The sequence below is a fragment of the Mesorhizobium sp. M0664 genome, from assembly GCF_040320565.1.
GTDB lineage: Bacteria > Pseudomonadota > Alphaproteobacteria > Rhizobiales > Rhizobiaceae > Mesorhizobium.
This window is the reverse complement of the sequence record NZ_JAMYPW010000008.1, coordinates 56,451-112,862: the sequence shown is the minus strand read 5'-3', so window position 1 is coordinate 112,862 and position 56,412 is coordinate 56,451. Positions and strand designations below refer to the sequence as shown.

The following is a 56,412-nucleotide window of genomic DNA, read 5'->3' as shown; positions in this document are numbered from 1 at the left end:
CAAATGAGGTGCGGGTATAGGCGGGCTCCACCAACACGACGCGAATTCCGAAAGGACGCAGTTCGTGGTCGAGCGATTCGGAGTAGCCCTCAACGGCATGCTTGGTCGACGAATAAAGCGCGAAATAGGGAGCTGGAATGAACCCCTGCACCGAGCTCAAATTGACGATTCTGCCCTTGCCTTGGCGGCGCATTGTCGGCAACACCGCTTTGGTTACTCGCATAACGCCAAAGACGTTCACGTCAAACAACGACTTGGCCTGGGCCATCGAGGACTCCTCCGCGCCACCAAGCAGGCCAACGCCGGCATTGTTGACAAGCAGGTCGATGCGCCCGGTCTCGGCCAGCACGTCCTGGACAAGTTTCGCCACGGACGCCTCATCGGTCACGTCACAGGCCAGCATGGTAACGCCATCGGATCGGTCGACGACCGCGCGACGGCTGGTTCCGAACACGCGAAAGCCCGCGTTCTGCAGGGCTTTGGCCGTTGTGTGCCCGATACCGCTGGATGCCCCCGTCACCAGGGCGACGCCTAGATTGGTCTTGTTCATGGAGGTCACTTCTTTCTTCGTTTTGGATTGGCGTGGGAGAAGCACGACAGGTCGGAGCGAAAGGCGTCAATCATGAGCGCCTCCGGTACTCGCGCCGGCCAGATCATCCGTCCAGCGCCGGAACAGCGCGCTGGCATTAACGCCTCCGAAGCCGAAGCCATTGGCGATTGCGTAGCCCGTCGCCATCGGCCGGGCCCGGTTTGCGACGAAGTCGATCCCGTCGCCGGCCGGATCGGGAGCGCTCAGATTGAGGGTCGGCGGTGCCATCTGATCCCTGAGCGCCAGGATTGCGAAGATTGCTCCGAGCCCGCCGGCGGCTCCGAGCAGGTGTCCGGTCGCCGATTTCGTTGCACTGACAGCTATCGCGAAATCGCGCCCGAACACGCTCTTGATCGCTTCGATCTCACCCAGGTCGCCCACCGGCGTGGAGGTCGCATGGGCATTGAGATGACGAACCTCGCGGGGCGAAATCCCTGCTTGGGCGATTGCGATCTCCATGGCCCGGCGCGCACCGTCGCCGTCCTCTGGACCGGAGGTGACGTGATGAGCATCCGCCGTCGTGCCGTAGCCGACAAGCTCGGCCAGCGGCCTTGCGCCGCGCGCCAGCGCGTGGCTCAATTCCTCGATGACCAGCATGCCGGCTCCTTCGCCCATGACGAAGCCGTCTCGCGACTTGTCGAACGGTCGGGAGGCCTCATCAGGACGGTGATTAAAGGACGTCGAAAGAGAGCGTGCCGCGGCAAACCCACCGAGGCTGACAAGATTCATGCATGCTTCCGTCCCGCCGCACACGGCAATATCGGCCTCGTTGGCGCGGATCAGGCGAGCCGCATCGCCGATCGCCTGAATGCCTGCCGCGCACGCCGTCACGGGTGCACCGAGCGGACCTTTGAAGCCATAGCGGATCGAGACGTGGCCTGCCGCGAGGTTCACCAGGAAGGACGGCACCGTAAAAGGTGATAGACGGCGGACGCCGCGGCGGTCGACCGTGCGCACCGCCTCGGTTATGGCCGGGAACCCGCCGACGCCCGAGGCGATGATCGTGGCCGTGCGCAAGCGATCCGCTTCCGAGACGGGGACCCATCTTGCTTGGGCGAGCGCCTCTTGTGCCGCGGCCAGCGCAAAGAGAATGAACCGGTCTACCTTGCGCTGGTCCTTCGGCGGAAGGATGGCTTCCGGATCGAAACCAGCGTCCGGATCTTCTTCTGTGGAGGGCACCACCCCGCCGACCTTCGCCGGCAGGTCGCACACCACATCATCCGCAAGCCTCCGGATGCCCGAGCGGCCGGCCAGGAGACGCGACCAGGACGCTTCGACATCGGCAGCAAGGGGCGTGACCGCTCCCATGCCTGTGACAACAATCCGTCGCATCTATTTTCCTATCAATTTGGGTGCGCCGCCAGCGCTGCGCACGCCGTTCAAGCGCCGGCTGCTTCGCGAACCTGTTCTGTCGCCGCATCCAGAAATGCCTGCGCGAGGTCGGGGTCGTTGACGACGCGCGAAAGGAGCACCGCACCGACCATTGTCGAGAGAATGGCCATGGCCTTGTCGCCGGGCCGCTCGCCGTCGGCCTCGCCAACCCAACTACCAAACATCTCAAGATATGCCCTGATCCCGGCTTCGAACGACGCTCTCACGTCCACGCCCTGTCTGGCGGCATCCGAACCGAGCGCCACGATCGGGCAGCCGTCCATCCTTTCTCCGCGATGGTCCATGCTGAGGTAGAACGCGATCACCGCGCCAAGCGGATCCTCAGGTTTTGCCGTAGTCGCGGCCGACCATCGTTGGGTGGCGCTCTCCATCGCCCGCCTGGACGCCTGCGCCGCCAGGTCCTCCTTTGACGCGAACTGCTTGTAAAAAGCGCCTTGGGTCAGCCCGGCACCCTTCATCAGATCCTTAAGGCCGATGCCGTCAAAACCGCGCTCCCGAAAAAGGCGGCTTGCCACATTGATAACGGTTTCACGGTTTTCCGCAGCCTGAATGCGACTTACGCGCATCGGTAATCTCCCTTTTAGCGTGTGTTCGTAATCTATATCTTATATAGAGGGCGAACGCAATCTATCAAGAGAAGATGAGAGATGATCCGCAGAAACCCGACCGCTCCGCTCTTGGCCGCACTGAGATGGGCATGAAAACGAGACCCGCGTTGTGCTGGCGGGCGTCCTGCTCGGTGGTCTTCCCGACAGCGCCACGGATCCGACCAGCGGACAGAAAACCACTAAGGTTTCACCGGATCAAGATGTCAGAATCTACTCGGTAGAACGCGATCACCGCGCCAAGCGGATCCTCGGATTTTGCCGCGGTCGCGGCCGACCATCGGTGGTTGGCACTCTCCATCGCCCGCTTGGACGCCTGTGCCACCAAGTCCTCCTTTGATGCGATGCTTGTAAAAGGCGCCTTGGGTCAGCCCGGCACCCTTCATCAGATCCTTGAGGCCGATGCCGTCAAAGCCACGCTCCCGCGGCGGCTTGCCACGTTGATTGCGGTTTCGCGGTTTTCCGCGCCCTGTATGCGACTCACACGCATCGTCGATCTCTTTTTTTAGATTGCATTCGTAATCTATCTGCTATATAGATGGCGAATGCAATCTAAAAAAGGAGACACGAAATGATCCGCAAGATCCTGAGCGCTTCGCTCCTGACCGCGCTGTTTCTGGCGACCCCAGCGTTTGCCGAGGAAGCTACCGTCGGACGCCCAATCGAAGCCGGCAGCCTGCACAACGGACGCCTCGACATGGTGGTCTATTACGTCCCAATCGACGGCGACCTCCTGGAGGTCACCGCCACCTTCGCGCCCAAGGGCGGAGGCGATCCGCTGCGCGTCGTCATGGGCCTCGCCGACCGCGACTCCGTTGCCTTCTCCATGCCGGGCTACCGGGGCTCTCTCTACGCGTTCTCGAGGTCCGGCGAGGAGGTGACAGTCGCGACTGGGACCGACAAGCATCCGCGCGCCGACGCGCTACCGGACTGACTCGCCGCGCAGGTCGCAGCCGGCCGCTGCCGGTCGACGCAGGACACAGCATAGAGAATGAACGCATTCTATTTCGGCATGAGGCGATGGGCATGAAAAAACGACTTGTCATTGGGCTGGGCAGCGTCCTGGCCGCGGGGTTAGGGGTGGCCGCATTCGTCACGCTGCCCATTCGCACGCAGGCAACCGCAGTGGCGGATCCGAGGCAGGAAGCGCCGATCGTCAGATTGGTGACGGCGGCGCCAGTGGCTGGATCCGAACGCGGTTTCACGGGCACGATTGCCGCGCGGGTGCAGAGCAATCTTGGTTTTCGCGTACCCGGCAAGATCATCGAGCGCCTGGTGAATGTCGGTGAACGGGTCAAGGCGGGCCAACCGCTTCTGCGGATCGACGACACCGATCTGGCTCTCGCGCTCACCGCCAAGCGCAATGCGGTCGCCGCGGCACGCGCTGTGCTGGTTCAGGCGAGCGCGGACGAAAAGCGCTATGCCGTCCTGGTCAAGAAGGAATTGGCAGCAACTCCGCAGCGCTACGAGCAGGCGAAGGCCGCGTTGGACACCGCGACCGCACAACTCGCCGCCGCCGAAGCGGAAGCAAAAGTCGCGGAAAACGAAGCGGCCTATTCCGTCCTGGTGGCGGACGCGGATGGAACTGTGGTCGAAACCATCGGCGAGCCGGGACAGGTCGTCTCCGCCGGTCAGACAGTGGTTCGGATCGCCCAGGCCGGCCCTCGTGAAGCGGTGGTCGCGCTTCCCGAAACGATCCGGCCGGCGATCGGCTCTGTGGCCGAGGCCGCCGTTTATGCAGCCGATGGGCGCCATACGGCGCATCTGCGGCAGTTGTCGGATGCCGCCGATCCCCAGACCCGTACCTATGAGGCCCGCTATGTGCTCGACGGGGAGGCCGCGGCAGCACCGCTTGGCGCGACCGTGACTATCCGGATCACAAGCCAGGCGAGCCAGCCGGAAGTCCAGGTGCCGCTCGGAGCCGTGCTCGATGATGGCGGCAAGACAGGCGTTTGGGCCCTGGATCGCGCCACCTCGACCGTACACTTCCAACCTGTCGGCCTTGTTCGTGTGACAAGCGAAAGCGCCGTGGTCTCCGGGCTGAACATGGGAGATCCGGTCGTTTCGCTCGGCGCTCATCTTCTGCAGGAGGGCGCTCGCGTCAGGTCTGCTTCCGACAGCGGGAGCAACTGACGATGAACCTCAATTTTTCAGCGATCGCCGTTCGCGAACGGGCCGTCACCCTGTTCTTCATCCTCCTGCTCGTGGCGGCTGGCGCCTACGCGTTCCTTATGCTCGGGCGGGCGGAGGATCCCAACTTCACCATTAAGACCCTGACGGTCACGACGGCATGGCCGGGCGCGACGGCCCGCGAGATGCAGGACCTTGTCGCCGAGCCGTTGGAGAAGCGGCTTCAGGAGCTCACCTGGTACGATCGGGTCGAGACCACCACGCGGCCGGGCTACGCCTATATGACGGTCACGCTGAAGGACAGCACGCCGCCATCCGTCGTGCAGGAAGAGTTTTACCAAGCCCGCAAGAAGCTGGGGGATGAAGCCCGCAACCTGCCGCCCGGCGTCTACGGCCCCTTCGTCAACGACGAATATTCGGATGTGAGCTTCGCCCTTTATGCGCTGAAGGCCAGAGGCATGCCGATGCGTGAGCTGGCCAGGCAGGCCGAGGCAATTCGACAGGACCTCCTGCACGTGCCCGGCGTCAAGAAGATCAACATCCTCGGTGAGCGCCCCGAACAGATATTCGTCGAGTTCTCCTATGCCAAGCTGGCAACGCTGGGCGTGTCCGCACAGGATATCATCGTCGCATTGCAGCGGCAGAACACCGTCACACCGGCGGGCTCGATCGATACTCAGGGGCCGCAGGTCTTCATCAGGCTCAACGGCGCTTATGACAGTGTCCAGGCTATCGCCGACACGCCGATCGTTGCCGGGGGGCGGACGCTGAAGCTTTCCGACGTTGCCGAGGTCCGCCGCGGCTACGAGGACCCTCCCACCTATCTCATCCGACGCCAGGGCGAGCCCACCATCATGCTCGCGGCCGTTATGCACGAGGGTTGGGACGGTCGCGCGCTCGGCAAGGCGCTGGAGGACCGGACGGCGGCCATCGCACGAACATTGCCGCTTGGGATAACGCTCGACAAGGTGTCCGACCAGGCCGTCAACATCACCTCGGCGGTCGACGAGTTCATGTTGAAGTTCGCGATGGCGCTCGGTGTCGTGCTGCTGATCAGCCTGCTCAGCATGGGCTGGCGCGTCGGCATCGTCGTGGCGGCCGCCGTCCCGCTGACGCTTGCCGCCGTGTTCCTCATCATGCTGGAGACCGGCCGGTTCTTCGATCGCATCACGCTCGGCGCCCTCATCCTGGCGCTCGGTCTTCTCGTGGACGACGCCATCATCGCCATCGAGGTGATGGTGGTGAAGATGGAAGAGGGCATGGATCGCATCAAGGCGGCGGCCTATGCCTGGAGCCATACCGCGGCGCCGATGCTGTCGGGAACGCTCGTGACGATAGCTGGGTTCCTGCCCGTGGGGTTCGCACGCTCGACGGCCGGCGAGTACGCCGGCAATATCTTCTGGGTCGTAGGGTTCGCTCTCATCGTCTCCTGGATCGTCGCCGTGGTTTTCACGCCCTACCTTGGCGTCAAGATGCTGCCCGCGATCAAACCGGTCGAAGGCGGCGTTCACGCCATATACGACACACCGAACTATCGGCGCCTTCGCCGGCTCATCATCTTTGCCGTGCGCCACAAGTTCGTAACCTGCGGTGTCGTCGGCATCTTTTTCGCACTTTCGGTTGTCGGCATGGGCAGCCTGAAACAGCAGTTCTTCCCGACATCCGATCGCCCCGAAGTGCTGGTCGAGGTTCGTCTGCCGGAAGGCACCAGCATCGAGACGACGACCGCCACAGTGGAGAAGCTGGAGCACTGGCTGGACGGCCAGCCCGAAGCCAAGATCGTGACGAGCTACGTCGGTCAGGGCGCTCCGCGCTTCTTCTTCGCGATGGCACCGGAACTGCCTGATCCTGCCTTTGCCAAGATCGTCGTGCTGACACCGGACGCGGAGGCGCGCGAGGCGCTGAAGCACCGGCTCCGGGAGGCGGTATCGCAGGGGCTCGCGCCGGAAGCCGATGTCCGCGTCACGCAGCTTGTGTTCGGACCCTATACGCCGTTCCCTGTCGAGTTCCGGGTCACGGGGCCTGATCCCGCGCAACTCTATAGCATTTCCGAGAAGGCCCTCGATATCATGCGGGGCGTCCCGGACGTGCGGCAGGCCAACCGCGACTGGGGCAACCGCACGCCCGTACTGCGCTTCATCCCTGACCAGGATCGACTGAACCTCATCGGCCTCTCGCCGGCGGAAGTAGGCCAGCAGCTCCAGTTCCTCCTCACCGGCATCCCTGTCACGCAGGTCCGCGAGGACATTCGCAATGTCCCCATCGTGGCGCGCAGCGCTGGGGCTGAGCGGCTGGATCCGGCGCGTCTGGCGGATTTCTCGCTGATGAGCCGGGACGGCCGCCAGATTCCGCTCGACCAGATCGGTCATTCGGAGATCCGTCTTGAAGAGCCGATCCTGAAGCGCCGCGACCGGACGCCCGTCGTCACGATCCGGTCGGATATCAACGAAGCGACTCAGCCTCCGGAGGTCTCAAAGCAGATCATGAAAGCCCTTCAGCCGCTGATCGCGTCCCTTCCGGCCGGCTATAACATTGAAATGGGGGGATCGATCGAGGAGGCTGAGAAGGCCAACACTGCTTTGGGCAAGATCTTCCCGGCCATGATCGCCGCCATGCTGATCGTCATCATGCTGCAGGTACGATCCTTCTCGACGATGGCCATGGTCGTGCTGACCGCACCGCTTGGGCTCGTCGGCGTCGTGCCGATGTTGCTCACCTTCAACCAGCCCTTCGGGTTCAACGCCATTCTGGGCCTGATAGGGCTGGCCGGCATCCTGATGCGCAACACCCTGATCCTGACCGAACAAATCAAGGAGAACCGTGCTGCCGGCCTTGACGACTATCACGCCGTCATTGAGGCCACCGTGCAACGCACGAGGCCGGTGATCCTGACGGCGCTTGCCGCCGTGCTGGCTTTCATCCCCCTTACGCACTCCGTGTTCTGGGGATCGATGGCCTATACGCTGATCGGCGGCACGGCGGCCGGCACGGTGCTGATCCTGCTCTTCCTTCCCGCTCTCTATGCCGCGTGGTTCCGGATCAAGCCGACCGCAGATGTGGCCCATGAGGTTTCGACCGAGGAACCGGAATTGCAAACAGCGATGGCTGCCGAATAGGGCACTGTTGTCGGAAAAGACGGTTCAAGTTCTCGCCCGCCGGTTTTGCCTGAACATATGCAGGGCCAGCCGGACGATCTTGCCGCTTACGAATGATCGCCCAGGGCGAGCCCGGCAGATCCGTTTCATCAGTCCTGGAGACATCCATGAATCGTCCGCTCCGAATGCGAACTGATCCCGACGAGGTGCGCGCGCGCATCCTGGAGGTGGCGGAGGGGCAATTTCGCCGCATCGGCTACAACAAAACGTCGGTGGCCGACATCGCCTCCGAACTCAGCATGAGCACGGCAAACATCTACCGCTTCTTCCCCTCAAGGGACGCAATCAAAGAATCCATCTGCGGGAAAGCTTTGAACGAGGTGGCTGACATCGCCCTCGCAATCGCGCGCACGAACGCGTCGGCCGGGGAGAAATTGGGTCGGCTACTGACCGCCGTTCACCATCACAAGAAGATGACGCTGGTCAAGGAAAGGCGCATGCACGACCTGATTGTCGCCGCCATGCAGGAGAACTGGGCGACCATCAAGGCGCATATCGAGCACGTGGTAACTACCTTAGGGGTCATTATCCGCGAGGGCATCGAATCGGGCGAATTCAATGTCGACGATTCCGCTACGGCGGCGCGTGCCGTCCACACCGCGTTCACGCCGTTCCTCCATCCGATCCTGATCGAGCACTGCGTCCAATACGGCGAAGACACCGAAGCGGGCCTGCGCGAGCAGATCCGATTCATCCTGAAAGCTCTCGGCAAGTCGGATTGACCAGCCTGCCGTATGCAGGATCAAGCCGCCGCTGATGACATCCACGAGGACTCGACGGAGGAACTTGACACACGAACAGCAACAGTTGCCGAACCATGTGCCGGAAGAGGTGCAAAGCCGTCCCTTGTCCGAGATAGCTCTCCAAAGGCAGCCATTTCGGGCGATGCCCGCTGACCAGCCGGATGCGGACCTTGCAGCCCGCCTTCCGACGGTCGGCTTAGGGGTCGACTCCGGCCGCTCGGCCTTGATCGCTTTAGCGACCGCTCATGGCGCAGCTAAGCCATACGGACAAGCGGTTGCGTCGCTCCATTCGGACTTCCATCCTAAATGATTCGAGCCTTAGGGGTTAGTCGAGTCGAAGCTGCCGCTCAGCGCCACCGCTGTTCTCCTGTATTTGCAAGCCACGTCCCTACTACGACCGAAACTTGTTGAACTAGGCTAACTCGCGCGACCTCTACTGTTCGGTTCCTCGTGCGGATAGAGCTTGCCGAACAGGGGCAGGTACATCGCGCCCTTGCGCATCAGAAAATCGTGGAAGGTCGCCATCGCCGGCGAGATCGCGTGATCGCTGCGCATCACCGAAAACCATTGCCGGCGGATCGGCATGCCGACGACGTCGAGGATGACCAGCCGGCCGGCTTCGGTTTCGGCAGCGATGGTGTGGGCAGAGATGAACGCGATGCCGAGCCCGGCCATCACCGCCTGCTTGATGGTCTCGTTCGAGTCCATCTCGACGCCGAGATCGTCGATGCGGCCGGGCACGTCGCTCAGGAATATTTCCAGTGAGATGCGCGTGCCGGAGCCGGGCTCGCGAATGAGGAAATGCTCCTCGGCGATCCGCTCCTTGGAAATGTCGCGTGCCGACGCCAGCGGGTGGTCGGGCGGTGCGATGATGACCAGCGGGTGATCGCCGAAGACCGAAGCACGCACCGGGACTTCCTTGGCCGGGCGTCCCATCAGCGCGATATCGATGTCGTGGTTCTTCAGATTGTCGATCGTCTCGGCGCGGTTGCCGATGGCAAGGCGCATGTCGATATCGGGATGTTCCTTCATGAAGGCGGCCATCAGCCGCGGCGCGAAATATTTGGCCGTGGAAACGACGCCGAGCCGCAAGCTGCCGGCGCGCACGCCCTTGATCGCATCCATCTTGTCTTCGAGCAGACGAAGCCGCTCCTCGATGGCCTGTGCCGTCTCGACGAAGGCCAGACCTGCGGCAGTGGGACGCATGCCGTCCGACGTCCGGTCGAACAGGGCCAGCTGGAACTCTTCCTCAACTTGCCGCAACTGAATCGTCACCGCTGGAGGAGACAGGCCTAACACTTTGGCCGCGCTGACGATTTTTCCGTGGCTGATGATTGCCTGAACGGTCTTGAACTGCTTGAGCGTGAGGTTTCTCATAGGGCATACTAAAATTTTTTTATTACCTGAGTAAAGTTATTGAATTTTACTTATCCAGCGTCGTTTGTTCTCCTTTCCCAATCCGGCCGACCCGAGGAGAGGCGGCTGGATCGGGAGGTTACGATGCCAGCGGCAACGCTCGACGCTTTTCTGAACTCCTATCTTGGCGAGCCGGACGAACTGCGCTCCGCCGTCGTAGCGACCATCCGTCAGCTGACGCAGGCGGCCACCACAATCCGCAACACCATCAATCAAGGGGTGCTCGGCACGGCCTTTGCGGGAACCCGCAGCGCCAATGCTGACGGCGACATCCAGAAGGATCTCGATGTCTTCGCCGATGATATCTTCCTCGACGCCATGCGCCACGCTCCGGTCGCGCTCTACGCTTCCGAGGAACTGGAGCAGCCGGTGCTGCTCGACAGGCAAGCGCCTCTTGCCATCGCCATCGACCCGCTCGATGGTTCTTCCAACATCGACACCAACGTGTCGATCGGAACGGTCTTCTCGCTTCTCCCTGCAACTGGCGCGCCGGATGGGAATCCGGCCGCCTCGTTTTTGCAGGCAGGGGTGAACCAGCTGGGCGCCGGTTTCTTCATCTACGGCCCGCAGCTGGCGCTGGTTCTGTCGCTCGGCAGCGGCACCCATGTCTTCGTTCACTCGACCAGGCTCGGCACCTTCGTCCAGGCCTACGAGAGCCGGATCATCCCGCAGCGAACCCAGGAGTTCGCCATCAACGCCGCCAACTACCGGCATTGGGACGAGGCGGTGCGGCTCTACATCGATGACTGCCTTGAAGGCACCGAAGGCCCACGTGAGAAGGACTTCAACATGCGCTGGATCGCCTCCCTGGTTGCGGACTGCTACCGCATATTGATGCGCGGCGGCGTATTCCTGTATCCAGGCGACAAGCGCAAGGGCTACAGGCAGGGGCGACTTCGCCTCGTCTATGAGGCAAACCCGATCGCCTATCTCGTCGAACAGGCGGGCGGTGCGGCCACCGACACGATGACCCGCATCCTCGAAATCGAACCCGAGAGCCTGCACCAGCGCGTGCCCATGGTTTTCGGATCGGCGCGGGAAGTCGCGCGCATCACCCGCTACCACACCGAGCCGAGTGCCATCGGCGAGCGCGCGCCGCTGTTCAGCCGCCGCGGCCTTTTCAGGGCCTGAAGACCATGTCGGCAAAGCACCCCATCATTACCATCACCGGGTCGTCGGGCGCAGGCACCACCTCTGTCAAGCGCATCTTCGAACTGATCTTCCGGCGCGAGAACATCGGGGCCGCCTTCATCGAAGGCGATGCTTTCCATCGCTACGACCGCGCCACGATGAAGGCGAAGGTGGCCGAGGAGGAAAAGGCGGGCAATCCGAACTTCACCCACTTCCATGCCGAGGCCAATGAACTGGCAATCCTCGAAGAGGTATTCGAGCAATATGGCCGCCGGGGAACCGGAAAGACCCGCACCTACATCCATGATGAGGATGAGGAGAAGCAGTACGGCACGCCGCCGGGACATTTCACCGAATGGCGCGAATTTCCGCCGAGCGACCTGCTCTTCTATGAGGGCCTGCATGGCTGCGTCGTCACCGACAAGATCAACCTGGCCAGGCACGCGGATCTCAAGATCGGCGTGGTGCCGGTCATAAATCTCGAATGGATCCAGAAGATCCATCGCGACCGCGCAACGCGCGGCTATTCCACCGAGGCGGTGATGGACGTCATCCTGCGCCGTATGCCTGACTATGTCCGCTACATCGTCCCGCAGTTTTCGCAGACCGCCATCAACTTCCAGCGCGTGCCGATCGTCGACACGTCCAATCCATTCATCGCGCGCTGGATTCCGACGCCTGACGAATCGATGCTGGTTATCCGCTTCGCCAATCCCCGCGGCATCGATTTCCCCTACCTGCTTTCGATGATCCACGACTCGTTCATGTCGCGGCCGAATTCCATAGTGGTGCCCGGCAACAAGCTCGACCTTGCCATGCAGCTGATCCTGACGCCGCTCATCCTGCAATTGATCGAACGCAAGAACCGTGTGTCGTGAGGAGGACGCCATGAACAGCCAGGCAGCAGCACTGAAGCCCGTCGCCGCCGTCTCGGAGCGCGACATGGCCAACGCCATTCGCGCACTGGCGATGGACAGCGTCCAAAAGGCCAATTCCGGTCATCCGGGCATGCCGATGGGCATGGCCGATGTCGCGACGGTGCTGTTCAGCCGCTTCATCAACATCGATCCGTCGGCGCCCAACTGGCCCGATCGTGACCGCTTCGTGCTCTCAGCCGGGCACGGCTCCATGCTGCAGTATGCGCTGCATTACCTGCTAGGCTTTGAAGACATGCCTATCGAAGAATTGCAGCGGTTTCGCCAGCTGGGCAGCCGCACCGCCGGACATCCGGAATATGGCCATGCGCTTGGCATCGAGACGACGACCGGCCCGCTTGGACAAGGCATTTCGACCGCTGTCGGCATGGCGCTGGCGGAGCGCATGCTGGCGGCCCGCCACGGCGCCGATCTCGTCGACCATTTCACCTACGCAATCGCCGGCGACGGCTGCCTGCAGGAAGGCATCAGCCACGAGGCGATCGATCTTGCCGGTCACCTGAAGCTCTCCCGGCTGATCGTCTTTTGGGACGACAATGCGATCTCGATCGACGGGCCCACTTCCCTGTCGACATCGATGGACCAGCCGGCGCGGTTCAAAGCCGCTGGATGGCATGTCCAGTCGGTGAACGGCCACGACACGGAAGCCGTTGCGGCGGCAATCGAAGCGGCGCAGCAATCGGACCAGCCGTCTCTGATCGCCTGCCGCACGGTGATCGGCAAGGGCGCCCCAAATTTGGGTGGTTCGGAAAAGACGCATGGCGCGCCGCTGGGCGATGCGGAGATCGCCGCGACGCGCGAAAACATCGGCTGGGCCTTCGCGCCGTTCGAGGTGCCGGACGATATCCTTTTCGCCTGGCGCGAGGTTGCCGCCCGCGGTCAAGCGGCACGCCGCGCCTGGGAGCAGCGGCTTGCCGCCTCACCACGGCGGCAGGCCTTCGAGAGCGCGGTCGCCGGCGTCCTGCCCGACGCGGTCTTCGAAGCACTCGACGCTTTCCGCAAGGAGCATGTCGGGAAGGCGACCAAGGTTGCAACGCGAAAAGCCTCGGAAATGGCACTCGCTGCGATCAATGGCGCAACCGAACTGACCGTCGGCGGCTCCGCCGATCTGACGCATTCGAACCTGACGATCACCAAGGGTATGAGCCGCATCGCGCCGGGCGACTACGCAGGCCGCTACATCCACTATGGAATCCGCGAGCACGGCATGGCCGCAGCCATGAACGGCATCGCACTGCATGGCGGCTTCGTGCCTTATGGCGGCACGTTCCTGTGCTTCGCCGACTATGCGCGTGGCGCGATGCGGCTCTCGGCGCTCATGGGCCAGCGTGTCATCTATGTGATGACGCATGATTCCATCGGTCTCGGCGAGGACGGCCCGACCCACCAGCCGGTCGAGCACCTGGCGATGCTGCGGGCGACGCCAAACCTCAACGTCTTCCGCCCGGCCGACATCATCGAAACGGCGGAGTGCTGGGAACTGGCGCTGAGAAGCGAGAAGCGGCCGACCGTTCTGGTGCTCTCGCGCCAGAACCTGCCGATGCTGCGCCAAGCACCTAGCGACGAGCCACACAGCGACGAGAACCGGTCGAGCCGGGGCGCCTACATCCTGCGCGAGCCAGTCGGGCAACGCGCGGTGACGCTGATCGCCACCGGCTCGGAGGTCGAGATCGCGGTTGCCGCCGCCGAACGGCTGGAGACCGGGCACGGCGTCGCCGCCGCGGTTGTCTCGATGCCGTGCTGGGAGCTTTTCGAGCAGCAGGACGCCGGCACCCGCAAGGCCGTCCTCGGCTCGGCGCCCCGCATTGCCATCGAAGCCGCAGCACGGCTCGGCTGGGACCGCTGGATCGGCGACACCGGCACTTTCGTCGGCATGGCCGGTTTCGGCGCCAGCGCCCCTGCCCCGGATCTCTACCGGCATTTCGACATCACGCCCGAAGCCGTCGCGGCAGCGGCGCTGAAGCTCATCATCTAGGAGAAACCGACAATGGCCCGCATCACCCTTCGCCAGCTTCTCGACCATGCCGCCGAGCACGGCTACGGGGTGCCGGCATTCAACATCAACAACATGGAACAGGGCCTCGCTATCATGGAGGCCGCCAGGGCCTGCGATGCGCCGGTTATCATCCAGGCCTCACGCGGCGCCCGTTCCTATGCCAATGACATCATGCTGGCCAAAATGATGGAGGCGTTGACCGAAATCCATCCGGCCATTCCGCTCTGCATCCATCAGGATCACGGCAACAACGAAGCCACCTGCCTGTCGGCGATCCGCCACGGCTTCACCTCGGTGATGATGGACGGATCGCTGATGGCGGATGCCAAGACACCGGCGAGCTACGATTACAACGTCGCCATCACCGAACGTGTCGCACGCATGGCGCATTGGGTCGGCGCTTCGGTCGAAGGCGAGCTCGGCGTGCTCGGCTCGCTGGAGACCGGCCAGGGCGAGGCCGAGGACGGGCACGGCGCCGAAGGTGCGCTTTCCCATGACCAGCTTTTGACCGATCCCGATCAGGCGGTCGACTTCGTCACCGCCACCCGGGTCGACGCGCTGGCGATCGCCTGCGGTACCTCGCACGGCGCCTATAAATTCAGCCGCAAGCCTGACGGCGGCATCCTGGCCATGCAGGTGATCGAGGCGATTCACGAAAAGCTGCCCAACACGCATCTGGTCATGCACGGGTCTTCCTCCGTGCCGCAGGAACTGCAGGACATCATCAACAACTATGGCGGCGAGATGCCGCAGACCTTTGGCGTCCCGGTCGAGGAAATCGAGCGCGGCATCCGCTACGGCGTGCGCAAGGTCAACATCGACACCGATTGCCGAATGGCCATGGCCGGGCAGTTCCGCCGCGTTGCGACGGAGGACCCGCGCGAATTCGATCCGCGTAAATTCCTGAAACCCGCCATGGACGCGCTGCGCGACCTTTGCCGCGATCGCTTCGAACGCTTCGGCACCGCAGGCCACGCGTCGAAGATCAGGGTGATCGCCATGGATGAGATGGCGAAACGTTACGCCGCAGGAAAGCTCGACCCCCAAATCGCAACCGCGAAAGCCGCCTGAGCGGCAAACAGGAGACCTGCCATGAACAAGATCGACATGCCCTCAGCAGGCACGCTCAAGGAAGGCAAGGAACGCTACAGGTCGGGCGTCATCCCCTACAAGAAGATGGGCTACTGGGAGCCGGACTACCGGCCCAAGGAGACCGACCTGATCGCCATGTTTCGGATCACGCCGCAGCCCGGCGTCGACCACGAGGAGGCGGCCGCCGCCATCGCCGGTGAATCCTCTACCGCGACATGGACCGTGGTGTGGACCGACAGGCTGACCGCCTGCGAGCTCTACCGCGCCAAGGCATTCAAATCCGAGCCGGTGCCGAACACAGGTCCAGGCACCAGGATCGAGCAACAGTACTTCGCCTATATCGCCTACGACCTCGACCTGTTCGAGCCCGGCTCCATCGCCAACCTGACTGCATCGATCATCGGCAACGTGTTCGGCTTCAAGGCCGTCAAGGCCCTGCGGCTCGAGGACATGCGCATCCCGGTGGCTTACCTCAAGACCTTCCAGGGCCCGGCGACCGGCATCGTGGTGGAACGCGAGCGGCTCGACAAGTTCGGCCGGCCGCTGCTCGGCGCGACGACGAAGCCGAAGCTTGGCCTGTCCGGCCGCAACTACGGCCGCGTCGTCTACGAGGCGCTGAAGGGTGGCCTCGACTTCGTCAAGGACGACGAGAACATCAACTCACAGCCCTTCATGCATTGGCGCGACCGCTTCCTCTACTGCATGGAGGCTGTGAACAAGGCGTCGGCCGCCACCGGCGAAGTCAAGGGCCATTATCTCAACGTCACCGCCGGCACGATGGAGGACATGTACGAGCGCGCCGAATTTGCAAAACAGCTTGGCTCCTGCATCGTCATGATCGACCTCGTCATTGGCTACACGGCGATCCAGTCGATGGCCAAGTGGGCACGCCGCAACGACATGATCCTGCACCTCCACCGGGCCGGCAACTCGACCTATTCGCGCCAGAAGAACCACGGCATGAATTTTCGCGTCATCTGCAAATGGATGCGGATGGCCGGCGTCGATCACATCCATGCCGGCACGGTGGTCGGCAAGCTGGAAGGCGACCCGCTTATGATCAAGGGGTTTTATGACACGCTGCGCGAGGAGCGCACGCCGCAGAACCTCGAAACCGGGCTGTTCTTCGATCAGGACTGGGCCTCGCTCAACAAGGTGATGCCCGTCGCCTCCGGCGGCATCCATGCCGGCCAGATGCACCAGTTGATCCATTATCTCGGCGAGGACGTCATCCTGCAGTTCGGCGGCGGCACGATCGGCCATCCGGACGGCATCCAGGCCGGCGCGACGGCCAATCGCGTCGCGTTGGAGGCGATGATCCTCGCCCGCAACGAGGGCCGCGACTATCTGCGCGAAGGGACCAAAATCCTCGAACAGGCGGCCAGATGGTGCACGCCGCTCAAGGCGGCCCTGGAGACGTGGAAGGACGTCACCTTCAACTACGAATCGACCGACACGGCCGACTTTGTGCCAACCGCAACGCCGAGCTTCTAGACGAAAGGAACCGTCGCCATGATGACCAATCCCGGAAACAAGGTCACGCAGGGACAGTTTTCGTTCCTGCCCGAGCTAACCGATGAGCAGATTTCGGCGCAGATCAAATACGCACTGAAAAACCACTGGGCGGTCAGCGTCGAGTACACGGACGATCCACATCCGCGAAACACCTATTGGGAAATGTACGGCAACCCGATGTTCGACCTGAGGGACCCGGCGGGCATCCTGCTTGAAGTCGACAATTGCCGGAAAGCTATGCCCAACATGTATGTCCGCGTCACCGCCTTCGATTCGACCAAGGGCTGGGAAGCACCGCGCATGTCATTCATCGTCAACCGGCCACCCAATGAACCCGGGTTCCGGCTGCTGCGCCAAGAGCGTGACGGCCGCAGTCAGGGCTATTCGATCGTGCCTTATGCGACCGACAGGCCCGAAGGCGAACGGAGCTAGGCGAACCATGCTGGACGCGATAGCTAAGAGCGCTGCCGCGCAGGGCGAATCGGTTGATCTACAGGCCGAGTTCGAGGCGTCCAACATCGACGAGGTGATGGACAGGCTCGACCGCGAACTCGTCGGCCTGAAGCCCGTCAAGACCCGCATCCGCGAGATCGCGGCGCTGCTTCTGGTCGACCGGCTTCGCCGCAAGTTCGGGCTGACCTCGGGCGCGCCGACGCTGCACATGAACTTTACGGGGAATCCCGGTACCGGAAAGACCACCGTGGCGCTCAGAATGGCCGAAATCCTGCATCGTCTCGGCTATGTCCGCGAAGGCCACATGGTCGCGGTGACGCGCGACGATCTCGTCGGCCAGTATGTGGGCCACACCGCGCCCAAAACCCGCGAAGTGATCAAGCGCGCCATGGGCGGGGTGCTTTTCATCGACGAGGCCTACTATCTCTACAAGCCCGAGAACGAACGCGACTACGGCCAGGAATCGATCGAAATCCTGCTGCAATGCATGGAAAACAACCGTGACGATCTGGTTGTGATTCTTGCCGGCTACAAGGACAAGATGGACCGCTTCTTCGACAGCAATCCCGGCATGCGCTCGCGCATCGCCCATCACCTCGATTTTCCGGACTACGGCGTCAGCGAACTCAAATCAATCGCCGAGATCATGCTGGCGGAACAGAATTACCGCCTCAGCGAAGCGGCGGCCAAGGCGCTCGAAGAGTATCTCCCGATCCGCATGCGGCTGCCGCATTTCTCCAACGCCCGCTCCGTTCGCAATAGCCTCGACCGGGCGCGGCTTCGCCAGGCCGGCCGGCTTTTCGCATCGCGCGACCGGGCGTTGACGAAAATCGATCTTATCACCATCGAGGAATCCGATATTCGCGGCAGCCGCGTGTTCGCGGAAGGTAAGCTCGAAGGCGAACCGGAGACGAAGGCGCGCTGACAAGATGACGGCGGTTGGTGTGCAGCGACCGGAAACGGACGACAGAATGGGAGCCGACGACCATGGATAGCAAGACAATCATCGCGCCCTCGGTGCTTTCCGCGGACTTCTCGCGGCTCGGCGACGAGGTCGAAGCGGTCGTCCGGGCGGGTGCCGACTGGATCCATCTCGACGTGATGGATGGCCATTTCGTGCCCAACATCACCTTCGGTCCGCCGGTGGTCAAGGCGATCCGCAATCGAACGGACAAGGTCTTCGACTGCCACCTGATGATCGCGCCGGCCGACGCCTATCTCGGCGCCTTCGCCGATGCCGGCTGCGACATCATCACGGTGCATGCCGAGGCCGGACCGCATCTCGACCGTTCGCTGCAGGCAATCAGGAATCTCGGCAAGAAGGCCGGCGTGTCGCTGAACCCGTCAACGCCGGAAAGCGTCATCGAATATGTACTTGACCGGCTCGATCTGGTGCTTCTGATGACGGTCAATCCGGGCTTCGGCGGCCAGGCCTTCATCGCGGCGGTCGTCGACAAGGTCAGGCGGGTCAAGGCGCTGGTCGGCCATCGTCCGATCGACATAGAGATCGACGGCGGCGTCACGCCCGAAACCGCTCCGCTGGTCACCGCGGCCGGCGCCAATGTGCTGGTCGCCGGCTCGGCCATCTTTAAGGGCGGCACCGAGGCGGCTTATCGCGCCAATATCGGCGCCATCAGGCAGGCGGCCGACGGGGCGATCCGGAAAGCGGCGTAAACCGTTTCTTCGGAGGGCAAACATTCATCGAGGAAAACTTGGCGGCAATCCCACCTGTCTGCGATTTCGGCTGGCGAGCCATCGACGCCGTTTTGCCAGGCGTCGACGGCACATCGCATTCGATCTTAAGCCACGCCGGCCCGAACGGGCTGGTGGTGGCCTTCATCTGCAACCACTGTCCCTATGTGAAGGCGGTGATTTCACGCATGGTGCGCGACGCCAATGACCTCAAGGCCGAAGGCATCGGCTTTGTCGCGATCAACTCCAACGATAGCGACGCCTATCCAGATGATTCCTTCGACAACATGAAGCTCTTCGCCAGGACGAACGGCCTCACTTTCCCCTATCTCCACGACGAGCACCAGACGGTGGCGCGTGCCTACGGAGCCGTTTGCACCCCGGATTTCTTCGGGCTCAACAGCGAGTTGACGCTGCAATACCGCGGCCGGCTGGACGCGTCGCGACGCGACGCCGTATCGCCCAGGCTGAGGCGCGACCTGTTCGAGGCGATGAAGCAGGTTGCCCGAACCGGCGACGGGCCGCTTGACCAGATCGCTTCGATCGGCTGTTCGATCAAGTGGAAGGATGCTGCATGAACGTCGGCGCAGGCAGGCCGTTTCGCTCGCCCAAGGTGATCCTGTTCGATCTCGACGGCACACTGGTCGATTCGGCGCCTGATATAACGGCCGCCGTCAACGAATTGCTGGCCGGCCACGATCTGCCGCCGCTGCGGCTGGATCAGGTCAAGGCCATGATCGGCGGCGGCATCAGGAAACTGGTCGAACGAGCCTTCGCGGCTTCCGGCACGCCGCTCCTCGGCAGCGCGCTCGATGAGGCCAACCGCGTCATGGCGCCGATCTATCGCAGGCATCTGACCGGCCGCACGAGGCTGATGCCTGGCGTCAGGGAGGTTCTCACGCACTTGCATTTGAGCGGAATAGCCATGGCCGTGGTGACCAACAAGCCGCAGCTGGCGGCGCGCGAAATCCTGCTGCATTTTCGGCTGACGGAATATCTCGGCGCGATCGTCGGCGGAGACGCGGTGACATCATTGAAACCGGCGCCAGACGCGCTGTTGCTGGCGCTCGACCTGCTTCAGGTCGAACCTCGTGACACGCTGATGGTCGGAGACAGCAGCGCCGACGTGGCCGCCGCCCGCGCCGCCGGCATGGCAGTCATTCTGCTGCGTGGCGGATACAGCCAAATTCCCGTTGAAGAGCTTGGCGCCGACCTCGTTTGCGACAGCCTGTTCGATCTGCCGTCCGCGATGCAGAGGCTGCAAGACGCTGCGTGACCCCATGCGCAAAGCCGAGCCAACGCCGAGCGCAGTCCAACGGCCGGCAGTACCGCGTTATTTTGAGAATTGTTTCAGATAAGCAATGACGTTGGCGATGTCCTCGTCCTTCTTGAGGCCGACAAACGCCATCTTGGTTCCTTTGACCATCGCCCTGGGATCGCGAAGATAGGTCGTCAGCGTGGCCTCATCCCATTTGACGCCGGACTTGCCGGCCTCGGTCATGGCCTTGGAATAGCTGAACCCCGGATGCGTCCCGGCCGTTCGGCCGATAACGCCGTTCAAGGACGGACCGACCTTGTTCTGGTCCTTGTCTGCGACGTGGCAGACCTTGCATTTGGCAAACACCTTCTCACCCGCCGCGGCATCCTGTGCCTGAGACTGGGTAGTGACAAAGGTGGCGACGGACACGGCGGCGAAAAATGCGACTGCGCGCATGGCATTTCCTCATTGATCGTGTGAGTGCCCGGGACACTTTACGCGTGTCGATGCCTTGATCGCCGGCATTCGTTTTAAAGCGGGAGAGCGAACCATTCGTCCTTCCTCCCCGGACTGGCAGGACCTGCACGCCTCGAAAAGCTAGACTGCCGATGAAGGAAGTCAATCGTACAAAGGTCCTGTTTCGTTTCCCGACTGCGCGACGGGAAGTGTGTAGCGACACGCGGTCCACATCATTGACGCCTGTTGGCCGAACGCGTAGCCTCACTCCAACCGGTTTGCTGTTTGGGCACCTTCAGGAATCCGCGCAACTCCAAAGCACGAACTCTGGAGAGTTCGCCGCGCAGGCGACGATAAGTGCCAAATGGACATGGTCGATCTCGTATTAACGGTGTGCCTTAGCGCCAATCCGGGCAATTGCCGAGATGAACATCTCTATTTCGAGAGCCGCGGCTCTCTGTTCCAATGCATGTTCCTGGCGCCCGCCGAGATCGCAAAATGGTCTCAGGAACATCCGAGTCTCAAGGTCGTGCGCTGGAAATGTGCCGTTCCGAGCAAGGAACGAGCGATTTGATCGACATTCCTGGTTCGTCGACGACCCTGAAAGAGGAGACGCCATGATGATTTCGCGGCGCACGACGCTGCGCTTGGCGGCTCTGGGGGCCATCCTCGCCTCAAAGCCGGCTGCCGTCTTTGCGGCCGCCAAGGTCCGAATTGGTGTCCTGAAGTTCGGCACCGTGAGCTGGGAACTCGATACGCTGAAACGCCACAAGCTCGACGAGGCCAACAGGATCGATCTGGAGATTGTCTACTTCGCCGGGGAGGATGCGACCAACGTCGCGCTGCTGGCCGGCGCGATCGACATGATCGTGACCGACTGGCTGTGGGTCTCGCGCCAGCGCTCCGAGGGCGGCGACCTTACATTGGCCCCTTATTCGACCGCCGTGGGGGCAATCATGGTGAACCAGGAATCGCCGATCCGGACGCTCGCCGACCTCAAGGGAAAGAAAATCGGTGTCGCCGGCGGCCCGCTCGACAAGAGCTGGCTACTGGTCCAGGCGCTGGCCAGACGCGACCACGGCCTCGACCTGCCGACAGCCTGTGACGTCGTCTTTGGCGCGCCGCCGCTGATTTCTGAAAAGGCGATGCAAGGCGAACTCGATGCCGTGCTCAATTTCTGGCATTTCTGCGCCCGGCTCGAGGCCAATGGCTTTCGTCGGTTGATCGGTGCGGATGACGCGACGAAAGCGCTTGGTGCCTCGGGCCCCGTGTCGGCACTCGGCTACGTCTTCCACAACCACTGGGCGAGCGACAATCTGGACGCCGCCCGGGGCTTCGTGAAGGCATCCAAGCAGGCCAAGGACTTGCTGGCCAAATCCGATGATGAATGGCTGCGCCTGGCGCCGCTCATTCGCGCAGAAGGCAAGGAGCTGGAAAAACTGCGCGACCGCTATCGCCAGGGCATCCCAAGACGGCCGGTCGCCGAAGAAGCGGCCGATGCGGGCAAACTCTATCGCGTGCTGGCCGCGATAGGCGGCGAGAAGCTGGTTGGCAGGGCGCCCGAGATGGCGCCCGGCACGTTCTGGGCGGAACTCGCGAAATGACCGCAACGGAAGACAAGTCGCGTCGATCCGGCTTTGCGACGGCGCTGACGCCAGCGCTGACGGTAACGGTTTCCCTGCTGGGACTTTGCCTGCTGTGGAGCCTCGCGGCCAATCTGTGGCAAAGCCGCGCTTTGCCCTCACCAGGGCAGGTCTGGCAGGTGCTGCTCAGGGAAGCGGCGAGCGGCGACCTTTTTTATCACCTTGGCGCGACGCTCGGACGGGTTGCTGCGGCGTACGTCGTCGCAATGATTATCGGCTCGGTCATTGGCGTCGTCCTCGGCAGCCACCGCGGTGCGGACCGGTTCTTCAGTCCATGGGTGGTCCTGTTTCTCAACATTCCCGCGCTGGTGGTCATCGTGCTCGCCTATATCTGGTTCGGCCTCAACGAGGCGGCGGCGATTGGCGCAGTTGCCGTGAACAAGATCCCGAATGTCGTGGTGACGATGCGCGAAGGCGCCAGGGCGTTTGATCCGCGTTATGCCGAAATGGCTGCCGTCTACCGCTTCGGCCCACTCGAGCGCATCCGCCATGTCCTGCTGCCGCAACTGCAGCCCTATTTTGCCGCGGCCTCGCGGTCCGGCATCGCCCTCATCTGGAAGATCGTCCTGGTGGTCGAACTGCTCGGCCGCTCCAATGGCGTCGGCTTCCAGATCTATCTCTATTTCCAGCTCTTCGACGTCGCCGCCATCCTTGCCTACACGCTGGCTTTCGTGGCGGTGATGCTTGTCATCGAACTTCTCCTGGTGCAGCCCATTGAACGACATGCAACCCGTTGGCGCCGTCGTCCCGCTTAGGGTCGATATCGCCGAAAAGACCTTCAGGTCCGCGCAAGGCGTCTCGATCACGGCGCTTCAGGGTCTGTCCTTCGAGGTCCGGCAGGGCGAATTCGCTTGCCTGCTTGGGCCGTCGGGCTGCGGCAAGACCACGACGTTGCGCATCCTGCTTGGACTGGACAAAGACTTTTCCGGCTCTTTCCAACTGCCGCAAGGCGGCTCGAACCGCATCGCCGCCGTGTTCCAGGAGCCGACTTTGCTGCCGTGGCGGACGGTGGAGCAGAATGTCAGGCTGGCGCTGCCGAAAAGCCTGAGAGCGAAGAGTCTCGACGCGCTGTTTGACACTCTCGGCCTCGCCGGCATGCGCTCGCTCTATCCGGCGGAGCTTTCGCTCGGCCTTGCGCGCAGGGCAGCGCTTGCCAGGGCTTTCGCCACCGAACCGGCGGTGCTTTTCCTGGACGAACCCTTTGCCTCCCTCGACGAACAGACCGCCGAGCGGCTTCGGCAATTGCTTTTGACCGTCTGGTCAGCGCGGCCTACGACCGCCTTGATGGTCACGCACAATCTGCGCGAGGCACTGATGCTGTCGGACCGCATCATCGTGCTTGCGCAGCGCCCAGCCTACGTGCTCGGCATGTTCGACGTAAGAGTGCCGCGGCAGCATCGCAATCCACAGGTGATGAGCGACCTTTTGCGGTCGTTCCAGCAAAAATTTCCGGGTGTGGCCTGATTGCCTTACGGCTCGAATGCGGATTGCAGGGTATTTCGCAGCCAATGGCCAATACAAACGGCGGGACTGTGAGGCGCACGGCCACGCGTACCTGTTCCGCCTGACTAAAAGCAACGTACGTCGGCTTCAGCCTGCGCGCGTTTCAGTTCCGTGCGCGCCGCCTTCGCTGGCGCGCTTTCGCGAAACAACCCTGCCGCCTCCCCTGTCGTCAGCGACATGCTTTTGAAGGTCTCCGCCCTCTCATAGTGATCGTAAGGAAGGATCGAGGCGATAACATCGATCGAGCAGGAACAGCTTTCAAGCGCCTGACGTGTCTGGCCATTTGTTTGCATGCAGCCGAGCACGTAGTCGGCAATCGTTGCCGTCGGGTAGTCTCCCGCGGCGTTGGCCAAGTTGGCAAAGGCCAGCGTCGCCGCAAAGGCCACCGGCAAGGTGAGAGATCCAACAGACCTTATCATGAGGAACCTCCAGTTGGCCTGGACACCATGCATCCAGACGGGATCATAGCTCCAATTGGCGACGTGCCGCAAAGCCAGTCAAGCTCCCATGGCCTGCGTATAGGACCAAAGGAGGAATGCCCTATCGACCGACAAGAGCCCGCTTCATGACCCGCTGCGCACCCTCCTTCATGCGTTCATTTCATGCTTCGCTCACTATCGGCAGCGAGCGATAAGGACGCATACTTACTCGGAGGTGCACCGCAGAATATACCGAAATAAAGTCAAATGTGTATCACCTGGAGAATACGGGAACAATATGTTTGCTATATATATCGCGGCTGGCGGTCATCCTCTTATTAGTTGTTCATACGGTTCTTATTTCAATTGTTTCTAAATATTGCATTGCACCATATCGATATTGCAGCGCAGCGACCCATTGTAGGTTTTTGCTTGCCTGGCCTTTTACGATGACATAGCTTTTTCCTGTTTCCGGCTTCAAGAGCGCCACCGTCATCAGGGAGCGGCGGCAGTCTTTCGAAGACCAAGGGGGGCGGGCGGTAACGGTGCCCTCTGCTTCGGGGTAGGTCGTGACAGCTGCCGGAAAATAACTTCCCAACATGAATTGCTTGGGCAAGCCCTTGTGGGGCTTGACGGTCGATTCTTCACTGCGAACCCGGGAGGATTTTGGATGCGTGTACTTGCGAAAACTACTTACATTCTGACGACCGCGGCGTTTTTATCGCTCGGCGCTGCCTATACGGCTTCGGCCAATGAAGACCTTGCAAAGCTCGCATCGGATGCGAAGAACTGGGCGATGCAGACGGGTGACTACGCCAACACCCGCTATTCCAAACTCAACCAGATTACTGCCGACAATGTGAAGAACCTGCAGGTCAAATGGAGCTTTTCCACCGGCGTGCTGCGCGGTCACGAAGGCGGGCCGCTGGTCATCGGCGACGTGATGTATGTCCACACGCCTTTCCCAAACAACGTCTATGCTCTGGACCTCAAGAATGACGGCAAGATCCTGTGGAAATACGAGCCCAAGCAGGACACGAACGTCATTCCGATCATGTGCTGCGACACGGTCAATCGCGGTGTTGCCTATGGCGACGGCAAGATCATTCTCAACCAGGCCGACACCACCGTCGTCGCGCTCGATGCCAAGACCGGCAAGGTCGTCTGGTCTGTCAAGAACGGAGACCAGACCGACGGCGGAAAGGGCGAATCCGGCACGTCGGCACCCGTAGTCATCAAGGACAAGGTGCTCGTGGGCGTCTCCGGTGCTGAATTCGGTGTTCGCGGCTGGCTGGCCGCCTACAATCTGAAAGACGGCAAGCTCGCCTGGAAAGCCTATTCGGAAGGTCCTGACGCAGACACCCTTCTCGATCCCGAGAAGACGACCCATCTCGGCAAGCCTGTCGGAAAGGATTCCGGCACGAACACCTGGGAAGGCGAACAGTGGAAGACGGGCGGCGGCACGACATGGGGATGGTATTCCTATGATCCCAAGCTGAACCTGGTCTATTACGGCACCGGCAATCCCTCGACCTGGAACCCGGTCCAGCGCCCCGGTGACAATCGCTGGTCCATGACAATCATGGCTCGCGATGCGGATACCGGTGTTGCCAAATGGCTCTACCAAATGACCCCGCATGATGAGTGGGACTATGACGGCATCAACGAGATGATTCTCGTCGATGGCATGGAGGTCAACGGCGCCAAGCACGACGTGCTGGTGCATTTCGACCGCAACGGCTTTGCCTACACAATGGATCGCGCCACCGGCGAACTTCTCGTCGCCAAGAAATACGATCCGGCAGTGAACTGGGCGACGGAAGTCAACATGGATCCCAAGAGCGACCAGTATGGCCGCCCGCAGGTCGTGGCCAAGTATTCGACCCAGCAGAACGGCGAAGACAACAACTCGACCGGTATCTGCCCGGCCGCGCTTGGAACCAAGGACCAGCAGCCGGCCGCCTACTCGCCGAAGACCGGGTTGTTCTACGTGCCGACCAACCATGTCTGCATGGACTATGAGCCTTACAAAGTGAGCTACACCGCCGGTCAGCCCTATGTGGGCGCCACCGTGTCGATGTATGCGGCGCCCGGCGGTGACGGTAACATGGGCAACTTCATTGCCTGGGATGCAGCCAAGGGTGAGATCGTCTGGTCGAAGCCCGAGCAGTTCTCGGTGTGGTCGGGCGCATTGGCGACGGATGGCGACGTCGTCTTCTACGGTACCCTCGAAGGCTACATCAAGGCGGTCGATAAGGACGGCAAGGAACTCTACAAGTTCAAGACCCCGTCCGGCATCATCGGCAACATCACGACCTACGAGCATGACGGCAAGCAGTACGTCGCCGTTCTGTCCGGCGTCGGTGGATGGGCCGGTATCGGTCTGGCAGGTGGGCTGCTTTCGCCCGATAACGCCGCCGCCTGGCATGGCGCCGTTGATCAGGGCCGTGCGCAGGGCGATCAGGCCGCGGTCGTTGGAACCGCCGGTCTGGGTGCCGTCGGCGGTTATGCGGCACTTGCCGACTATACGACGCTGGGCGGCCAGCTCACCGTCTTCGGCCTCCCGGACTGATAACCGGGAAGAGCCTCACGGCTAGGTTCGAAAACGAGAGCCCGGGTCACCCCGAAGCCGGGAACCGGGCTCTCGATTGCGCCGCGCACCCAACTCCGATCAATGCCGCTGCACGACGGCAGCCAGGATTTCTGGCAAACGAAGGAAGAGCCTGAATGATCGTTCGCATTGCAGTTTCCGCTCTCGCCCTGGTCCTGCTGCCTCTGGCCAGCTCAAGTCTGGTACGGGCCGAAGACAGCATGGAGAAAGCCAAGGCGGTGAAGCAAGAAGGAGGCAAATATTTAGATGCGGACGGAAATCCGACCTACAAGATCGAAAACGGAACCGTCGATTGGTACACCTTCAGCGGGTACCGCCGGTATCACTCAGATTGCCATGTCTGTCACGGACAGGACGCCACAGGTTCGAGCTATGCGCCTGCCCTGGCTAATAGCCTGAAGACCATGGATTACGCCACGTTCCTGTCGATCGTCGCCGAGGGCCGCAAGAATGTCGGCGGCGGCAAGGAAAACGTCATGCCCGCCTTTGGCGACAACAAGAACGTCTATTGTTACCTGGACGATCTCTACGTCTATCTGCGCGCGCGCGCCGATGGCGCGGCACCCCGCGGCAGGCCGCCGAAGCACGAAAACAAGGCTCAGGCAGCCAAGGATGCCGAAGCATCCTGCATGGGTGGATGATATGACCGGCTGCACTGCATCGAAGCTGCGTGTCGTTCTGCCGATCCTCGGCGCGCTCGCCTTGCTGCCGTCGAATGTTCTGGCGCAAAATGCCGGGCTTGGCGCTGCGGGCGAACTGGTCGATCCCGACATTCTGCGCGTCTGCGCAGATCCCTCGAACATGCCCTTTACCGACAAGAACGGCCAAGGCTTCGAAAACAAGCTGGCTGAACTGGTTGCCAGGAAGACGGGGCGGAAATCAGTCGCTTACACGTGGTTTCCCACTGTCACCGGCTTTGTGCGCAATACGCTGGGGGCCAATCGATGCGACATCATCATGGGCTACGCCCAAGGCGATGAACTGGTGCAGAACACCAACGCCTACTACCGCTCCGCCTATGTGCTCGTATACCCCAAAGGCAACGGCATGGAAGGCATCGAGACGATCGAAGACCCGAAACTTTCCGGCAAGAGAATCGGCGTCGTCGAAAGCACGCCGCCAACCGCCAACATGGCCGCCAACAAGCTTCTGCGGACCGCCAAGATCTACCCGCTGGCGGTGGATACGCGCGTCACGCCTTCCATGGGGGAGGTCATGATCAAGGACATGCTCGCCGGCAAGATCGACGCGGCGGTCCTGTGGGGGCCGATGGCGGGCTACTATGCCAAGGAACTCGGAGCCGATGTCACCATTGTTCCGCTGTTGAAGGAAAAAACCGGCTCGCGCATGTCTTATCGCATCACCATGGGCGTACGCCCGTCCGACCAGGAATGGAAACGGACGCTCAACCGGGTGATCAGGGAAAACCAGGCGGAGATCACCAAGCTCCTGCTGGGTTACAATGTGCCGCTGATCGACGAGCACGACAATCCGATTACGCAATAGTTGGGATGGGTCAGGAGGAGGAAAAACCTACGCGATGAACAATTGAAGAGAAGACTACAGCTACTTTCGATAGTTTTGTTTTCGACCTTTCAAAACCTTGCGTTCATTTGTCCATTTTGAGAACGTGATGGACGAGCCATTGCTTCGGTGCCCTGCAATGGTTGGCTAACCACCGGATCGGCCCCTTCGGGCTGGTAGAAGAGGAGAAATGTTATGAAGAAGAGCTGGACAAAACCGACCATGTGTCAGGTTGCTGCGGGCTTTGAAATTTCGCGCTATCTGCCTGCTGAAATTACTCCCAAGAAGTAGGCCGCAGAGGTGCGTGTCCCTGGCAACAGGGGCACGCATCCCCTTGCCGTATGGGATTTTCGTGAAAGAGTTTGAGGCGCGCAAAGCGGGCGGGCCGTTTTTTGCGGCTGCAAATTGGCTGCTGGTCAGAGAAGCCGCGGGGCGGGCGTTTTCATGCGCTTGAGAATCATCGGATCGGCGGCCGGCGGCGGCTTTCCGCAATGGAACTGCAATTATCGTCTGAGCCGTGCGGCTCGCACCGGGGTGGCTGGTGTGCATTCACGAACCCAATCGAGTGTCGCCGCGTCGGCGGATGGCCTCGGGTGGGTTCTGTTCAACGCCTCGCCCGACATTCGCCAGCAGATCGCGGCAACGCCTGAATTGCAGCCCGCGCACGATGCGCCGCTGCGCTCGACGCCTATTCGCGCGGTGGTGCTGACCAATGCCGATGTCGATCATGTCGCCGGCCTGCTCAGCCTGCGTGAGCGGCAGCCTTTCGCTATCTATGCAACGACACAGGTTCTGGCGACGCTGAAGGCGAATTCGATTTTCAATGTCCTCGATCCGGCGCTCGTGCCGCGACGCATCTTGCCGCCGGCGCAAGAGCTGTCGATCTGCGACGCAGACGGCCACGACACCGGGGTGGCTGTCGAGAGCTTTCCCGTGCCCGGGAAGATAGCCCTCTATCTCGAAGAAAGAGGCCAGCCGGATGCCAATTTCAGCTCCGATGCCGGCGACACGATCGGCGTCCGTATCGCCGGTGCCGGCAGTCGCGGCTCCGTCTTCTACATCCCCGGCTGCGCCCGCATCGATGCGACCCTGCGCACGCGGTTAGCCGATGCCGCATGCCTTCTGTTCGACGGCACGGTCTTCACCGACGACGAGATGTTTGCTGCCGGCGTCGGCCAAAAGACCGGTGCACGCATGGGGCATCTGGCAATGTCGGGAGACGCGGGGTCGATCGCCGGCTTGGCCGATGTGAGGATCGGCCGCCGTGTCTTCGTCCACATCAACAACACCAATCCTGTTCTGGACGAGAATTCTGCCGAGCATGCAGCCGTCGAAGCGGCTGGCTGGGAAGTGGCCTGCGACGGGATGGAGATAGAACTTTGAGTGATTTCCACGACGCGGCCAGCAACGGCCTGTCCTCAAGCGAGCTCGAAGCAGTGCTGCGGCAGGTCGGTGCCGAGCGCTATCACAACCGCCATCCTTTCCATCACAGGATGACCAGCGGTGCGCTGTCGAGGACCGAGATGCAGGCCTGGGCGCTGAACCGCTATTGCTATCAGGCGGTCATTCCGCGCAAGGACGCCATGATCCTCGCGCATGCCGAGGATCCGGCGTTTCGCGCCGCCTGGCGCAAACGCATCGAGGATCATGACGGCGAGGACGGCTGGAGCGGCGGTATTGCGCGCTGGCTGCACCTGGCGACCTCGCTCGGTCTCGATGCCGACGCGGTGAAGAGCGAGAGGCTGGCCCTGCCGGCGACGCGTTTTGCGGTTGGCGCTTACCTCTCCTTTTGCACGAACCGGACCCTGCTGGAGGCGGTCGCGTCGTCGCTGACCGAGATGTTCTCGCCGCTCATCATCGGCGAGCGGGTACCCGCGATGCTGGCCAGATACGACTATATCACCGAGGACACGCTGGCCTATTTCACCCGGCGGCCCGAACAGGCCTCGCGCGACGCCGACTTCGCCCTCGCCTATGTGCTCGAACATGCCGACACGGCGGAGCGCCAGCAGCAGGCGATCGATGCACTGGTGTTCAAATGCGATATACTCTGGGCCATGCTCGACGCGCTTCAACACGCCTATGGCGAGCCCGGCAATATCCCGCCCGGCGCCTTCCGTCCGGAACCAGCCCAATGATGGCACTGCGCGAAAGAGCCATAGTGTCGCTGCAGTCGGTTCCATCGCTGCCGAAGCACGTGCGCATACAGCATGACCCCGTGCGCCAGGCGTTCGCCGTGCTGTCGCCCGAAAAGGTGTTCTGGCCAAACGAGATCAGCCTCGACATATTGCGCCGCTGCGATGGGCGGTCCACGGTCGGCGACATCATTGCCGGCCTTGCCGCAGATTATGATGCCGAACAGGAGGGTGTGGCGGCCGATGTCGTCGCCTTCCTGCAGGAATGGTCGGACAAGCTGCTGGTGAAGCTATGAGCGAGCCCCCTCTCCCCCCGATCGGCATGCTGGCGGAACTGACGCATCGCTGCCCGCTGCAATGCCCCTATTGCTCCAATCCGCTCGAGTTGCTGAAGGCCAATCGCGAACTCGACACGCAGAGCTGGCTCGACTTGTTCTCGCAGGCGGCCGACCTTGGCGTTCTCCAGGTGCATCTGTCCGGCGGTGAACCGACGCTGCGTCGCGATCTCGAGCAATTGATCGCCGGGCTTTCGGCGCGGGGCGTCTACACCAACCTGATCACCGCCGGCGTCGGCATTGCGGATGGCCGCATCGAGGCATTTGCCGAAGCCGGGCTCGACCATCTGCAACTGAGCTTTCAAGGCGCACGGCCGGCGACCACCGAGCGCATCGGCAATCACAGGGGCAGCCACGAAAAGAAGCTGGAAACGGCACGCCGCGCTCGCGCGGCCGGCTTGCCGCTTACCATCAACGCGCCGATCCATCGCCACAATATCGAGGAGGTACCGGAATTCATCGATCTGGCCCTTTCGCTGGGTGCGGAGCGTCTCGAGATCGCCAACGTGCAGTACGCCGGCTGGGCGCTGACCAATCGCGATCAACTCATGCCCGAGCGTGCGGCCGTCGACCGCCAGGCGGAGATCGTCGCGGCGGCGCGCGAACGGCTCACCGGCACCATGAACATAGATTTCGTCACGCCGGATTATTTCGCCATCTATCCCAAGCCGTGCATGGGCGGCTGGGCGCGCGACGCCTTCATGGTGACACCGGACGGCACCGTACTGCCATGCCATGCCGCCCAGACCATCCCGTCGCTCAGTTTCGAGCGTTTTGGAACACGCAGCCTGGCCGCGATCTGGACCGATTCCCCTGCATTTAATGCCTTTCGAGGCACAGACTGGATGCAGGAGCCCTGCCGCAACTGTGAGCGGCGCGAGATCGACTGGGGCGGCTGCCGCTGCCAGGCGATGGCAATCGCCGGCGATGCCGCCGCGACGGACCCGGCTTGCGCGAAATCGCCGATCCATGCGCGCATGGCAATGCTGATCGACGAGGCCCAGCGCGCTGCGACGGTTCCTTCGAAGGACGAACCATTCGTCTACCGGCGCATCGGCGTCGTCACCGAGCCCGCCTGACTGCCGACCTATTCCTACGGCCTACCCTCGTGAAAGCCGTTCGGCATGCCACGTCATATGGTCATGCATGAATGTCGAAATGAAAAAATAGGAGTGATCGTATTCGTCCTGCATCCGCAATTTCAACGGAATGCCTGCCTTGGAGCAGGCGTCTTCGAGCAGCCAAGGCCTGAGGCCCTCCTGGAGGAAACCGTCTGACGTTCCCTGATCGACCAGGAATTCCGGGAAACGGTGCCCATCCTCGATGAGCGAAGTTGCATCGTAGCGCCGCCACGAGGCCTCTTCCAGGCCGAGATATTTTTCGAAAGCCGGCTTCGACCAGCCGGCTGTGCTTGGCTGCACGATCGGCGCAAAGGCCGAGCAACTTCTGAAACGCCCGGGATTGTTCAGTGCGATCGTCAGCGCGCCATGCCCGCCCATCGAATGGCCGAAGATCGACTGGCGCGCCATATCGGCGGGAAATTCGCGCCCGATCACGGCTGGCAGCTCCTCGACGATATAGGAATACATGCGATAGTTCTTGGCATACGGCTCTTGCGTCGCGTCGAGGTAGAAACCGGCGCCGCTGCCGAACTGCCAATTGTCCTTTTCATCCGGAATGTCGACACCACGCGGGCTGGTGTCGGGGCAGACGACGATCAGGCCAAGTTCGGCGGCAATACGTCTGTATTCACCTTTTTCCATTACATTCGCATGGGTGCAGGTGAGTCCGGAGAGGTACCAGACCACGGGGCAACGGCTTTCCCGTGCCTGCGGAGGCACGAAAATGGCAAACCTCATTTCGCACGAGCAGCTCGTCGAAAGATGAGAGTAAACATGCTGGGCGCCGCCATGCGACTTGGCAGTCGAGACGAGTTTCAGGTGCTCTGGCATATATTCTTCTCCACCAATTTTAACCGCCGACCGTAGGCTCTACGACATCAAGGATGATCGCGGCAACCTTGGTGGGCCGGCTGGCGCGCGGGGCTCTTGATCGGAGCCGGGATGGCCTGCCTTCGCCGACCGTCTTGGCGCAGCAAGGCGCGAGAGGCCGCTCGCTGGCGCAGCGCCATACGGGCCAGGCTGGGCGATTGTTGGCGATGCTGGCTATAACAAGGACGCAGTCACTGCGCAGGCATCGGCGATGCTTCCGGGACGCCGAGCCCTGCGCAAATGCGGCTTGACGTCCAGTACTTGCCAAACCTGGTCAGCGGCGGTTTCGCAACCCACTGATCGACTTTTGCCCCGCGGAAACTGCCGGCCGGTTGACGACAACCATTCGCGGTGTTCAGCAACGCCCGGATCGCCGCGGCAAATTTTCGCGCTCTGTCTGGTACTGCCGGGCCAGAACCCTGGGAATTCGCACAAGGCCTTCACGCTCACGGCCACGATGTCCGCTTTGGCCAGCAGGTCGACAGCAATGGCCGCCTGCCCCTCATCATCGGCGACATAGGCGCGCAGCAGCACATTCGTGTCGGCCGTAACCCTCATTCCTCGCCGGACCCGGCCACAGCGCCCGCTTCCGCCATCGCCTCGTTGATCTCCTCGATGCTGAGCACCCGGCCGTTCGTCTTGCCTCTGAGGAAGCCGTGGAGGTCCCGGAACGACCCCTTCGCCCGTGCAGCCCTCAATTCCGCCCGACCGTCGGGCAGCAGATCAAGCTCGATTTTCTCGCCCGGTTTGATGCCCAGATGTTGCAGCACGTCCTTGCGGAACGTCACCTGTCCCCTTGTCGTCACTGTCAACGTTGTCATGTTAAACATTCCTGTTCATCGCGATAAGACAATGCAAATCTGCATTATTATCAATGCAGATGGTCGGGGCCAAGCTTGGCGTCCATGCGGCGACTGAATCGCGACCAGCGCTCTGCCAGAGTGAAGTCGCCAAACATCACCTGGAGGCCAGCATGCAAGCCAACACCGCGGCCGCTATCCGCGTCGATCTTGCCGCAATGTTGTCTCGTTAGAGCTGTCTCGTTCAAAATGGCTCGTCAATTCGCTTCGGCTGGTGTCGGGAATGGCGCAACCGCCGCCGGGAAGCGAGGGAAGACAGCGTCAAGTTCGATTAACCAGAGATCAACAAGAACAAGCCATCGCCGCATAGGCGTCTGCCTGCGTGGGTATGGACGGATTCACTCATGCGCAATATGAATCATGAATGGAGATGAGGCCTGCCGTGGCGCTCACATTATCGCCGTGTCCCTAAGGCAGGTGACGCTCGTTCAATGACGCTGCGCAGGGCGGATTGGCCTTCTGGTCTAACGCCGCCCGCAGAAGTGTCGATATCAGGGGATCTGGTCAATGACCGACAACAAGCCAGACGTTACCAAGGATTGGCAAGCGACGCAGGGCCAGAAGTCCTCCGCCACACGTCTTCGCCTTTTCGCCGCACTCTCGTGGGCCGTCGCCATTGGCGGCGAGATCTACGGAATTATGCTGCTTCGCCAGAACAAGTTCGACCAGGGACACCTGCCGCTGGTCATCGGCCTTCTGGTCGGCATCGCGATTTTCGCAATCGCCGGCAACTTGCTATGGAAGGCGGCCAACAGGCACGATCCGGCTCGTGCATCCGACGCGGCTAGGTTCTTCTTCCAAAACCAGCTCGGCGCAATCATCACACTGATTGCCTTCCTCCCGCTGGTTTTCCTGATCCTCACTGACAAGAACATGGATCCGCGGACCAAGAAGGTTGCCGGCGGCGTCGGCGCCGCGCTGGCCGTGCTCGCGACGGTCATGGGGATCAGTTTCAAACCCCCGTCGGTCGAACAGTACACCCAGGATATGAACGCATGCGCAGCCCAGATCAAGTCGGGGCAGCCCACCACCGCCTGTTCGCCCGATGTCGCCGCTCAGGCGCAGGCGATCGCGACGGACACCGCCGCCGTGGCGGCGGCGACGCGGGACGCGAGCCACCCCGCCGGTCAGGATGTCGTCTACTGGATCGCGCCCGAAAACGGAGCCGCGAAATCCACCGAGCCGCATGTTTTCCACCTCTGCGCAGGCGTGAGCCCGCTGAAGGACAAGACTGTGAATAGTGGCTCCGTGACGGAGGCCTACGCACAGAACGCCATCCGCATCACGAAGCAGATCGATATGGAACAGAAGCAGTGCGGGTTCACCGCCACAACCAGCACCAACTGAACCGGTTTGCACTCGATCGGGTCCAACCGTTGGTCTTGTCGAGAAGGATGGCGCGTAGGCGCAGGCTCAGTATTGACTCGCCGAAGCAACGCCAAATGCCGGGATCGCCCGGCTGGCCAATATTGTCCAACTGCAAACTTATCCGCGGCGGGCGATGACCTGGCGTCTTACGCACGGCAGCTTCCGGCCTGAGCACTTCGAATGGAAAATGACGTTAATGAAGCGCATTGCCGCCCGGCAGCGTTACGGGCGGGAAGCGATCCGGGAACTTCTGGCGCCCAAAAAACGATAGCGGACATTTCACCTGGTGGGCCGCATCGACCAGAAGCGGATCGGGCAAGCGTTCCATGGCATGTAGCGTCGGGTGTCGCGCACCTGCTGGACCCCTGTTGATGACTGGCCGATGCCGGTCTTCTGGCTTGGAGGCTGGGGAGTGGGGAGTCTCGGGGCGAACGACTATTTCATTCCGCCGAGGGCATTCGGCAGCGGCATGGCCGGCCTTCAAAGTCCTTTGGCCGGGAAGTTGGTACGAATAGTCGGAATCAGGCAACACCCCTGTTTTCCGAGCTGGATTTTGAAGCCGTGAACGAGCGGCTATGATGAACGCGCCGAGTGCAAGTAAGGTCACGAAGGCCCCTACAATAAGCTTTAGAGGAGACTACGTCGATGACGAACGTGCGCGCCCTTGTCCTTGAACGCCAACACGAACTCAAGCTGCGTGACATCGATCTGCCACAGACCGTCGGCCCGGGCGAAGTTCGCATCAAGATCCATACGGTGGGCATCTGCGGCTCCGACGTGCACTACTATACGCATGGCCGCATCGGCCCATTCGTGGTCGAAGCGCCGATGGTCTTGGGCCATGAAGCCGCCGGCACCGTCGTCGAAACGGGGGAAGGCGTCGAGCATCTGAAGGTCGGCGACCGCGTCTGCATGGAGCCGGGTATCCCCGATCTCAATTCGCGGGCGAGCCGGCTCGGCCTCTACAACATCGATCCAGCGGTCAGGTTCTGGGCAACGCCGCCGATCCACGGCGTGCTGACGCCCCATGTCGTCCACCCCGCCAACTACACTTTCAAACTGCCCGACAATGTCAGCTTCGCCGAAGGCGCCATGGTGGAGCCCTTCGCCGTCGGCATGCAGGCGGCTGCCAAAGCAAAGATCGCGCCGGGCGACACGGCGGTGGTGATTGGCGCAGGGCCGATCGGCACGATGGTGGCGATCGCGGCGCTCGCGGGCGGCTGCGCCCGCGCCGTTGTTGCAGATCTCGCCCAACCCAAGCTCGACATCGCCGGCGGCTATCAAGGCGTGATCCCGATCAACGTCCGCGACAAGAACCTGGGGACGGAGGTAAAGCGCCTGACCGATGGCTGGGGCGCCGACGTGGTGTTTGAATGCTCAGGCTCGTCCAAGGCATGGGAGACCCTGCTCGATCTGCCGCGGCCCAGTGGCGCGGTAGTGGTGGTCGGCCTGCCGGTGGCGCCGATCGCATTCGATGTCGCCACCGCCTCGACCAAGGAAGTCCGCATCGAGACTGTGTTCCGATATGCCCACCAATATGAGCGGGCAATCGCGCTGATGGGGTCGGGCCGGGTCGACCTAAAGCCACTTATTTCGGGGACCTTCCCCTTCGAAGATTCCATCACCGCCTTCGACCGCGCAGTCGAAGCCCGGCCGGCGGACGTAAAGCTTCAGATCCTGTTGCCGGATTAAGGCGAGTTCCAAAGCCCCCGGGCTGTCCTCCCGATCTCCTGAGTGCGTTGCGTAGCTTCTTGGGCAGATATGGCTGGCTGACGGCGGCCCTGAGCGCGTTTGAGGCTGGTGCACGGCATTTGCCGGCGGCGCTCCCTCCAAAAACAACCCCGTAGCCGGCGATCACGGCATCCTCTGGGACCACGAGCAAATCCCTGGAGCGCTGACGGAACCGACTTGACAATTCGGCGGCCGTCCGACACGTTCTTAACAAAAGGCACAACAAACTTACAAAAGTTCAAGTTGGCACAATCTGGCCGATAGGGAGAAGGCCGATGCGTCTGTGTGACCGAGCGGAGATTTGCGCGTGAGCACGGTGACCGTGACCCGCGAAGCGCCCAGATGGGCCCTTCCCCGGTTCATGACGGCCGAGCATCCTTTCCCCTGGCTCGCGCCGATCACGGTGATGCTTCTCGTTTTCGGCATCTATCCCCTCGCCTATTCAGTCTGGCTGTCGTTTCACAAACGCAATGTCGTCTCCCGTCAGCTCGACTTCGCCGGGCTCCACCAATGGACGCGCGCTTTCTCGGATGCGCGTATGTGGCATTCGCTGGAAACCACGCTGATCTACACCTTCGTCGCGCTTGCGGTTCAGCTTGCGCTCGGCATCCTCATCGCGCTTCTGCTTGACACCGATCGCAAAGGTTACGGCGTGCTGCGGGCGCTGATGACACTGCCGCTGGTGGTGCCGCCTGCGGTGACCGGAATGATGTTCCTGCTGATGCAGGACGGTTCTTTCGGCGTCCTGTCGTTCTACCTGTATGCCCTCGACCTGATCTCGCCGGCACAGCCGATCCTGACGCAGCCCGGAACCGCATTGGCGGCGATCCTGCTGGCAGACATATGGCAGTGGACGCCGTTCATGGTGCTCATCATCCTGGCAGGGCTCAGGGCGCTGCCGAAGGAACCTTTCGAGGCAGCCGCGATCGACGGTGCCAACGGCTTCCAGACGTTCTTGCGGCTCACATTGCCGATGCTGCGCAAGGTGATAGCGGTCGCGGTGCTGATCCGCGGCGTCGATCTCTTTCGCATCTACGACTACGTCTACATCATCACCGCCGGCGGGCCAGGCACGGCCACCGAGACGCTTTCGTTCTACGCTGGCCGTATCTACTTCACCGGAGACTTCCCCTATGCCGCAACCCTGTCGCTGATCGTGCTCGTCGTCTTGATCGTCGTGTCGAACCTCTTCGTCAGGCTATTCAAGGTGAGGTTCTGATGGAGTCGTCGCGCGCCCAAACGATCGCCCGTGACGTGCTCGCAGTCCTGGTGGTGGCGATCTTCATGTTCCCGATCGCGTGGTGGGCGCTGTCGTCTGTCAAACCCTATTCGGCAATCTTCGACCGCAGCGGACCGGTCTACACCGGTTTCACGCCGACGCCGGACAATTACCGCGTGACGTTGCTTGGCGTCTCACGCGTCGACATCGGCATGGAACAGGGCGGCGAGGCGGCCGGGGTCATCAAGGGGGGCGCGAGTTCCTACGATTCCCGCCAGTCGTTGCTCGACAGCGCCATCATAGCCGTCGGATCGACGGCGCTGACGCTGCTGCTGGCCACCCTGGCCGCCTATTGCCTGTCGCGAATGCAGTTCAGCGGCCAGCAGTCCTTCCTGTTCTGGATTCTCTCGCAGCGCTTCATGCCGCCAATCGCGATCGTCATTCCGATCGTTTTCATGTTCCGCGATCTCGGCTTGCGCGATACCTATACGGGCCTCGTCCTCGTTCACAGTTTGATCAACCTGCCGCTGGCGGTTCTGCTTTTGAAGTCGTTCTTCGACGATGTTCCGCGCGAGGTTGATGAGGCGGCGCTTATTGACGGCGCGACGCGCTGGCAGACGTTCCGACGCGTGGTCCTTCCCATGGTCAAGGGCGGCATCGCTGCGACGGCTGTGCTGTGTTTCATCTTTTCGTGGACCGAGTTCCTGCTCTCACTGTTCCTGACAACGTCGATCCGCACTGTGCCGGTGAAGATCTCGACCTTTGTCACCTCGACGGCGACCGAGTGGGGCTACATCACAGCGCTCGGCACGTCCGCGATCATACCCAGCTTCATCTTTATCCTGCTGGTTCAACGGCATCTGGTCCGCGGCCTCACCCTCGGATCGCTGAAGGAGTGAGGCACAGACGAGAAGAACGACGACAAAAACGCAATGGAGGAACGATCATGAGCTTCAGTGAACACGACAAGAAGACATTCGCCGCCGATACCTGCAATGACTTTACGGCGCGCCGGATAACCAAACGCGACTTCATGAGGAAGATGGCGCTCGCCGGTGTCGGCTTTTCCGCCTTCGGATCGGCCATGCTAGGTGGTGGCCGCACCAGTCGGGGGATGCTGGGCCTCGGGGTTGAAGAAGCCCGCGCCCAGGACGCCGATATGCTGAAGTGGCTGGCCGACGTCGGCAAACCATATGCCGGCACCAAAATCCGCTACACGTCGGAAGCGACGCCGCCAACGATTGTTGCCAACCAGCTTGTCGCGGGTGAATTCACCAAGGCAACCGGCATTGAGGTGGAAGTCGAGATCGTGCCGCTGGAGCAGGTTCTCGCCAAGGCGACGCAAGACGTACAGGGCCAGCTTGGCACCTACGACGTCTACTATCTCGACCAGTCCTGGATGGCGACATTTGCCCAGGATGTCGTCGATCCGCGCGAGTATTACGACCAGAACAAAGAACTGGCGATGCCGAACTTCGACTGGGACGATTTCTCCAAGCCGCTGGTCGACGGCATCGCCATGTACAACGGCAAACAGTGCGGAATTCCATTCGATATTCCGATCTTCATCCTGATGTACCGCAAGGATCTTTTCGACAAACACAACATTGCCCTGCCGACAGACCTCGACGCCTACCTCAAGGCCGTCCAGGCGCTCACAGAGGCAGAAAAAAGCAACGGCATCTTCGGCACCGCGTGCCAGGCGAAGTCCGGCCACTATTCGCTGGAATGCGACTGGACCTTCGCATTGTGGGGCCATGGCGGTTCTGTCTTCAACAAGGACAAGAAGTTTGTCGGCAATGACGAACGCGGCGTGGCCGGGCTCAAATTCTATCAGGAGCTGGTCAAGAACTCGCCGCCGTCGGCGACGACTTGGACTTGGGACGGCCAAGGACAGGCCCTGACACAGGGACAAGCCGCCATGGCAATCACCTGGGGCGAGGATTTCCCCGGCTTCGATGCCAACGATTCCAAGGTCAAAGGCCTGTTCGAGGCCCTGCCCGCGCCCAAGGAAGTTCCTGGTCGTCGCGCCGCTGCCGATTGCGGCTTCAACGAAATCCCGGCCGTCGGCCACCAGGGCGGCTCGACGATCTCGCTGTCGCAATATTCCAAGAACAAGGAAGCGGCATGGCTGTTCATGCAGTGGGTCTGCTCGAAGGATGTCATGGCGCGGGTATCGACGCTCGGCGGCGGCGCCTCACCGATGCGCAATTCCTCTTTTACAGATCCTCGGGTCAAGGCGAAGGCCGTAGTCGGTCCCGGAACGACACGCCATTTCGACGCGATCAAATACACGATCGACAACCAGATGGGATCGGAGCCGGACATGCCGATCTGGGCGGATCTGTCGAACAACGACATTCCGGTTGAGCTCGGCAAGTTGCTTACGGGCCAAGACTATGGCGGCGATGCCAAAGCATGCCTGGATGCCATTGCCGGCATTGTCGACGGCAAAGTCAAGGATGCCGGTCTTTAGCGGCTGGTCGGTGATTTGGGCGAAGGCGGTTTCGACCGCCCTCGCCCGTTGGCAACGTGGCGGCAATGGTTCCTGATCTCGTCATCGGCATTGATTCCTCGACCTCGGCAACCAAGGCGATCGCCTGGGATCGCAATGGTCTGGCCGTGGCCGAAGGTCGTGCACCGCTTGCAATGTCCAACCCGCGTTCGGGCTATTTCGAGCAGGATCCGGCCGAGTGGTGGACCTCGACGGTCGCAGCGCTGCGCGCCGTGACGTCAACGGTTTCGCCGGCACGCATTGCCGCCCTTGCGATTGCCAACCAACGCGAAAGCTTCGGCCTTTTCGACGAGCAAGGCCAGGCGGTCGGGCCGGCAACGCTCTGGCTCGATGAGCGCGCCCGTGGCAAAGCACGGCGCTTCGGCGAGAGTTTCGGCGCGGCACGCGTCCACGCAATATCCGGCAAGCCGCTGGACGTCATTCCTTGCCTTTACCGCATGATCTGGTTCCGCGAGCAAGAGCCCGAGATTTTTGCCCGCGTGGAGCGGATGGCCGAAGTCCACGGCTATCTGGTCTTTCGCTTGAGCGGCCGGTGGGTGACGTCCACCGCATCCGCCGACCCGATGGGCATACTCGATATGCGGGCTATGGACTGGTCGAACGATATACTGGAGGCAGCGGGCGTCGCCCGGCGCATGATGCCAGAAGTGGCGCGGCCCGGCACCGTTCTGGGCCAACTGACGTCGCAAGCGGCCATTTCGACGGGCCTGCGCGAGGGCACGCCGATCGTCGCCGGCGGCGGCGACGGTCAATGCGCCGGCACGGGCGCTGGTGTGTTGCAGCCGCGATGCGCTTACATCAACCTCGGCACGGCGGTCGTCTCCGGCAGCTTCGGCACGGACTACGTCCACGACCAGGCCTTCCGCACCGAAACGGCGGTCGCTGACAATGGCTATATCTACGAGACGTGCCTTCGCGCCGGCACTTTTCTTGTCGACTGGATGGCGCGCGAGATGCTTGGCGTCGATCTGCATGGCGCAAGCGATGCCCTGGAGGCGCTCGAGGCCGAAGCCGCTGCCAGCCCGATCGGCGCAGGCGGCATAATGCTCCTGCCCTACTGGCAGGGCGTCATGGACCCGCACTGGGACAGTGCGGCCCGTGGTGTGATTGCCGGGCTTTCGGGCTCGAGCCGCCGCGGCGACATCTATCGCGCCGTGCTGGAAGGCATAGCGCTGCATCAGGCCGCGACAAGTCAGCGGGCGGCTGCGGCTGCCGCCCAGACTATCGACCAGTTCATAGCCATCGGCGGAGGAGCGAAGTCCGACCTGTGGATGCAGATTCTGGCGGATGCACTCGGCCGTCCCGTAAAACGTTCGACGACCGTCGAAGCCTCCTCGCTAGGCGCGGCGATGGCGGCGGCAAAGGGGGTGGGCTGGTTTTCCACCATCGCCGAAGCGTCGATCGCAATGGCCAGCGAGCCGGCCAAAACCTTCGAACCGGACACTAAACGGGCCGCGCTCTACGCCGAACTTCTTGCGATCCATGCTGATCTTTGGCCAACGCTTGCAGCCTGGAACCAACGCCTCGCGGCCTTCATGGAGGCCGATCATGGCTGAAACGACCAACTGGAACGCGTTGATCGAGGACGTTGTCGCTGGACGCTGGACAGATCCCAAGACAGGCGCGGCCGCGGTCCTGCCGTTCCAGACGATCGAATTGCTGGAGACGACGGAAGCCCGCGAGGCGGATCTCGTTGCGCCGCTGAAGCTAGGCAGCCGCATCGCCGTGGTCTCCGATATCAACACCGTCGATGTGATGGGCAGGCGCGTCGCGAAGGCGCTGCGTGCCATCGCCGACATCGACGAAATCGTGCTGCCTGACGGCCTCGACTGTGATGAGGCGACGATCCAGATGGTCAGGGAGAAGACACGTCACGCCGAAGGGGTCGTGGCCGTCGGGTCGGGCGTCCTCAATGACAGCTGCAAGCATGCAACCTTCCTCGACGAGCGACCCTATGCCGTCTTCGGCACGGCCGCCTCGATGAATGGCTACGGCGCCTCGACAGCGTCGGTGACCTTGGCCTCCGGGCTCAAGATCTCGCTGCCTTCACACGCGCCCCGGGGCATCTTCCTGGACCTTGGCGTGTCGGCCGCAGCGCCCGCCTGGCTCAGCGCCGCCGGGCTTGGCGACAGCCTCTGCCGCTCCACGGCCCAGATCGACTGGTGGGCTTCGCATCGGCTGTTCGACACTTACTATTCCGAGGTGCCCTACCAGCTGCAGGCGGGCGATGAGGAGCCGATGCTGGCCCATGCGCCTGGCCTTGCCAGGCATGACGTCACCGCTGTCGGGCATCTCCAGCGCGTCCTGACGCTGTGCTCGATGGGCGTGTGCTTTGCCGGCGTTTCCCATCCCGGGTCCATGGGAGAGCACCAGATTTCCCATTGGGTCGACATGTTCGCGCAAGACCATCATCCCGGTACCACGCACGGCCAGCAGGTGGGGGTTGCCTCGCTGGTCATGGCGCGTCTGCAAGCGCGGCTGCTGGACATGGAAAAGCCGCCGCAGGTGAAGCCGACCGCCATCGACGAGGCGGCGATGCTGGCCCGTTATGGCGCGCAACTTGGACCACTTTGCATTGCCGAGATGAAGAAGACGGCACTCGACGCCAGCCAGTCGGAAATCTTCAACCGCAGGCTTGCGGAAACCTGGCCGGCGCTGCGCCAGGAGGTTCGGCCCATGGCAATGCCGGTCGCCCGCATGGAGGCAGCACTCAAGGCTGCGGGAGGGCCGGTCACCGGCGCGGAACTAGACCTGCCGCGCGCGCTTTGGCACGACGCCATTCGCTATTCGCGAGAAATCCGCGGCCGATGGTCCTTTGTCAATCTGGCCGCCGATGCGGGACTCTTGGAAGAGTTTCTGGAGAGCGAATGGTGAGAGCGCATCCGATCGCCAATCGCTCGCATGGCGAAAATGAGATCCAACCGGCAAGGGCAATCGAAGGGTAGCAATTTATGGCGTCTGTCACCATCAGCAACATAAAGAAGGACTATGGCGCCCTCTCGATTATCGATGGACTCGATCTCTCGATCGAGGATGGCCAGTTCGTCGTTCTGCTGGGGCCGTCCGGCTGCGGCAAGTCCACTCTGTTGCGCATGATAGCCGGTCTCGAGCCCATCACGTCCGGTGAGATCGCCATAGGCGACAGGGTCGTCAACATGCTCCATCCCAAAGACCGCAATATCGCGATGGTCTTCCAGAATTACGCGCTTTACGCGCACATGACCGTCTTCGACAACATGGCCTTTTCCATGCAGTTGAAGAAGCGCCCCAACGAAGAAATCAAACAGAAGGTCGGGTGGGCGGCATCGATCCTCAACCTGACACCCTATCTGGAACGGTATCCCCGCCAGCTTTCGGGCGGCCAGCGGCAGCGCGTCGCCATGGGTCGCGCCATCGTGCGGGACCCAACTGTGTTCCTGTTCGACGAACCGCTGTCCAATCTCGATGCCAAGCTGCGCGTGCAGATGCGCACCGAAATCAAGGAGCTCCACCAGCGGCTGAAGACCACCACCGTCTATGTCACGCATGACCAGATCGAGGCCATGACCATGGCCGATGTCATCGTCATTATGCGCGACGGCCATATCGAGCAGATCGGGCGCCCGCTCGATGTCTACGATCGCCCGGCAAACCTCTTCGTCGCCTCCTTCATCGGCTCGCCCGCAATGAACATGTTCCATGGCGAGGTGGCTTCCGAGCGCGACGCCTGGGTGGTGCGGACCGACGAGCTATCCCTCCCGCTGCCGCCAGGGGCTGCGGTCCGGCCCGGCCAAAAGGTGATCTACGGCATTCGCCCCGAACATCTTCGACCAGTGGCCGACGGGCGCGGAATTCCGGCGAGGATTACGGTTGTCGAGCCGACCGGCCCCGAAATCCACATCTTTGCCAGCATGGGCAACACCGCAATCTGCTCGGTGCTGCATGACCGCATGGAGCTCTCTCCTGGAGCTGTGATCCATCTGGAGCCGGCGCCTGAGCGAATCCATCTGTTCGACCAGGGTAGCGGCGAGCGGCTGGACAAGGGAAGAAGCTGAATGGCGCGGATCATCATCCTCGGCGCCGGCGTCATGGGCTCTGCCATGACGCTTCCGGCCGCTCACGCTGGTAACCGCATCACTCTTGTCGGGACCCATCTCGATGGGGAGATCGTCGGCTCGGTGGCCAGCACAAGTCATCACCCACGCCTCAACATCACTCTGCCTGATGTGGTAACCGCCTGTTCCTGGACCGAATTCGGGGCGGCGATGAACGATGGACCCGATCTGCTTGTACTCGGCGTCTCCTCGGCCGGCATTCCTTGGGCGATCGACCGCATTGCAGAAAGCATCAAGTCGCCCGTGCCGATACTGATGATTACGAAAGGGCTTGCAGCAAGCGACGAAGGCGTGGAAATCCTGCCACATCTGCTTGCCCGCGAGATCGAGCAACGCACCGGCTTGTCGGTCCCGGTGATGGCCGTCGGCGGACCGTGCATTGCCGGCGAACTGGCGGCGCAGCGCGACACCTCTGTGATCGTGGCCGGGCATGATCCCGACCAGGTGGCCGCGGCGTCCCGCATTCTGCGCGCGCCTTTCTATCATGCGCGATCGTCATCCGATCTCGTCGGCGTCGAGATCTGCGCCGCTTTCAAGAATTTCTACACACTCGCCGTTGGAGCTCCCGTCGGGCTGCTCGAGCGCGACGGCAAGGCGCCCAATGGCGCACTGATGCACAATCTTGCCTCGTCGCTATTCTCGCAGTCCCTCGCCGAGATGGCGATTCTGGTCGAAGCCCTGGGTGGAAAGGTCGAGACAGTGCTGGGGCTGGCCGGCTCCGGCGATCTTTATGTGACCTGCCAGGCGGGCCGTAACGGTCGCATGGGGCGCCTGCTCGGCCGCGGCCTGCCCTATTCCGTGGCGAAGCGCGAACACATGAGTTCAGACACGGTCGAGGGCGCGCAACTGGCGCTGGACCTTGGTCCGACTTTGAAGAATATGATGGCCCGGGGTGTACTTCCCCACGATCGCCTGCCGCTGACGAGCGCCATCATCGACGCAATTTGCCATGATGCTCCGCTGGTTTTGTCCTTCGACCGCTATCATCGAGGCTAGCGGAGCCGGGAAACTCGATTGATGCCTCATATCGATGAGCACATGGCTCCGCCGAGCCGCTCTGGACCCGCTGCCGCGGAGTGGACAGGATGATCTGATGGAGAAACCAGCGCGAAAGAAACGCGACGGCCGCCAAGCCGTAACGAGTTCCGTCACGGCCGATCGCGAGGAAGGGCTGCTCGTGCGCGCCGCCTGGCTTGCTTATGTCGGTGACCTGACGCAAGCACAAATCGCCAAGTCTCTTGGCCTGACACGCCTTCGCGTCAACCGGATGCTGGCGCATGCCCGCCAGCGGGGGATCGTTCAGATACGCATCAATTCCAAGGTGGCGAACTGCATCGAGCTGGAGCACCGGCTGCGGGACGCCTATGGCGTTTCCGACCCAATCGTGGTTCCGACACCGCCCGATCCTACCCTGGTGCCACAGGTAATCGCAGCCGCTGCCGGTGAAGCCCTGTCGCATAGAATCCGTGACGGGATATCGGTGGGCGTGGGATGGGGACGGACGCTCCAGCTTAGTCTGCGCTCAGTGACCGTGCGTCCCGTCAAAGGCATGTCGGTCGTTTCCCTGCTCGGCGGGCTCACGCGTGGATCGGCGATCAACATCTATGAAATCGCCTCGCGGCTCGCGGCGCTTTTCGATGCGGAATGCTACTACATCGCAGCACCGGTGTTCACGGATACGGAGGCCACGCGCGATCTGCTTATGCGCCAGTCCATTTTGGAAGACGCCTTCACCCATGCCCGCGACGTTGACGCCGCTTTCGTTTCGGTGGGCGCGGTGCACAAGGACGCCACCATCTTTCGGATCGGACTGGTAGGAGACGATGATCTCAGATCGCTCCAAAAAGCCGGAGCCGTCGGCGATATTTGCGGCCACTGGATCGGCGCCGACGGACAACTGGTCGATCACCCGCTAAACAGCCGTGTCATCGGCCTCGCCCCCGAACATCTGCGCGACGTCGACACTGTGATCCTGCCCTCCGGCGGCCTCGACAAGGTTCCGGTGCTGCGTGCCGTGTTGCGTCTCGGCGTCGTCGATGTGCTGATCACCGACGAGGAAACCGCTGAGGCGATCCTTGCGGAAAAGCCGTAGCGCAGACTGACCTCTACCAGCAGAGCGGCTCGCGAGTGACCGCTTCTCGCGTCACAGAACCTCGTGGATTTCCTCGATCGAAGTCTCGCCGATCCGCTTGTCGAGAACGATCTCGCCGCGCGCCATCGCCACGACCCGGTCACAGCATTCGAAAACATGATGCATGTTGTGGCTGATGAAGACGCTGGTGATGTTCTGGGCCTTGAGGGCGCGAACGAAGCCGATCACCTTTCGCGTCTCCTTGACCGAGAGATGATTGGTCGGCTCGTCGAGGATCATGACTTTCGACTTGAAGTGCATGGCCCGGGCGATCGCCACGCCTTGGCGCTGGCCGCCCGACAGTTCGCCGACCAGCGCGTCGGGCGACCTCAGATGCAGATCGACGTCGGCGATCGCCTTGACGCTTTCGTCACGCATGCGCTTCTGGTCCAGGATGCCGATGCCGAAAACCGAGCCCTTCACCGGCTCGCGCCCGATGAAGACGTTGCGGGCGATGGTCATGGTCGGGACCATCGAATTGTACTGGTAGATCGTCTCGATGCCGCGATCCATGGCGTCGCGCGGGTTCGAGAATCGGACCGGTTCACCTTCGATCCTGATCTCGCCGCCATCGGGCTTTTGGGTGCCTGACAGGATGTTGATCAGCGTCGATTTGCCGGCGCCGTTGTCGCCGACAAGGCCCAGCGCCTCGTCTGGATAAATGTCCAGCGTGACGTTCTTCAAGGCGTGGACGCCGGAATACCATTTCTGGAGTCCCTTGATCGCGATGATGGGTGCCGCCATGATCAGGTCTCCACCTTCATTGCCCTGCCCCGCTTTCGAAGCCAGGCGTTCACGACGACCGCGAAGATAGTCAGGAAGCCGATTGCCATCTTGAACCAGTTGGCGTCAACCTGGCTCAGCACCAGTCCGTTGTCGATGACGCGGATCAGGGCAGCCCCGATGATGCCGCCGAAGATGGTGCCAATGCCGCCAGTCAGCGAGGCGCCACCGATGACGGCAGCCGACACGGCTTGCAACTCCAGCCCCTCGCCGATCGAAGGCAGCGGCGCGCCAAGCCGCATCACCTGAATGGTGCCGGCAAAGCCGGCGAGCACCGAACAGATCATGAAGCAGGCGACCTTCACCCGGGCCGTCGGGATGCCCATCGATTGCGCGGCGGGCAGAAAGCCGCCGGTGGCGCGCACCCAGTTGCCGAAATTCGTGCGCGACAGAAGCACCGTCACCAGGATTGCCACGGCGAGAAACCAGAAGAACGACATGCGAAAGAGGTCGCCCGGCCCCACATAGATCGTAAACAGCCATTTGGGCAGAGCGTTGGCCGGGATGACAGGAGGGAAGCCACCGGAGATTACCACCGTCAGCGAACGCGCGATGAACAGCATGCCAAGCGTGGTGATAAAGCTTGGTATCGCGAAACGAATCGTTATGAACCCGTTGAAGAAGCCAATCAGGGCGGCGATCGCGAGCCCGGCGGCAAAGGCCGGCGCGAACGGCACGCCTGCCGCCAGCATCACCGCCATGGTCATCGGGGTCAGCGCAAATACCGAGCCTACGGAAAGATCAAACTCGCCGCATATCATCAGCAGGGTCACGCCGATCGCGACCAGCCCCATTTCAGGCAGCAGCCCAAGCATTCCGCGCACGTTCTGTGTGTTCAGAAATACGCCGTTCGAGCGAATCTGAAAGACGAGGAGGAGGAGGAGCAGGAACACGACCGCCGCAAGCTCCGGCTTCTCCAGATAGATCTTCATCAAGCGCTTCATCATTCGCTCCGGCTTGGGATTGTTTGCGCTGGCTTGTCGCATCGGCAAGGGGATGGCGGCAGTCTGTCTGCTACCGCCCCTGACAATGGAGATGCCGTTGGAGGATGGGACGGAGCCGACGCCCACGGCCGTGCTGCCTGGCCCTCCCCTTGCCCTCTCCGCGTAAAAGAACGAGGAGAGGACGCCGGCTTCGCGCCTACCGCACGCCTTGTGCGGCCAGTTCCTTGAGCTTCGGCACGTCTTCCTTGACGATGATGCCCTTGCCGGTGTCGATGTCTGCCGGCAGCAGACCGACGTTCTTGGCGAGATAGGCTTCCATCACCGGCATGAAGCCCTGCATGTAGGGCTGCTGGTCGACCTGGACCTGGATGTAACCCGCTTCCATCTGTTGCAGGACTTCCGAGACGATGTCGAAGCCGCCCATCAGCACCTTGCCCGGCTCGATGCCGCGATCGATCAGGACCTGGGCCACGTAGGCATGCCAAAGGCCGGTGTCGAAATACACCGTGGTGTCCGGGTGGGCAGACAGATAGGCGCCAACACGATCGGCGACGACGGCGCCATCTGTGCCGGTGTCGAGCCGTTCAATGACCACTTCGCGTCCGGCATTCGCCGCCTTGTATTCCTCAAGGAACTTCATGACGCCGGCAGCGCGCTGTTCCGACCAGTTCTGACCGGGCGCGGAGACGCCGACGAGCGCCCTGATCTTGCCTTCCTTGGGGAAGAACTCCGACATCTTCTTGCCGAGTTCGTAGCCGGCGGGAATGAAGCCCTGGCCGATGAAAGCCTGGCGGGCATTGCCGGCTGCACCCTCGGTGTCGTCGACGTTGGACGCGATGACCGTGACGCCGGCAGCGCGGGCGTCGGCGATGATCTGGTCGAAGGCATTGTTGTCGACGATCGAGGTGATCAGCGCGTCCGGTTTTGCCGCGAGTGCCGCCTGCATGTTGGCCGACTGTTGCTCGATCGAACCTTCGGTCTGCGTAAAGACCATCTGGCAATTGGCCTGGATCTTGGCGCAGGCGTCGTCAAAGCCCTTCTTCACCGCCTGCCAGAACGGGTTCGACGCCGACGAATGATGCGTGAAGACGATGTTCATCGGCTCCTGTGCGCGTGAGCCGATTGCCGAGCCTCCAGCCAGTACTGCTGCCAAGGCTGCCGAGATAAGTAGCTTCTTCATGGTTCTCCTCCTCCGTAGAAAGCTGCTTCAGGTTCATTTTCAGAGAGTAGATGCGTCGCTCACCCGTCGAAGCGCCGTGAAGGCGCGATCGATCTCCGGGTTCAGTTCCATGCCGAGGCCCGGTCCGGCAGGCACGGTGATCATGCCGTTCTTCACCTGCGGCAAAGCGGTCACAAGGTCGCGGTACCAGGTCTTGTAAAAGGCCCTGACACTCTCCTGGACAAGCGCGTTCGGCGCATTCAGCGACAGGTGGGTCGATGCGCCGAGCACCACTGGACCGGTGCAGTCGTGTGGCGCGACCGGCAGGTGCCATGCTTCAGCCATGGCAGCGATCTTGCGCGCCTCCGAGAGCCCGCCGCACCAGCTGATATCAAGCATGATGACACCGGCCGCTCCGGTTTCGAGAAGGTCACGGAAGGCCCACCGGGAACCGAGCGTTTCCGAAGCCGATATCGGCGCCAGCGAAGCCTCGGCATAGCGTTTCAGGCTGGACAGGCTGTCCATCCTGATCGGATCTTCGTGCCAGAAGGTCTTGTAGGGCGCAAGCTCGCGAGCGATCTGCATGGCCGGCAGCAGCTGCCACATTGAATGGAATTCAACCATGATGTCCATCTTGTCGCCGACCGCATTGCGGATTTTCTCGAATGGCGCCAGCGCGGAATTCAAGTCGGGCTGCGATATATACTGGCCGCGCGTTTTCTCGGCGGCCATGTCGAAGGGCCAGATCTTCATGGCCGTGATACCTTCCTCCAACAACGAATGCGCCAGTTCGTCGGCGCGGTGAAGGAAGCCGTTCAGATCATCATAGGCGTCGCCAGGCTTATCGAGCCCGTAGTTGGCCGTCGTCTGCCCGGTGGCCTTCTTGATGTATTCGGTTCCGGCACAGGTGTTGTAGGTCCTGATCTCGTGCCTGGTGAACCCGCCGAGGAGTTGTGCGATCGGCTGACCCGTCGCCTTTCCGAACAGATCCCAAAGCGCGATGTCGAAAGCGGAATTGCCCCTGACTTCCGCGCCCGTCGATCGGAAACCGAGATAGCCGACGAGGTCGGCGGCAAGCAGGTCGATCTGCAAGGGGTCGCGCCCGATCACGCACGGCGCGACATATTCGTGCAGATAGATCTCGACGGTTTCAGCCATGAAAAAGGTCTCGCCGAGTCCGACGAGGCCTTCGTCCGTGTGAACCAGGACCCACAGAAGGTTCGGCCGCTCCTTGAGCCGCAGCGTTTCCAGTTTCGTGATCTTCATTGCGCCCCTGCTCCTCAGGCGATGCCGGCCGCCAGCAGGGCCTTGACGCTCTCGTCAAAATGCCTCGCCATCAGGTCACGCGCCGACTGGGGATCACCGGTCTCGATTGCTTCGGCGAGGTCGATATGGATCTGGATCATCGCCAACTGCTCGGCATCCGAAGGGCGGGTCCGCCAGCCGATCGGCCAGGTCTGGCGCGATACGCGCTCGAACGCGCCGACGATGAGGCTGAAAACCGGATTCTTCGCAGCCTTGGCGATTTCGAGGTGAAAGGCGAGATCGTGCTCCATGACCTGTTCCGGCCGCTGGAAATTCTCGCGCATGGCGAGCGCGTGCGTCCTGATCCTTTCCACTTCGTCGGCGGTTCTGCGCAAGGCCGCCAGCATGGCGGTGCGGGTCTCAATCGTGCGGCGCACGTCATAGATTTGCTGCACCGTGATCTGCTCGGTGTGGACGCCATGCTCGATCACCAGTGACATCGCGCCATAATCCAGCTCGGCGACGGTAGCCCGTCTGCCCGCCCTCAGGTCGATAAGCCGCATGGCGGCGAGCGAGCTGAAGGCCTCGCGAACCACGGTACGCGAGACGCTCAATTGTCTCGAAAGCGCGGCCTCGCTGGGCAGCCGGTCGCCGGGCCCGAGCTCATGCGCGCGGATATGGCGCGTGATCTCGCCGATCGTATTGCTGACCAGGCTCGCTGCGTCGGAATGTTTTGCGGATACGGCCGTGCTCACGCAATCTCCAGTTCAGGAGTGGGCAAACCTGTATGGCAGGTTTTCCAGATATGTTGATAGTACATAGGAAAGCTGTAAGTCAATCGAGTCTTCGCCGGGAGACCTCGGCATCATCGCCGGAGACATCGATGACCAGAGGCTTGCATGAGCGATGCTGTTGACGCGACCGATGCCGGTCGGCCGGGTGCGGGAGCCTGCGTGGTCGAACAGCGATCATCGCGCTTGGGTAGGCAGACATTCTCGTCGTGAACACCGGCGGGCGGCCGACCATGCCGCCCGAAAATATCTCGACGGACGATTCACTGCTATTTCGATCGACGCACCCCATATGAGCGGAAAGAGTGTCACTTGAGGACTTGCCTATGCTGATTTCGCGTTGGGGACGGTTTGCAGTTTTGTTTGCGGGGTTGTTCCTGACATTTTCCATGGTCGCTGTGGATCACGCCGATGCGCGCCGTGGCGGCAGCTTCGGCAGTCGCGGCATGCGCACTTTCCAGCCGGTCCCGCCGACCAGAGTTGCGCCGCAACCGGCCGCACCGGTCGAGCGCTCGATGACGCCCAATGCGGCCACGAACAATGCGGCCCGTCAGCCGCAGGCATTCCAGCGCCCGGGCTTCTTCAACGGCCTCGGCGGATCGATGATACGTGGGCTGCTTCTCGGCGGTTTGATCGGCGTTCTTCTGGGCCATGGGTTCGGCGGCTTGGCCGGCATGTTGGGTCTTTTGCTCCAAGTACTGCTGTTCGGCGGCGCGATCATGCTGGCGATCCGTTTTTTCCGCTCGCAGGCGGCGCAAAGCCCAGCGCCCGCTACGGCCGGTGCCTCGCGGGGCACCGGGACCTTTGCGCGAAGCGCTGCAGCCCGGCCCGACCCGAGCAACACCACAGCGTTCCCCATTCCAGGCATCGGGTCAGGATTTGGCGGAACGAACCAAGACAATGCTTCCGATGAGATCACTCTCACCCAAACCGATCTGGACACGTTCCAGCACCGGCTGACGGAAGTTCAGGAGGCGTTCGGGCGCGAGGACCATGCTGCATTGCGCCGGTTGGTGACACCCGAGATGGTGTCCTATCTGTCCGAGGAACTTGCCGACAATGCCAAAAAGGGCGTCAGGAACGACGTGTCGGACGTCAGCCTGCTGGAGGCCGATATTGCGGAAAGTTGGCGGGAGGGGGATCGCGACTACGCGACGGCTGCTTTGCGCTATGAGTCTCGCGACGTGACCCGCGGCCGCATCAGCGGCAAGATCGTTGAGGGCGGGGCCGATCAGCTGACGGAGACGGCCGAACTGTGGACCTTTACGCGGCAGAACGGCGGTGACTGGAAGCTTGCCGCAATACAGCAGCCTGGCTGATGTGCTTGCCTTCGTTGAGATCTCTGCCCAGAGGTTGTTCAGGTTTCGCGCTACCACTCGAAGGCCAGCGCCCTTTTCGCGCTTGATCAATCCGTCACGGACTGATGAGGTAGCTCACCAGCGCGCGCCGGCGTCGGCCGGTCGGTCAATCGAGTCTTTAGCACGTCGATGAGGCTGATTGTGATGGCGATCACCGCAGGTCCGAGGACAAGGCCGGATGCTCCGAACAAGACGATGCCGCCGACCGCGCCGATAAACGCCACCACCGTGTGGAGGCGCAACCGATTCCCGACAAGCATCGGATAGAGCAGATTGTCGATGCCGCCGACGATGACGCCGCCCCAGACGGTCAATATCGCTGCGCTGGCCCAAGCTCCCTCCAGTGCGAGATAGACCGCTGCGGGCACCCAGATCACAAACGCCCCGAGCACGGGCACGATGGCAAGAAGTCCCATGACAAGGCCCCAAAAGACTGGCGTCGGCAGGCCGAGCCACCAGAACATCAGGCCACCCAATGTTCCCTGGACGGCGGCGACGAACACGGTGCCGAGCAGTGTTGCATGGACGGTCTCCGCAAAGCGGGACAAGATGTAGGCTGTCTCCGGAGCGCGCAGGGGCGAAAGGCCCGCGACGGCTTGCAGGCCATGTTGGCGGTGGCGCAGAAAATAGAACAGAAGATAAAATGTCAGGCCGAACATCGCGACTTGATAGATGGAGCCACGCAATAGCGATGTGCTTTGTCCCGTCAGCCATTGCACGAATGCGGCGACTGAGCCGGCCGGATCGAATTGGTTCTCGATCCATTGGGCAATGGCCGAAAGCGTGGGATAGCCAGACATGAAGCCGACTGCGTCCCAACCGCGGATGACCTCCTCCAGATAAGTCGCTCCGTTTACCGCCTCGCGAACGAGCTGTTGTGCGACGAGCGCCAGCGGCAGGCCGACGGCGATCGCCGCGACGCTTACCGATATCAGCGCTGCCAGGTTTCGATTTCCGACCCGTCTTTCAACGCACCGATGAGCCGGAGACAGAATGATTGCCAGGACGAGCGCCCAGGTCAATGCCGGCAAAAAAGGCCACGCCAGCAGATAGCAGACGTATAGACCGATCGCCGTCGCTGCCAGGACGCCGAGCAATTTCAATTGTTTCACATCCGGCATCTGTTTCAGATCGGGCATCTCTCGCCGTCTCGCAAGCCCAGCGAGCCTAATGGTTTTCCCGAAGAAAAGGCAGGTCGGTTGCCGTACCCGGTCAGGCTGCCGCTGAGGCGCTTCGAGTGACCTTCGGGGGATTTTGACGGCATGCAAATCGAACCTGATATCGCTCGCCTGCGCTTTGACGGCCTTTCAGCTCGTCTTTGACAGGCAGATGGCTTGAACAAAAGCGACGACAGGAAAACGCTTCAGAACTCCCAAGGAGATGTCAGAACGAGCCCTGCCGTCACGAAGTCAGTCAGATAGCGCGTGGCGAGGCGGCCACCGTTTACTCGAGCGATCGCCGCGATCATGCCATCGGGTGCCGACATGCCGCGTCCCTGGCGAGCAGCAGCACCCATAATTTCCCCATAGACCAGCGCAGCTTCTTCTGTCTGACCGATGAGGCGGTCTGCGAAACGCCGGCGCCAGTCGGCCAACCCTTGCTCCAGCCGTTCGGCATGTTGATCCGGTCTTATCTTCTGGATGCGGAAGGCGATCTCGGCAATCGGTTGGAAGCGCGAGTTCGGCATCGTATCGGATCAGCCAGGCAATGCCTCGTCTGGGCTTCTTTCAACGTTTCGGCAACGACGTTGGTATCGACAAAGATCAAAGCTCGACGCCTCGATTCGGCCGGCGACTTTCACGGATCACCGCCTCAAGGTCGATGTCTGTGCCGGATTGCGCTGAAAGCCGCGGATAGAAGGCAGAAGCGGGCTCACGACCGGCCTCGCGGACCTCGTAAGATTCGAGGGCGCGCTCGACCACCTCCGCAATCGAGCGGTTTTCACGGGCAAGCCGGTGTGCAAGATCACGCGCCTTAGCGCTGCGGACTGAGAGTTGTGGCTCGGCCATATCGGACTCCTTGGCACCCATTGTGTAGGCTCCTGCTAGCAAGATGGCTTCTGATGGCTTGATGTCAAAATCGATCTTGCAGGGCGTGTTGCGGCTTCGCTTGACAGCTTGCGTCCGAGCCCGATGGAGTTGGCCAGTGCCGAGCGACAAACGGCGTAGACGCATTTTCCGAACCAATCGAGCGGGCCAACCTTGCTCTGGGGCGCGCGCTGTCGGCTCGCGCTCCTGCTTCAACGCTGTCGCCGAGGCGCGCGATCCGGCCCGTCATCCAAACCTGCCAGCGAATAGCTCGTGCTTCGCCCGCCGGCTTCATCTCTCACGAGTATCCCTTGCGCCAGGAGATCATTGATATCGCGCAAGGCCGTGTCAGGTGAGGTCTTGGTCAGCACTGCCCATTTCGAGGAGGTGAGCTTGCCTTCGAAGCCGTCCAGGAGCCGATTGACGACGTTGCGCTGGCGTTCGCTTAGAGGTCGTTGGACCATCTCCTCCCAAAAACGGGCCTTTCGCAGCACATTGGCCAAAATCTCCTCGGCCCCGCTGAAGGCGCGGTCGAGACAGCTTAGAAACCATTGCAGCCAAGGGGTGATGTCGAGAGTGCCCTTCTGCGTCCGTTCAAGGATGGCGTAGTAGTCCTTCCGCTCCGCCCGGATTTGCGCGGACATGCTATAGAACCGCTGAGCGCTGCCCTCCGATCGCGCCAACATCATGTCGGCGATCGCGCGGGCGATACGGCCGTTGCCATCCTCGAAGGGATGGATGGTGACGAACCATAGATGGGCGACCCCCGCCTTCAGAACGGGATCAAGCGGCGCGTAACCGTTGAACCAGTCGATGAACGCGGCCATTTCAAGCTTAAGCCGGGCCGCTGCTGGAGCTTCATAGTGGACTTTCTCCCGACCGGTGGGACCTGAGACGACCTGCATCGGACCAGAGGCTTCATGCCGCCACGCACCGACGATAATCTTCGTCATGCCGCTGCGACCCGTCGGAAACAGGGCCGCATGCCAGGCGAACAACCGCTCATCCGTAAGTAGCGCCTGATAGTTCTGAGTTGCGTCGAGCATCATCTCGACCACGCCCTCGACATCGCGGTCGACCCGCGCCAGTGCGCCAATATCCATGCCCAGTCGGCGGGCGATGGAAGACCGCACCTGTTCCTTGTCGAGAATTTCACCCTCTATTTCGCTGGATTTGAGAACGTCCTCCGTTAGGGTCTGAAGCACCGCCTCGGCACGCAATTCGAAGCCTAGCGCCTCCATCCGTCCCAGCAGCCGGCCCTGCCGATGGCGCACCGTCGCCAGTTGATCGGCAAGGTCCTGGCTGCGCCACTCGAACTGCGGCCAGTTTTCAAGCTCGTAGATATAGGTCGCCATATTCTCCGCACTTTTTGCGTCGAATATGGGCCTCAATCGTCGTATATGCAAGATCATTTGCCGCAATTTATGCGGTGAATAGACCAGCTAAACACCGCATGGTCACGGCTTAT

55 protein-coding genes and 2 pseudogenes (1 of these 57 cut by a window edge) are annotated in these 56,412 nt (G+C 61.9%); 37 read left to right on the top strand and 20 right to left on the bottom strand.

The window, feature by feature from the left end:
- From NKI39_RS12055 to NKI39_RS12040, 4 genes and pseudogenes are all read right to left on the bottom strand, one after another.
- Positions 1 to 550, bottom strand: the 5' portion of a protein-coding gene (locus NKI39_RS12055) for an oxidoreductase (protein WP_352831963.1). It extends 266 nt beyond the left edge of the window; 550 of the gene's 816 nt are visible here — the first part of the coding sequence; its start codon is at positions 548 to 550; its stop codon lies beyond the left edge, outside the window.
- A gap of 66 nt (positions 551 to 616) precedes the next feature.
- Positions 617 to 1,921, bottom strand: a complete 1,305-nt coding sequence (gene fabF / locus NKI39_RS12050; protein ID WP_352831961.1) for a beta-ketoacyl-ACP synthase II — start codon at positions 1,919 to 1,921, stop codon at positions 617 to 619.
- Between the two features lie 47 nt (positions 1,922 to 1,968).
- Positions 1,969 to 2,547 (bottom strand): TetR/AcrR family transcriptional regulator, encoded by a 579-nt coding sequence (locus NKI39_RS12045; RefSeq protein WP_352831959.1) that lies wholly within the window; start codon positions 2,545 to 2,547, stop codon positions 1,969 to 1,971.
- A 259-nt stretch (positions 2,548 to 2,806) separates the two neighbouring features.
- Positions 2,807 to 3,076 (bottom strand): annotated as a pseudogene (locus NKI39_RS12040) (TetR/AcrR family transcriptional regulator); the annotation flags it as partial.
- 81 nt (positions 3,077 to 3,157) lie between these two features.
- Between NKI39_RS12040 and NKI39_RS12035 the strand changes: the two are divergent.
- The 4 genes from NKI39_RS12035 (at position 3,158) to NKI39_RS12020 (ending at position 8,593) form a co-directional block, all read left to right on the top strand.
- The gene (locus tag NKI39_RS12035) at positions 3,158 to 3,520 is read left to right on the top strand and encodes a hypothetical protein (RefSeq protein WP_352503292.1); all 363 of its coding nucleotides are present in this window, start codon (positions 3,158 to 3,160) and stop codon (positions 3,518 to 3,520) included.
- A gap of 92 nt (positions 3,521 to 3,612) precedes the next feature.
- Positions 3,613 to 4,719 (top strand): efflux RND transporter periplasmic adaptor subunit, encoded by a 1,107-nt coding sequence (locus NKI39_RS12030; protein WP_352831957.1) that lies wholly within the window; start codon positions 3,613 to 3,615, stop codon positions 4,717 to 4,719.
- 2 nt (positions 4,720 to 4,721) lie between these two features.
- Entirely contained in the window at positions 4,722 to 7,832 is a 3,111-nt protein-coding gene (locus NKI39_RS12025; RefSeq protein WP_352831956.1) for an efflux RND transporter permease subunit, read from the top strand.
- A 146-nt stretch (positions 7,833 to 7,978) separates the two neighbouring features.
- On the top strand, positions 7,979 to 8,593 hold the full coding sequence (locus NKI39_RS12020) for a TetR/AcrR family transcriptional regulator (protein ID WP_352831954.1): 615 nt from the start codon (positions 7,979 to 7,981) through the stop codon (positions 8,591 to 8,593).
- 438 nt (positions 8,594 to 9,031) lie between these two features.
- Here the strand turns inward: NKI39_RS12020 and NKI39_RS12015 are convergent, their stop codons facing one another.
- The gene (locus NKI39_RS12015) at positions 9,032 to 9,991 is read right to left on the bottom strand and encodes a LysR family transcriptional regulator (RefSeq protein ID WP_352831952.1); all 960 of its coding nucleotides are present in this window, start codon (positions 9,989 to 9,991) and stop codon (positions 9,032 to 9,034) included.
- 123 nt (positions 9,992 to 10,114) lie between these two features.
- On the opposite strand from NKI39_RS12015, the gene NKI39_RS12010 reads away from it, so the two are divergent.
- The 10 genes from NKI39_RS12010 (at position 10,115) to gph (ending at position 20,120) form a co-directional block, all read left to right on the top strand.
- Positions 10,115 to 11,161 carry a class 1 fructose-bisphosphatase gene (locus tag NKI39_RS12010; protein WP_352831950.1) on the top strand — a complete coding sequence of 349 codons (1,047 nt, stop codon included), beginning with the start codon at positions 10,115 to 10,117 and terminating at the stop codon, positions 11,159 to 11,161.
- Between the two features lie 5 nt (positions 11,162 to 11,166).
- Positions 11,167 to 12,039, top strand: a complete 873-nt coding sequence (locus NKI39_RS12005; RefSeq protein ID WP_352831948.1) for a phosphoribulokinase — start codon at positions 11,167 to 11,169, stop codon at positions 12,037 to 12,039.
- 10 nt (positions 12,040 to 12,049) lie between these two features.
- Positions 12,050 to 14,071 carry a transketolase gene (gene tkt / locus NKI39_RS12000; protein WP_352831946.1) on the top strand — a complete coding sequence of 674 codons (2,022 nt, stop codon included), beginning with the start codon at positions 12,050 to 12,052 and terminating at the stop codon, positions 14,069 to 14,071.
- A gap of 12 nt (positions 14,072 to 14,083) precedes the next feature.
- Positions 14,084 to 15,163 (top strand): class II fructose-bisphosphate aldolase, encoded by a 1,080-nt coding sequence (fba, locus tag NKI39_RS11995; RefSeq protein WP_023678837.1) that lies wholly within the window; start codon positions 14,084 to 14,086, stop codon positions 15,161 to 15,163.
- A 21-nt stretch (positions 15,164 to 15,184) separates the two neighbouring features.
- Entirely contained in the window at positions 15,185 to 16,678 is a 1,494-nt protein-coding gene (locus NKI39_RS11990; RefSeq protein WP_084641467.1) for a ribulose-bisphosphate carboxylase large subunit, read from the top strand.
- A gap of 18 nt (positions 16,679 to 16,696) precedes the next feature.
- On the top strand, positions 16,697 to 17,131 hold the full coding sequence (locus NKI39_RS11985) for a ribulose bisphosphate carboxylase small subunit (RefSeq protein ID WP_352474618.1): 435 nt from the start codon (positions 16,697 to 16,699) through the stop codon (positions 17,129 to 17,131).
- A gap of 7 nt (positions 17,132 to 17,138) precedes the next feature.
- The gene (gene cbbX / locus NKI39_RS11980) at positions 17,139 to 18,077 is read left to right on the top strand and encodes a CbbX protein (RefSeq protein ID WP_352503284.1); all 939 of its coding nucleotides are present in this window, start codon (positions 17,139 to 17,141) and stop codon (positions 18,075 to 18,077) included.
- A gap of 62 nt (positions 18,078 to 18,139) precedes the next feature.
- A complete protein-coding gene (rpe, locus tag NKI39_RS11975; RefSeq protein WP_352541879.1) occupies positions 18,140 to 18,826 on the top strand; it encodes a ribulose-phosphate 3-epimerase in 687 nt (228 codons plus the stop codon).
- 38 nt (positions 18,827 to 18,864) lie between these two features.
- Positions 18,865 to 19,422, top strand: coding sequence for a thioredoxin family protein (locus NKI39_RS11970; protein ID WP_352831943.1), 558 nt, complete (start codon positions 18,865 to 18,867; stop codon positions 19,420 to 19,422).
- Positions 19,419 to 20,120 (top strand): phosphoglycolate phosphatase, encoded by a 702-nt coding sequence (gph, locus tag NKI39_RS11965; protein WP_352831941.1) that lies wholly within the window; start codon positions 19,419 to 19,421, stop codon positions 20,118 to 20,120. Before NKI39_RS11970 ends, gph begins: the two co-directional genes overlap by 4 nt.
- A gap of 57 nt (positions 20,121 to 20,177) precedes the next feature.
- On the opposite strand, the gene NKI39_RS11960 is transcribed toward gph, so the two are convergent.
- Complete coding sequence (locus NKI39_RS11960) at positions 20,178 to 20,558, bottom strand: c-type cytochrome (protein WP_352503280.1); 381 nt, start codon at positions 20,556 to 20,558, stop codon at positions 20,178 to 20,180.
- Between the two features lie 364 nt (positions 20,559 to 20,922).
- On the opposite strand from NKI39_RS11960, the gene NKI39_RS11955 reads away from it, so the two are divergent.
- Genes NKI39_RS11955 through NKI39_RS11940 form a run of 4 tightly spaced genes read left to right on the top strand, consistent with a single transcriptional unit; the run spans position 20,923 to position 23,665 of the window.
- A complete protein-coding gene (locus tag NKI39_RS11955; RefSeq protein ID WP_352474627.1) occupies positions 20,923 to 21,132 on the top strand; it encodes a hypothetical protein in 210 nt (69 codons plus the stop codon).
- A gap of 43 nt (positions 21,133 to 21,175) precedes the next feature.
- Positions 21,176 to 22,162, top strand: coding sequence for an ABC transporter substrate-binding protein (locus NKI39_RS11950; protein ID WP_352831939.1), 987 nt, complete (start codon positions 21,176 to 21,178; stop codon positions 22,160 to 22,162).
- Complete coding sequence (locus tag NKI39_RS11945) at positions 22,159 to 22,956, top strand: ABC transporter permease (RefSeq protein ID WP_352831937.1); 798 nt, start codon at positions 22,159 to 22,161, stop codon at positions 22,954 to 22,956. The genes NKI39_RS11950 and NKI39_RS11945 overlap by 4 nt, the downstream gene beginning before the upstream one ends.
- The gene (locus NKI39_RS11940) at positions 22,925 to 23,665 is read left to right on the top strand and encodes an ABC transporter ATP-binding protein (RefSeq protein WP_352831994.1); all 741 of its coding nucleotides are present in this window, start codon (positions 22,925 to 22,927) and stop codon (positions 23,663 to 23,665) included. Before NKI39_RS11945 ends, NKI39_RS11940 begins: the two co-directional genes overlap by 32 nt.
- A gap of 104 nt (positions 23,666 to 23,769) precedes the next feature.
- Here NKI39_RS11940 and NKI39_RS11935 read toward each other — a convergent pair whose 3' ends face one another.
- The gene (locus tag NKI39_RS11935) at positions 23,770 to 24,123 is read right to left on the bottom strand and encodes a hypothetical protein (protein ID WP_023678826.1); all 354 of its coding nucleotides are present in this window, start codon (positions 24,121 to 24,123) and stop codon (positions 23,770 to 23,772) included.
- A gap of 346 nt (positions 24,124 to 24,469) precedes the next feature.
- On the bottom strand, positions 24,470 to 24,724 hold the full coding sequence (locus NKI39_RS11930; protein WP_352503277.1) for a hypothetical protein: 255 nt from the start codon (positions 24,722 to 24,724) through the stop codon (positions 24,470 to 24,472).
- Between the two features lie 195 nt (positions 24,725 to 24,919).
- On the opposite strand from NKI39_RS11930, the gene NKI39_RS11925 reads away from it, so the two are divergent.
- The 8 genes from NKI39_RS11925 to pqqE all read left to right on the top strand — a co-directional run bounded on the left by NKI39_RS11925 (position 24,920) and on the right by pqqE (position 31,807).
- The gene (locus NKI39_RS11925) at positions 24,920 to 26,695 is read left to right on the top strand and encodes a methanol/ethanol family PQQ-dependent dehydrogenase (RefSeq protein ID WP_502895714.1); all 1,776 of its coding nucleotides are present in this window, start codon (positions 24,920 to 24,922) and stop codon (positions 26,693 to 26,695) included.
- 155 nt (positions 26,696 to 26,850) lie between these two features.
- On the top strand, positions 26,851 to 27,375 hold the full coding sequence (locus tag NKI39_RS11920) for a c-type cytochrome, methanol metabolism-related (protein WP_352474919.1): 525 nt from the start codon (positions 26,851 to 26,853) through the stop codon (positions 27,373 to 27,375).
- 1 nt (position 27,376) lies between these two features.
- Positions 27,377 to 28,240 carry a substrate-binding domain-containing protein gene (locus NKI39_RS11915; protein WP_352831935.1) on the top strand — a complete coding sequence of 288 codons (864 nt, stop codon included), beginning with the start codon at positions 27,377 to 27,379 and terminating at the stop codon, positions 28,238 to 28,240.
- A gap of 213 nt (positions 28,241 to 28,453) precedes the next feature.
- Positions 28,454 to 28,549: a pyrroloquinoline quinone precursor peptide PqqA gene (locus NKI39_RS11910; RefSeq protein ID WP_101918690.1), complete on the top strand. Its 96-nt coding sequence runs from the start codon at positions 28,454 to 28,456 to the stop codon at positions 28,547 to 28,549.
- Between the two features lie 153 nt (positions 28,550 to 28,702).
- Complete coding sequence (pqqB, locus tag NKI39_RS11905; protein WP_352831933.1) at positions 28,703 to 29,641, top strand: pyrroloquinoline quinone biosynthesis protein PqqB; 939 nt, start codon at positions 28,703 to 28,705, stop codon at positions 29,639 to 29,641.
- Complete coding sequence (gene pqqC, locus NKI39_RS11900) at positions 29,638 to 30,396, top strand: pyrroloquinoline-quinone synthase PqqC (RefSeq protein WP_352831931.1); 759 nt, start codon at positions 29,638 to 29,640, stop codon at positions 30,394 to 30,396. The genes pqqB and pqqC overlap by 4 nt, the downstream gene beginning before the upstream one ends.
- The gene (gene pqqD / locus NKI39_RS11895) at positions 30,393 to 30,689 is read left to right on the top strand and encodes a pyrroloquinoline quinone biosynthesis peptide chaperone PqqD (protein WP_352831929.1); all 297 of its coding nucleotides are present in this window, start codon (positions 30,393 to 30,395) and stop codon (positions 30,687 to 30,689) included. Before pqqC ends, pqqD begins: the two co-directional genes overlap by 4 nt.
- A complete protein-coding gene (gene pqqE / locus NKI39_RS11890; RefSeq protein ID WP_352831927.1) occupies positions 30,686 to 31,807 on the top strand; it encodes a pyrroloquinoline quinone biosynthesis protein PqqE in 1,122 nt (373 codons plus the stop codon). Before pqqD ends, pqqE begins: the two co-directional genes overlap by 4 nt.
- A gap of 21 nt (positions 31,808 to 31,828) precedes the next feature.
- On the opposite strand, the gene fghA is transcribed toward pqqE, so the two are convergent.
- The 3 genes from fghA to NKI39_RS11875 form a co-directional block, all read right to left on the bottom strand.
- Positions 31,829 to 32,680: an S-formylglutathione hydrolase gene (gene fghA, locus NKI39_RS11885; protein WP_352831925.1), complete on the bottom strand. Its 852-nt coding sequence runs from the start codon at positions 32,678 to 32,680 to the stop codon at positions 31,829 to 31,831.
- Positions 32,681 to 32,893: 213 nt separating this feature from the next.
- Positions 32,894 to 33,277: a PIN domain-containing protein gene (locus NKI39_RS11880; protein ID WP_352503270.1), complete on the bottom strand. Its 384-nt coding sequence runs from the start codon at positions 33,275 to 33,277 to the stop codon at positions 32,894 to 32,896.
- Positions 33,274 to 33,540, bottom strand: coding sequence for an AbrB/MazE/SpoVT family DNA-binding domain-containing protein (locus tag NKI39_RS11875; RefSeq protein ID WP_352503269.1), 267 nt, complete (start codon positions 33,538 to 33,540; stop codon positions 33,274 to 33,276). Before NKI39_RS11875 ends, NKI39_RS11880 begins: the two co-directional genes overlap by 4 nt.
- Before the next feature lie 546 nt (positions 33,541 to 34,086).
- On the opposite strand from NKI39_RS11875, the gene NKI39_RS11870 reads away from it, so the two are divergent.
- The 10 genes from NKI39_RS11870 to NKI39_RS11825 all read left to right on the top strand — a co-directional run bounded on the left by NKI39_RS11870 (position 34,087) and on the right by NKI39_RS11825 (position 46,598).
- Entirely contained in the window at positions 34,087 to 34,926 is an 840-nt protein-coding gene (locus tag NKI39_RS11870; RefSeq protein WP_352831923.1) for a succinate dehydrogenase/fumarate reductase transmembrane subunit, read from the top strand.
- Positions 34,927 to 35,592: 666 nt separating this feature from the next.
- Positions 35,593 to 36,639: an NAD(P)-dependent alcohol dehydrogenase gene (locus tag NKI39_RS11865; RefSeq protein WP_352771232.1), complete on the top strand. Its 1,047-nt coding sequence runs from the start codon at positions 35,593 to 35,595 to the stop codon at positions 36,637 to 36,639.
- 346 nt (positions 36,640 to 36,985) lie between these two features.
- A complete protein-coding gene (locus tag NKI39_RS11860; protein WP_352771233.1) occupies positions 36,986 to 37,897 on the top strand; it encodes a carbohydrate ABC transporter permease in 912 nt (303 codons plus the stop codon).
- Entirely contained in the window at positions 37,897 to 38,796 is a 900-nt protein-coding gene (locus tag NKI39_RS11855) for a carbohydrate ABC transporter permease (RefSeq protein WP_352771234.1), read from the top strand. Before NKI39_RS11860 ends, NKI39_RS11855 begins: the two co-directional genes overlap by 1 nt.
- A 47-nt stretch (positions 38,797 to 38,843) precedes the next feature.
- Entirely contained in the window at positions 38,844 to 40,373 is a 1,530-nt protein-coding gene (locus NKI39_RS11850; protein ID WP_352831921.1) for an ABC transporter substrate-binding protein, read from the top strand.
- 65 nt (positions 40,374 to 40,438) lie between these two features.
- Positions 40,439 to 41,968 (top strand): xylulokinase, encoded by a 1,530-nt coding sequence (locus NKI39_RS11845; RefSeq protein ID WP_352831919.1) that lies wholly within the window; start codon positions 40,439 to 40,441, stop codon positions 41,966 to 41,968.
- A complete protein-coding gene (locus tag NKI39_RS11840; RefSeq protein ID WP_352831917.1) occupies positions 41,961 to 43,286 on the top strand; it encodes an iron-containing alcohol dehydrogenase in 1,326 nt (441 codons plus the stop codon). The genes NKI39_RS11845 and NKI39_RS11840 overlap by 8 nt, the downstream gene beginning before the upstream one ends.
- Positions 43,287 to 43,363: 77 nt before the next feature.
- Positions 43,364 to 44,446 carry an ABC transporter ATP-binding protein gene (locus tag NKI39_RS11835; RefSeq protein WP_352831915.1) on the top strand — a complete coding sequence of 361 codons (1,083 nt, stop codon included), beginning with the start codon at positions 43,364 to 43,366 and terminating at the stop codon, positions 44,444 to 44,446.
- The gene (locus NKI39_RS11830) at positions 44,447 to 45,502 is read left to right on the top strand and encodes a hypothetical protein (RefSeq protein WP_352831913.1); all 1,056 of its coding nucleotides are present in this window, start codon (positions 44,447 to 44,449) and stop codon (positions 45,500 to 45,502) included.
- Between the two features lie 97 nt (positions 45,503 to 45,599).
- The gene (locus NKI39_RS11825) at positions 45,600 to 46,598 is read left to right on the top strand and encodes a sugar-binding transcriptional regulator (protein ID WP_352831911.1); all 999 of its coding nucleotides are present in this window, start codon (positions 45,600 to 45,602) and stop codon (positions 46,596 to 46,598) included.
- 51 nt (positions 46,599 to 46,649) lie between these two features.
- On the opposite strand, the gene NKI39_RS11820 is transcribed toward NKI39_RS11825, so the two are convergent.
- The 5 genes from NKI39_RS11820 to NKI39_RS11800 all read right to left on the bottom strand — a co-directional run bounded on the left by NKI39_RS11820 (position 46,650) and on the right by NKI39_RS11800 (position 51,523).
- Positions 46,650 to 47,381 carry an ATP-binding cassette domain-containing protein gene (locus NKI39_RS11820; protein ID WP_254819755.1) on the bottom strand — a complete coding sequence of 244 codons (732 nt, stop codon included), beginning with the start codon at positions 47,379 to 47,381 and terminating at the stop codon, positions 46,650 to 46,652.
- A 2-nt stretch (positions 47,382 to 47,383) separates the two neighbouring features.
- Positions 47,384 to 48,364: an ABC transporter permease gene (locus tag NKI39_RS11815; RefSeq protein ID WP_352503300.1), complete on the bottom strand. Its 981-nt coding sequence runs from the start codon at positions 48,362 to 48,364 to the stop codon at positions 47,384 to 47,386.
- A 196-nt stretch (positions 48,365 to 48,560) separates the two neighbouring features.
- Entirely contained in the window at positions 48,561 to 49,544 is a 984-nt protein-coding gene (locus NKI39_RS11810) for a sugar ABC transporter substrate-binding protein (RefSeq protein ID WP_502895713.1), read from the bottom strand.
- A gap of 39 nt (positions 49,545 to 49,583) precedes the next feature.
- Positions 49,584 to 50,789 (bottom strand): mandelate racemase/muconate lactonizing enzyme family protein, encoded by a 1,206-nt coding sequence (locus NKI39_RS11805; RefSeq protein ID WP_352771246.1) that lies wholly within the window; start codon positions 50,787 to 50,789, stop codon positions 49,584 to 49,586.
- Between the two features lie 14 nt (positions 50,790 to 50,803).
- A complete protein-coding gene (locus NKI39_RS11800) occupies positions 50,804 to 51,523 on the bottom strand; it encodes a FadR/GntR family transcriptional regulator (protein WP_352474355.1) in 720 nt (239 codons plus the stop codon).
- 365 nt (positions 51,524 to 51,888) lie between these two features.
- Here NKI39_RS11800 and NKI39_RS11795 point away from each other — a divergent pair, with 365 nt between their 5' ends.
- Positions 51,889 to 52,878 (top strand): Tim44 domain-containing protein, encoded by a 990-nt coding sequence (locus NKI39_RS11795; RefSeq protein ID WP_352831992.1) that lies wholly within the window; start codon positions 51,889 to 51,891, stop codon positions 52,876 to 52,878.
- Between the two features lie 86 nt (positions 52,879 to 52,964).
- Here NKI39_RS11795 and NKI39_RS11790 read toward each other — a convergent pair whose 3' ends face one another.
- From NKI39_RS11790 to NKI39_RS11775, 4 genes and pseudogenes are all read right to left on the bottom strand, one after another.
- Complete coding sequence (locus NKI39_RS11790) at positions 52,965 to 54,056, bottom strand: AI-2E family transporter (RefSeq protein WP_352831909.1); 1,092 nt, start codon at positions 54,054 to 54,056, stop codon at positions 52,965 to 52,967.
- Between the two features lie 224 nt (positions 54,057 to 54,280).
- Positions 54,281 to 54,684: pseudogene (locus NKI39_RS11785) on the bottom strand (PIN domain-containing protein).
- Positions 54,681 to 54,926, bottom strand: a complete 246-nt coding sequence (locus NKI39_RS11780; RefSeq protein ID WP_352831991.1) for a plasmid stabilization protein — start codon at positions 54,924 to 54,926, stop codon at positions 54,681 to 54,683. Before NKI39_RS11780 ends, NKI39_RS11785 begins: the two are co-directional and overlap by 4 nt.
- A gap of 230 nt (positions 54,927 to 55,156) precedes the next feature.
- Entirely contained in the window at positions 55,157 to 56,299 is a 1,143-nt protein-coding gene (locus tag NKI39_RS11775; protein WP_352771249.1) for a Fic family protein, read from the bottom strand.
- Positions 56,300 to 56,412 lie beyond the last annotated feature (113 nt).

Bases quoted from the DNA above. Each gene is read 5' to 3' on its own strand.
- NKI39_RS11790 (WP_352831909.1), bottom strand. From the start codon at position 54,056: ATGCCCGATCTGAAACAGATGCCGGATGTGAAACAATTGAAATTGCTC.
- NKI39_RS12035 (WP_352503292.1), top strand. From the start codon at position 3,158: ATGATCCGCAAGATCCTGAGCGCTTCGCTCCTGACCGCGCTGTTTCTG.
- NKI39_RS11775 (WP_352771249.1), bottom strand. From the start codon at position 56,299: ATGGCGACCTATATCTACGAGCTTGAAAACTGGCCGCAGTTCGAGTGG.
- pqqB (WP_352831933.1), top strand. From the start codon at position 28,703: ATGCGCTTGAGAATCATCGGATCGGCGGCCGGCGGCGGCTTTCCGCAA.
- NKI39_RS12010 (WP_352831950.1), top strand. From the start codon at position 10,115: ATGCCAGCGGCAACGCTCGACGCTTTTCTGAACTCCTATCTTGGCGAG.
- NKI39_RS11810 (WP_502895713.1), bottom strand. From the start codon at position 49,544: ATGAAGAAGCTACTTATCTCGGCAGCCTTGGCAGCAGTACTGGCTGGA.
- NKI39_RS11850 (WP_352831921.1), top strand. From the start codon at position 38,844: ATGAGCTTCAGTGAACACGACAAGAAGACATTCGCCGCCGATACCTGC.
- NKI39_RS11910 (WP_101918690.1), top strand. From the start codon at position 28,454: ATGAAGAAGAGCTGGACAAAACCGACCATGTGTCAGGTTGCTGCGGGC.
- NKI39_RS12005 (WP_352831948.1), top strand. From the start codon at position 11,167: ATGTCGGCAAAGCACCCCATCATTACCATCACCGGGTCGTCGGGCGCA.
- NKI39_RS12015 (WP_352831952.1), bottom strand. From the start codon at position 9,991: ATGAGAAACCTCACGCTCAAGCAGTTCAAGACCGTTCAGGCAATCATC.
- NKI39_RS11865 (WP_352771232.1), top strand. From the start codon at position 35,593: ATGACGAACGTGCGCGCCCTTGTCCTTGAACGCCAACACGAACTCAAG.
- NKI39_RS11950 (WP_352831939.1), top strand. From the start codon at position 21,176: ATGATGATTTCGCGGCGCACGACGCTGCGCTTGGCGGCTCTGGGGGCC.
- cbbX (WP_352503284.1), top strand. From the start codon at position 17,139: ATGCTGGACGCGATAGCTAAGAGCGCTGCCGCGCAGGGCGAATCGGTT.
- NKI39_RS11820 (WP_254819755.1), bottom strand. From the start codon at position 47,381: ATGGCGGCACCCATCATCGCGATCAAGGGACTCCAGAAATGGTATTCC.
- gph (WP_352831941.1), top strand. From the start codon at position 19,419: ATGAACGTCGGCGCAGGCAGGCCGTTTCGCTCGCCCAAGGTGATCCTG.
- NKI39_RS11880 (WP_352503270.1), bottom strand. From the start codon at position 33,277: ATGAGGGTTACGGCCGACACGAATGTGCTGCTGCGCGCCTATGTCGCC.
- NKI39_RS11955 (WP_352474627.1), top strand. From the start codon at position 20,923: ATGGACATGGTCGATCTCGTATTAACGGTGTGCCTTAGCGCCAATCCG.
- NKI39_RS11935 (WP_023678826.1), bottom strand. From the start codon at position 24,123: ATGATAAGGTCTGTTGGATCTCTCACCTTGCCGGTGGCCTTTGCGGCG.
- NKI39_RS11835 (WP_352831915.1), top strand. From the start codon at position 43,364: ATGGCGTCTGTCACCATCAGCAACATAAAGAAGGACTATGGCGCCCTC.
- NKI39_RS12025 (WP_352831956.1), top strand. From the start codon at position 4,722: ATGAACCTCAATTTTTCAGCGATCGCCGTTCGCGAACGGGCCGTCACC.
- NKI39_RS11870 (WP_352831923.1), top strand. From the start codon at position 34,087: ATGACCGACAACAAGCCAGACGTTACCAAGGATTGGCAAGCGACGCAG.
- NKI39_RS11780 (WP_352831991.1), bottom strand. From the start codon at position 54,926: ATGGCCGAGCCACAACTCTCAGTCCGCAGCGCTAAGGCGCGTGATCTT.
- pqqD (WP_352831929.1), top strand. From the start codon at position 30,393: ATGATGGCACTGCGCGAAAGAGCCATAGTGTCGCTGCAGTCGGTTCCA.
- NKI39_RS11915 (WP_352831935.1), top strand. From the start codon at position 27,377: ATGACCGGCTGCACTGCATCGAAGCTGCGTGTCGTTCTGCCGATCCTC.
- NKI39_RS11960 (WP_352503280.1), bottom strand. From the start codon at position 20,558: ATGCGCGCAGTCGCATTTTTCGCCGCCGTGTCCGTCGCCACCTTTGTC.
- NKI39_RS11930 (WP_352503277.1), bottom strand. From the start codon at position 24,724: ATGTTGGGAAGTTATTTTCCGGCAGCTGTCACGACCTACCCCGAAGCA.
- NKI39_RS11945 (WP_352831937.1), top strand. From the start codon at position 22,159: ATGACCGCAACGGAAGACAAGTCGCGTCGATCCGGCTTTGCGACGGCG.
- fghA (WP_352831925.1), bottom strand. From the start codon at position 32,680: ATGCCAGAGCACCTGAAACTCGTCTCGACTGCCAAGTCGCATGGCGGC.
- NKI39_RS12030 (WP_352831957.1), top strand. From the start codon at position 3,613: ATGAAAAAACGACTTGTCATTGGGCTGGGCAGCGTCCTGGCCGCGGGG.
- NKI39_RS11815 (WP_352503300.1), bottom strand. From the start codon at position 48,364: ATGAAGCGCTTGATGAAGATCTATCTGGAGAAGCCGGAGCTTGCGGCG.
- NKI39_RS11845 (WP_352831919.1), top strand. From the start codon at position 40,439: ATGGTTCCTGATCTCGTCATCGGCATTGATTCCTCGACCTCGGCAACC.
- NKI39_RS11805 (WP_352771246.1), bottom strand. From the start codon at position 50,789: ATGAAGATCACGAAACTGGAAACGCTGCGGCTCAAGGAGCGGCCGAAC.
- fba (WP_023678837.1), top strand. From the start codon at position 14,084: ATGGCCCGCATCACCCTTCGCCAGCTTCTCGACCATGCCGCCGAGCAC.
- NKI39_RS11940 (WP_352831994.1), top strand. From the start codon at position 22,925: ATGCAACCCGTTGGCGCCGTCGTCCCGCTTAGGGTCGATATCGCCGAA.
- NKI39_RS12045 (WP_352831959.1), bottom strand. From the start codon at position 2,547: ATGCGCGTAAGTCGCATTCAGGCTGCGGAAAACCGTGAAACCGTTATC.
- NKI39_RS12020 (WP_352831954.1), top strand. From the start codon at position 7,979: ATGAATCGTCCGCTCCGAATGCGAACTGATCCCGACGAGGTGCGCGCG.
- pqqE (WP_352831927.1), top strand. From the start codon at position 30,686: ATGAGCGAGCCCCCTCTCCCCCCGATCGGCATGCTGGCGGAACTGACG.
- NKI39_RS11875 (WP_352503269.1), bottom strand. From the start codon at position 33,540: ATGACAACGTTGACAGTGACGACAAGGGGACAGGTGACGTTCCGCAAG.
- tkt (WP_352831946.1), top strand. From the start codon at position 12,050: ATGAACAGCCAGGCAGCAGCACTGAAGCCCGTCGCCGCCGTCTCGGAG.
- NKI39_RS11925 (WP_502895714.1), top strand. From the start codon at position 24,920: ATGCAGACGGGTGACTACGCCAACACCCGCTATTCCAAACTCAACCAG.
- NKI39_RS11985 (WP_352474618.1), top strand. From the start codon at position 16,697: ATGATGACCAATCCCGGAAACAAGGTCACGCAGGGACAGTTTTCGTTC.
- NKI39_RS11825 (WP_352831911.1), top strand. From the start codon at position 45,600: ATGGAGAAACCAGCGCGAAAGAAACGCGACGGCCGCCAAGCCGTAACG.
- NKI39_RS11855 (WP_352771234.1), top strand. From the start codon at position 37,897: ATGGAGTCGTCGCGCGCCCAAACGATCGCCCGTGACGTGCTCGCAGTC.
- NKI39_RS11830 (WP_352831913.1), top strand. From the start codon at position 44,447: ATGGCGCGGATCATCATCCTCGGCGCCGGCGTCATGGGCTCTGCCATG.
- rpe (WP_352541879.1), top strand. From the start codon at position 18,140: ATGGATAGCAAGACAATCATCGCGCCCTCGGTGCTTTCCGCGGACTTC.
- fabF (WP_352831961.1), bottom strand. From the start codon at position 1,921: ATGCGACGGATTGTTGTCACAGGCATGGGAGCGGTCACGCCCCTTGCT.
- NKI39_RS11920 (WP_352474919.1), top strand. From the start codon at position 26,851: ATGATCGTTCGCATTGCAGTTTCCGCTCTCGCCCTGGTCCTGCTGCCT.
- NKI39_RS11840 (WP_352831917.1), top strand. From the start codon at position 41,961: ATGGCTGAAACGACCAACTGGAACGCGTTGATCGAGGACGTTGTCGCT.
- NKI39_RS11990 (WP_084641467.1), top strand. From the start codon at position 15,185: ATGAACAAGATCGACATGCCCTCAGCAGGCACGCTCAAGGAAGGCAAG.